41 protein-coding genes and 6 pseudogenes are annotated in these 53535 nt (G+C 59.6%); 21 read left to right on the forward strand and 26 right to left on the reverse strand.

Annotated elements, in window-relative coordinates:
• Positions 1-138: 138 nt before the first annotated feature.
• Both AWB82_RS38070 and AWB82_RS38540 read right to left on the reverse strand, forming a co-directional pair.
• Entirely contained in the window at positions 139-669 is a 531-nt protein-coding gene (locus AWB82_RS38070; protein ID WP_235023467.1) for a LysR substrate-binding domain-containing protein, read from the reverse strand.
• A pseudogene (locus tag AWB82_RS38540) lies at positions 649-1671 on the reverse strand (IS3-like element ISAzo10 family transposase); the annotation flags it as partial. The pseudogene AWB82_RS38540 and the gene AWB82_RS38070, both read right to left, overlap by 21 nt.
• Before the next feature lie 1189 nt (positions 1672-2860).
• Here AWB82_RS38540 and AWB82_RS27405 point away from each other — a divergent pair.
• From AWB82_RS27405 to AWB82_RS27440, 8 genes are all read left to right on the forward strand, one after another.
• On the forward strand, positions 2861-4249 hold the full coding sequence (locus AWB82_RS27405; RefSeq protein ID WP_235023461.1) for an MFS transporter: 1389 nt from the start codon (positions 2861-2863) through the stop codon (positions 4247-4249).
• A 134-nt stretch (positions 4250-4383) separates the two neighbouring features.
• Positions 4384-5403 carry a zinc-dependent alcohol dehydrogenase family protein gene (locus tag AWB82_RS27410; protein ID WP_062639686.1) on the forward strand — a complete coding sequence of 340 codons (1020 nt, stop codon included), beginning with the start codon at positions 4384-4386 and terminating at the stop codon, positions 5401-5403.
• 56 nt (positions 5404-5459) lie between these two features.
• Entirely contained in the window at positions 5460-6917 is a 1458-nt protein-coding gene (locus tag AWB82_RS27415) for an NAD-dependent succinate-semialdehyde dehydrogenase (RefSeq protein ID WP_062639687.1), read from the forward strand.
• Positions 6918-7033: 116 nt separating this feature from the next.
• Positions 7034-8425 (forward strand): MmgE/PrpD family protein, encoded by a 1392-nt coding sequence (locus tag AWB82_RS27420; RefSeq protein WP_062639688.1) that lies wholly within the window; start codon positions 7034-7036, stop codon positions 8423-8425.
• A 155-nt stretch (positions 8426-8580) separates the two neighbouring features.
• Positions 8581-9423, forward strand: a complete 843-nt coding sequence (locus AWB82_RS27425; protein ID WP_035942065.1) for a hypothetical protein — start codon at positions 8581-8583, stop codon at positions 9421-9423.
• A 62-nt stretch (positions 9424-9485) separates the two neighbouring features.
• Positions 9486-10145, forward strand: a complete 660-nt coding sequence (locus tag AWB82_RS27430) for an aspartate/glutamate racemase family protein (RefSeq protein WP_086972486.1) — start codon at positions 9486-9488, stop codon at positions 10143-10145.
• Positions 10105-10986 (forward strand): HpcH/HpaI aldolase family protein, encoded by an 882-nt coding sequence (locus tag AWB82_RS27435; RefSeq protein WP_235023462.1) that lies wholly within the window; start codon positions 10105-10107, stop codon positions 10984-10986. The genes AWB82_RS27430 and AWB82_RS27435 overlap by 41 nt, the downstream gene beginning before the upstream one ends.
• 25 nt (positions 10987-11011) lie before the next feature.
• Positions 11012-11977 carry a 2-hydroxyacid dehydrogenase gene (locus tag AWB82_RS27440; protein ID WP_086972487.1) on the forward strand — a complete coding sequence of 322 codons (966 nt, stop codon included), beginning with the start codon at positions 11012-11014 and terminating at the stop codon, positions 11975-11977.
• A gap of 66 nt (positions 11978-12043) precedes the next feature.
• On the opposite strand, the gene AWB82_RS27445 is transcribed toward AWB82_RS27440, so the two are convergent.
• A complete protein-coding gene (locus AWB82_RS27445) occupies positions 12044-12973 on the reverse strand; it encodes a LysR substrate-binding domain-containing protein (RefSeq protein ID WP_062639692.1) in 930 nt (309 codons plus the stop codon).
• A gap of 567 nt (positions 12974-13540) precedes the next feature.
• On the opposite strand from AWB82_RS27445, the gene AWB82_RS27455 reads away from it, so the two are divergent.
• Positions 13541-14959 (forward strand): aldehyde dehydrogenase family protein, encoded by a 1419-nt coding sequence (locus AWB82_RS27455; protein ID WP_086972489.1) that lies wholly within the window; start codon positions 13541-13543, stop codon positions 14957-14959.
• Positions 14960-15082: 123 nt separating this feature from the next.
• Here the strand turns inward: AWB82_RS27455 and otnK are convergent, their stop codons facing one another.
• The 7 genes from otnK to AWB82_RS27490 all read right to left on the reverse strand — a co-directional run bounded on the left by otnK (position 15083) and on the right by AWB82_RS27490 (position 21961).
• The gene (gene otnK / locus AWB82_RS27460) at positions 15083-16363 is read right to left on the reverse strand and encodes a 3-oxo-tetronate kinase (protein ID WP_086972490.1); all 1281 of its coding nucleotides are present in this window, start codon (positions 16361-16363) and stop codon (positions 15083-15085) included.
• 87 nt (positions 16364-16450) lie between these two features.
• Complete coding sequence (locus AWB82_RS27465; RefSeq protein WP_086972491.1) at positions 16451-17320, reverse strand: NAD(P)-dependent oxidoreductase; 870 nt, start codon at positions 17318-17320, stop codon at positions 16451-16453.
• Entirely contained in the window at positions 17317-18234 is a 918-nt protein-coding gene (locus tag AWB82_RS27470; RefSeq protein WP_062639696.1) for an NAD(P)-dependent oxidoreductase, read from the reverse strand. The genes AWB82_RS27465 and AWB82_RS27470 overlap by 4 nt, the downstream gene beginning before the upstream one ends.
• A 159-nt stretch (positions 18235-18393) precedes the next feature.
• Positions 18394-19875, reverse strand: a complete 1482-nt coding sequence (locus AWB82_RS27475) for an aldehyde dehydrogenase (protein ID WP_062639697.1) — start codon at positions 19873-19875, stop codon at positions 18394-18396.
• A 54-nt stretch (positions 19876-19929) separates the two neighbouring features.
• On the reverse strand, positions 19930-20766 hold the full coding sequence (locus tag AWB82_RS27480) for a glucose 1-dehydrogenase (protein ID WP_327345598.1): 837 nt from the start codon (positions 20764-20766) through the stop codon (positions 19930-19932).
• Positions 20711-21535, reverse strand: a complete 825-nt coding sequence (locus AWB82_RS27485) for an SMP-30/gluconolactonase/LRE family protein (RefSeq protein WP_086972493.1) — start codon at positions 21533-21535, stop codon at positions 20711-20713. Before AWB82_RS27485 ends, AWB82_RS27480 begins: the two co-directional genes overlap by 56 nt.
• 135 nt (positions 21536-21670) lie before the next feature.
• Positions 21671-21961: a putative quinol monooxygenase gene (locus AWB82_RS27490; protein WP_062639700.1), complete on the reverse strand. Its 291-nt coding sequence runs from the start codon at positions 21959-21961 to the stop codon at positions 21671-21673.
• A gap of 352 nt (positions 21962-22313) precedes the next feature.
• Between AWB82_RS27490 and AWB82_RS27495 the strand changes: the two genes are divergently transcribed.
• The 7 genes from AWB82_RS27495 (at position 22314) to AWB82_RS27525 (ending at position 31078) form a co-directional block, all read left to right on the forward strand.
• On the forward strand, positions 22314-23957 hold the full coding sequence (locus tag AWB82_RS27495; RefSeq protein ID WP_086972508.1) for a GMC family oxidoreductase: 1644 nt from the start codon (positions 22314-22316) through the stop codon (positions 23955-23957).
• A gap of 27 nt (positions 23958-23984) precedes the next feature.
• Positions 23985-25463, forward strand: coding sequence for an NAD-dependent succinate-semialdehyde dehydrogenase (locus AWB82_RS27500; protein WP_086972494.1), 1479 nt, complete (start codon positions 23985-23987; stop codon positions 25461-25463).
• A gap of 184 nt (positions 25464-25647) precedes the next feature.
• The gene (locus tag AWB82_RS27505) at positions 25648-26616 is read left to right on the forward strand and encodes a sugar ABC transporter substrate-binding protein (RefSeq protein ID WP_086972495.1); all 969 of its coding nucleotides are present in this window, start codon (positions 25648-25650) and stop codon (positions 26614-26616) included.
• Positions 26617-26655: 39 nt separating this feature from the next.
• On the forward strand, positions 26656-28194 hold the full coding sequence (locus tag AWB82_RS27510) for a sugar ABC transporter ATP-binding protein (RefSeq protein ID WP_062639703.1): 1539 nt from the start codon (positions 26656-26658) through the stop codon (positions 28192-28194).
• A gap of 11 nt (positions 28195-28205) precedes the next feature.
• Positions 28206-29447: an ABC transporter permease gene (locus tag AWB82_RS27515; protein ID WP_235023463.1), complete on the forward strand. Its 1242-nt coding sequence runs from the start codon at positions 28206-28208 to the stop codon at positions 29445-29447.
• Between the two features lie 48 nt (positions 29448-29495).
• The gene (locus tag AWB82_RS27520) at positions 29496-29699 is read left to right on the forward strand and encodes a hypothetical protein (protein WP_062639704.1); all 204 of its coding nucleotides are present in this window, start codon (positions 29496-29498) and stop codon (positions 29697-29699) included.
• Positions 29700-29752: 53 nt separating this feature from the next.
• Positions 29753-31078, forward strand: a complete 1326-nt coding sequence (locus tag AWB82_RS27525) for an MFS transporter (protein ID WP_062639705.1) — start codon at positions 29753-29755, stop codon at positions 31076-31078.
• A gap of 77 nt (positions 31079-31155) precedes the next feature.
• On the opposite strand, the pseudogene AWB82_RS38895 reads toward AWB82_RS27525, so the two are convergent.
• The 7 genes and pseudogenes from AWB82_RS38895 to paoA form a co-directional block, all read right to left on the reverse strand.
• Positions 31156-31311: pseudogene (locus AWB82_RS38895) on the reverse strand (hypothetical protein); the annotation flags it as partial.
• Positions 31301-31591: pseudogene (locus tag AWB82_RS27530) on the reverse strand (amidohydrolase family protein); the annotation flags it as partial. The pseudogenes AWB82_RS27530 and AWB82_RS38895, both read right to left, overlap by 11 nt.
• Before the next feature lie 78 nt (positions 31592-31669).
• Positions 31670-32227: a cyclophilin-like fold protein gene (locus AWB82_RS38545; RefSeq protein ID WP_235023464.1), complete on the reverse strand. Its 558-nt coding sequence runs from the start codon at positions 32225-32227 to the stop codon at positions 31670-31672.
• A 589-nt stretch (positions 32228-32816) separates the two neighbouring features.
• A pseudogene (locus AWB82_RS38555) lies at positions 32817-33059 on the reverse strand ((R)-mandelonitrile lyase); the annotation flags it as partial.
• 157 nt (positions 33060-33216) lie between these two features.
• A pseudogene (gene paoC, locus AWB82_RS27550) lies at positions 33217-35411 on the reverse strand (aldehyde oxidoreductase molybdenum-binding subunit PaoC).
• Positions 35408-36367: an FAD binding domain-containing protein gene (locus AWB82_RS27555; RefSeq protein ID WP_086972497.1), complete on the reverse strand. Its 960-nt coding sequence runs from the start codon at positions 36365-36367 to the stop codon at positions 35408-35410. Before AWB82_RS27555 ends, paoC begins: the two are co-directional and overlap by 4 nt.
• A complete protein-coding gene (gene paoA, locus AWB82_RS27560) occupies positions 36364-37107 on the reverse strand; it encodes an aldehyde dehydrogenase iron-sulfur subunit PaoA (RefSeq protein ID WP_268811044.1) in 744 nt (247 codons plus the stop codon). Before paoA ends, AWB82_RS27555 begins: the two co-directional genes overlap by 4 nt.
• Positions 37108-37280: 173 nt before the next feature.
• On the opposite strand from paoA, the gene AWB82_RS27565 reads away from it, so the two are divergent.
• Positions 37281-38492: an MFS transporter gene (locus AWB82_RS27565; RefSeq protein ID WP_086972498.1), complete on the forward strand. Its 1212-nt coding sequence runs from the start codon at positions 37281-37283 to the stop codon at positions 38490-38492.
• A 26-nt stretch (positions 38493-38518) separates the two neighbouring features.
• Here the strand turns inward: AWB82_RS27565 and AWB82_RS27570 are convergent, their stop codons facing one another.
• The 8 genes from AWB82_RS27570 to tnpA all read right to left on the reverse strand — a co-directional run bounded on the left by AWB82_RS27570 (position 38519) and on the right by tnpA (position 46948).
• Positions 38519-39412 carry a LysR family transcriptional regulator gene (locus AWB82_RS27570; protein WP_062643191.1) on the reverse strand — a complete coding sequence of 298 codons (894 nt, stop codon included), beginning with the start codon at positions 39410-39412 and terminating at the stop codon, positions 38519-38521.
• A 244-nt stretch (positions 39413-39656) separates the two neighbouring features.
• Positions 39657-40868, reverse strand: a complete 1212-nt coding sequence (locus tag AWB82_RS27575; RefSeq protein WP_235023465.1) for an arabinose transporter — start codon at positions 40866-40868, stop codon at positions 39657-39659.
• A gap of 345 nt (positions 40869-41213) precedes the next feature.
• Positions 41214-41489 (reverse strand): hypothetical protein, encoded by a 276-nt coding sequence (locus tag AWB82_RS27580; RefSeq protein ID WP_086972500.1) that lies wholly within the window; start codon positions 41487-41489, stop codon positions 41214-41216.
• Between the two features lie 426 nt (positions 41490-41915).
• Positions 41916-43679 (reverse strand): Rieske (2Fe-2S) protein, encoded by a 1764-nt coding sequence (locus tag AWB82_RS27585; protein WP_200818213.1) that lies wholly within the window; start codon positions 43677-43679, stop codon positions 41916-41918.
• A gap of 419 nt (positions 43680-44098) precedes the next feature.
• Positions 44099-44587 (reverse strand): hypothetical protein, encoded by a 489-nt coding sequence (locus AWB82_RS27590; protein WP_086972502.1) that lies wholly within the window; start codon positions 44585-44587, stop codon positions 44099-44101.
• Between the two features lie 14 nt (positions 44588-44601).
• Positions 44602-46137 carry an IS66 family transposase gene (gene tnpC, locus AWB82_RS27595; RefSeq protein ID WP_086972503.1) on the reverse strand — a complete coding sequence of 512 codons (1536 nt, stop codon included), beginning with the start codon at positions 46135-46137 and terminating at the stop codon, positions 44602-44604.
• A gap of 50 nt (positions 46138-46187) precedes the next feature.
• Positions 46188-46535 carry an IS66 family insertion sequence element accessory protein TnpB gene (tnpB, locus tag AWB82_RS27600; RefSeq protein WP_143756880.1) on the reverse strand — a complete coding sequence of 116 codons (348 nt, stop codon included), beginning with the start codon at positions 46533-46535 and terminating at the stop codon, positions 46188-46190.
• Positions 46529-46948, reverse strand: coding sequence for an IS66 family insertion sequence element accessory protein TnpA (gene tnpA, locus AWB82_RS37750; RefSeq protein WP_159462632.1), 420 nt, complete (start codon positions 46946-46948; stop codon positions 46529-46531). The genes tnpB and tnpA overlap by 7 nt, the downstream gene beginning before the upstream one ends.
• Positions 46949-46988: 40 nt before the next feature.
• On the opposite strand from tnpA, the gene AWB82_RS37335 reads away from it, so the two are divergent.
• From AWB82_RS37335 to AWB82_RS27615, 3 genes are all read left to right on the forward strand, one after another.
• Positions 46989-47693, forward strand: coding sequence for a Mu transposase domain-containing protein (locus tag AWB82_RS37335; protein ID WP_143756882.1), 705 nt, complete (start codon positions 46989-46991; stop codon positions 47691-47693).
• Positions 47690-48514, forward strand: a complete 825-nt coding sequence (gene istB, locus AWB82_RS27610; RefSeq protein ID WP_086972505.1) for an IS21-like element helper ATPase IstB — start codon at positions 47690-47692, stop codon at positions 48512-48514. Before AWB82_RS37335 ends, istB begins: the two co-directional genes overlap by 4 nt.
• Positions 48515-48768: 254 nt before the next feature.
• Positions 48769-50325 (forward strand): integrase catalytic domain-containing protein, encoded by a 1557-nt coding sequence (locus AWB82_RS27615; protein ID WP_235023466.1) that lies wholly within the window; start codon positions 48769-48771, stop codon positions 50323-50325.
• A 709-nt stretch (positions 50326-51034) separates the two neighbouring features.
• Here the strand turns inward: AWB82_RS27615 and AWB82_RS27620 are convergent.
• Positions 51035-52327 (reverse strand): integrase domain-containing protein, encoded by a 1293-nt coding sequence (locus AWB82_RS27620; protein WP_200818214.1) that lies wholly within the window; start codon positions 52325-52327, stop codon positions 51035-51037.
• Between the two features lie 711 nt (positions 52328-53038).
• On the opposite strand from AWB82_RS27620, the pseudogene AWB82_RS27625 reads away from it, so the two are divergent.
• Positions 53039-53535: pseudogene (locus AWB82_RS27625) on the forward strand (FAD-binding protein); the annotation flags it as partial.

Raw genomic sequence — 53535 nt, forward strand, 5'->3', positions numbered from 1 at the left:
TTGATACTGGGTCTTTTCGTGCATCGCAACACCTTATACGAAACAGGTGTTGCACTTCAGATTTGAGGCCGCCCAGCAAGCCGTCACGAACTGAGTTAATAAATGAAAGTTCGGTGTGCCGCAGTAGGGGTGAGCAATCTAACGCCGATGCCGAAGCGTCTCGACAATTAGGGAGAGCGCAGGCGACACCTGACGGCTCGTATAGTAGATATGGAGCCCGGGAAAGGTGGGACACCAATCCTTCAGAACGGATACAAGCCGGCCGCTGGCCAGATGAGGAATGGCGAGTTGTTCCGGCACGTAAGCCAATCCGGCGCCGCTCAGCGCCGCGTCGAGCACGAGATAAGTGGAATTGAACGTCCACGGGCCGTCCACTCGAATCTGCACCTTGCGTTTGCCTTTGCTGAGTTCCCAGGCGTACACACCAGCGCGACTCGAAAAGCGTGTATTGATGCAGCTATGTTCGCTCAGGCCGGCAGGCAGTTTCAGCGGCGAATGTTTCGACAGATAGGAAGGCGTGCCGACGATCGACATGCGAATGTCCGGCGAGATGGGAACCGCCGCCATATTCTTCGCGATCTGATCGCCGAACCGAACGCCCGCGTCATAACGTTCTTCGACGATATCCGTCAACCCCGCATCGACGGTGGCATCGTCGCCCTCGTGCACCTCCCATCCGACGATCTTGCGGCTGTACAGGTGCAGGATCAGGTACAGGTAAAACCATTGACCGACGACCTCGGCGGGCAAGTACGTCATATCCCAGCACGAGACTTCGCGTGTTGCGCAAGCGATGTGCGTGGTCGGCGGTCGGCCAGCCTTGGGCGCTTTCGCCCGGCCCCGATGTGCAGTTTGTCCGTGCTCGCGCAGCACGCGGGCGAAGGTGGATTCGCTGGCGATATACACGCCTTGGTCGGCCAGCATTGGCACGATGCGCGCAAGAGGCATATCGGCGAAGCGCGGCTCGTTGGCCACCCGCAGCACCTCGGCACGCTCGTCGGCGCTTAGCGCATGGGAAGGTTGCGGGCGTACCGCATGAGGTCTTCCATCGCCCGATACGAGGCCTTCGCCGGCATTCCAGCGCTGCAGGGTGCGCACGTCGATGCCGGCCGTCTGGGAGGCCAGGCGCAGCCGTGCGCCGGCCTTGTGCGCGGTGTGGATGTCGCGGGCCATCGACTGGCGATCTTCGAGGTCGATCATTCGTCCTCGCCCGTGCTGAAGATCGTCGCGACTTTTTTTGATAGCACCAGCAGCGCCGCCGTCTCAGCCAACGCACGGTCCTTGCGCCGCAGCTCGCGCTCGAGTTCCTTGATGCGACGTCGGTCCTGCTGCGTCTGCTGCGGGCTGGCACGCGCCTCCTCGGGCTCGGCCAGCGCCTGCGTGGCGCTTTGCCGCCAGGGAAGCCAGCTCGTGCGGATACACACCGTTGGCGCGGCACCATGCGCTCTTGGCAGCCTCGTCCATCGCAGCGGCCGTCAGCACGGCGTCAAATCGGGCCGCCGCTGTCCAGGCCCGCTCGCGAGCGGGCCTGGACAGCGCATCACTGCGCCAGCGCTCCAGCGTCCCCACTCCCACGCCAACCTCACGTGCAACGTCCTCCAACGCCGCGCTCTCCGGCGGCAGCAACCGCGCAACCGCTCTGTCCTTGAATGCTTGTCCGTATTTTGCCAATTCGTTTTCTCATCATCGCCCCCGGTTCATTGATTCTATTGGAGCGACAAGTATTCTGACACGGGGGGGAACCGCTGACCCATGGATGCCAACGGAGTAAGCAGCGGTCTGATTTAAGCAGAGGCCCGCGGGAAAGCGATGGCAGAATGGTAGGCAGTGGATAGAAGATGCCGATGCACCTTAGCGCGCGGCCGTGGATCAGCAATGTACGGGTAGGTACGTCCGCGCTGATCCCAAGGAGCACGTTCTTGCTGCCGCTGGGGTGCTTAAGCGCACTGATGCCGGGTCCGAAAGCGTCCATTCCATAACTCTTGACGTTGGATCGCATGCACACGCGAGCAGACCAGTCTGCCAGAACCCTGCCGACTGCGGGTCGTATGCGCGGTCACTATCCCCGGGATGAATATAATCGAAAAAACTGTCCGAACGAACGGGGCCACCTCTGAACGCGCGTGAAGGAATTCGGGGCTTCGGCGTGTGTTTCAAAGACGTGCGCCGCAGCGTGGCGAGAAAACTGCGCCTCGCCCAGCTACGCCCGGAAAGGCAGCTGATTCACTTGCCACAGAAATGCAGGATGTTGAGCAAGACAACCGTCTCACAATTTGTCAGATCTAGTTCAACCTGGTACTTCAGCAAACGACAACAGGACAAGGACAGCAAGTCCCACCGAGGGACCACCGGTAGATCCGCACTTAAACCGTATGGAATTCTGCGCATCGGAGACTGGATGCGTCGGCGGTTAGCTTAGCTTACCCACTAAGAAGAATAATCAACTGTACGCGGCGGAGTTCACAGCGCAAACTAGCCTCACAAGATGGCTATTAGCCGAATAGGCACGGAGACAACTTTCTATGAGCCCGTCCACCGCAATGGTGGCGTGTGCCGCGCCAATCTGCTGTTGATCGGGGACGCTTTCCGGACAACAGTCAAGCCTCAAAGCGCTATCTCGTGCGGAGCGAGATGTCAAAGAGGCTCGGTGCCACCAACGAGTTTGTACCGAGGCAGTCTCTCATTCGCCAGAAGGCGAAGTTTTATTCGTCCTGATGTGCGCATCAACAGCAGCTATCGGCAAGCAGCCGTGCGCTGCGTGGGCGTTCAACACCGGCGACTGCGGTAACACTCTCCCGCGCGGCGTAGTGATGAGCTTCTATGCGAGTGACTAGTGTGGTGTCTTATCAGGGGACTTCGGATGAGCAATAGAGTGAATGCTGGTGCGCGGCTTGATCGCCTTCCGATCGGCCCTTTCCATACGCGCGTCTTATGGCTAATCGGAATGGGTATGTTTTTTGACTCATTCGATAATACGCTTTCAAGTTCGGTCCTTGCCGCAATGCTCAAAAGCGGCTGGTCAACGTTGCAGCTGAATTCCGTTTTCATGTCTTCAACGTTCGTCGGCCTGACAATTGGTGCAGCACTCGCAGGCTGGTTGAGCGACAAGTTTGGACGCCGCTTCGCTTACCAGTTCAACCTTGCGATCTTCGGTGGAATGGCGCTTGTGTCGGCACTCGCCCCATCGATGCCGTGGCTCATCGCTGCTCGCTTCATTATGGGCATTGGGATGGGTGCTGAGTACGTCATGGGGTACGGCCTCATCATTGAATTTGTTCCTCCGTCGCATCGCGGCAGATACCTGGGCAAACTCGCGCTAATTGGAGGCTCGGGTGTCTTCGTTACTGCAGTGGTCGCAACATTGGTTGTTCCTTGGATCGGATGGCGCCCAATGTTCGTGATTGGCGGTATCGGTACCCTTTGGGTCTGGTGGATGCGTCGTCACCTCCCCGAGTCACCCCGTTGGTTGGAGCGTGTGGGTCGCCATGCTGAGGCGGAGGAGATTATGCGGGCGATCGAAAAGGACGCCGGCGTCACGACGCCGCTTTCGTCTGCTCCGCAAGCGACAGCGCCGGCCAAAGAGCCGCATTGGGTACCACTTTCCACGCTTTTCTCGAGGACCGTCATCCGGCGTACCTTGCTTGCTATCGTGGTCAACGTTGTCTGTCTGTTTGGATCGTATAGTCTCACCGGATGGATGCCAACGTTCTTTGTCAAGCAAGGTATGAGCGTGACCCATTCGCTGGGCTTCACGGCGGCAATGATGGGCGGCTGGATTGCGGGACCGCTGTTCCTTTCGTACGTCTCGGACAAGATGGGACGACGTACTGCGATCATGGTCTTTGCGGGCGTGTGTGCTTGCCTGGGAGCGATCTACCCGTTCCTCACATCGGCAACAGCGATCATCTCGTGCGGCTTCCTGCTCGTATCGTCAGTGGCAATATTCCTGACCCTCGGTCTGGGTATGACACCAGAAATGTTTCCGACGGAATATAGATTCCGTGGGGGCGGCGTGGCTCAAATGTTTGGACGACTTGGTTTGATTGGTTCGCCCTTCATCGTGCTTGAGTTATTCAACCGCTTCGGAATCTCCGGCGTTGTTTTCGCCATCTCTGGAGCATATATCTTCATCGCGATTCTGATCATGGTGGCTGGTATCGAGACCAATCAACAATCTCTCGAGGCATTGGAGCCTGAGGAATTGCCTGAGGCGGAGACTGCGCTCGCGACGACCGCGACTCGACGCTAACAAACGACGAGATTGCGACGTATCAGGCAATGCATTGGGCGCGCCGGCGAGGGCGCTCATAGGGCTTACTAGTAACTACAGAGTGAGTTGTCTGCATTAAATTGACGGCTAAACACTGAAGAGGAAATCCGGACATGCGCGGTATTGTCTTTCGCGGTGGCTCTACTCTCGAACTTGCAACCTTTCCGGATCCAACCCCGGGCGTCGGCGAAGTTGTTCTCGAAATCAAGGCTTCCGGGATGTGCGGAAGCGACCTGCACTGGTATCGTCGTCCGGCTGGAGAAGTTCCGCCGGTCATTGCCGGTCATGAGCCGTGTGGAGTGGTCGTCGCAGTCGGCCCGGGCGCGGTTGGACCTCATGCACGGATTGGCGCACGTGTGATGGTGCATCACTACAGCGGATGCATGGGTTGCCCGGACTGCCGTTCGGGATGGCCTCAGATGTGCCGTACCGCACCGATCACGGTGTATGGAACGGACGCTCATGGCGCACACGCTCCCTACATGAAAGTTCGGGCCGATACGCTCGTTCCGCTGAATGAGCGGCTCAGCTTCGAGGCAGGCGCCGCCATCTCGTGTGGAACCGGTACAGCCTGGGGCGCATTTGAGCGCATCGACCTATCTGGCCGCGATACCGTTGCGGTGTTTGGTCAGGGACCCGTGGGTCTATCCGCAACGATGCTTGCAAAGGCTCAAGGCGCTCGCGTCATCGCACTTGATATCGATGAAAGTCGCCGCAAAACGGCAAAAGAATTCGGCGCCGATGCGGTGATCAATCCCCTCGACGGACCGGTTGCCGAGGCAATTCGGGAGCTGACCGGTGGTAAAGGCGTAAGCGTTGCGTTGGAAACATCGGGAGCTGCTGCGGCAAATCGGGACGCACTTGACTCAGTAAGCCCTTGGGGAACCGTGTGTCTGGTCGGGATCGGCTCGGAATTCAGCCTGTCGCTGGCCAAGTATCTACGCACTCAAGTTCGCATTCTGACGTCGTGGACGATGTCGGTCCAGGGACAGCGGGCATGTGCCGACTTCGTCGTAGACCGGGGACTCAATCTCGACGCATTGTTCACCGACCGTTGGCGCTTGGATCAAGCGCAAGAAGCTTATCAAGTCTTTAACCGTCAAAGCGGCGGCAAAGGCGTGTTCTTGATGTAGTCCCGGCGGTCGTAATTGCCAGTCGCTCCACAGGAATATAGATAATAGGGAATCGAATGAGCACTACCAGAGCAGAAGCGGCCAGACGGTATCCGAAGTTGGGGCAGCTCATCGCAGGTAAGATGAGATACGCAAGCGGTCAACCGTCCTTGAATGTCATTGATCCCACGACTGGCTTGGCTCTCGGTCCTGTGCCGATGGCGACGGAAGGCGACGTTGATGAAGCGCTTGCTGCGACGAGCAAGGGTTTCGACACCTGGCGAAATACATCTGCGTTCGAGCGCAGCAAACTTATGCGGCGCGTTGCGGATCGTATGCGCGAGCGAGCGGAAGCCCTCGCTGAACTCTTGGTCCTGGAATTAGGTAAGCCGTGGAATGAGGCGCTTGGAGAGGTCGAAGTGGCGGCTGGGATGTGGGAGTGGGCGGCTGAGGAGGGTAGACGCGCGTACGGACGCGTCATACCGTCAAGAGAATTAAACGCGCGCCAGATGGCGCTTGTTGAACCTGTGGGTCCTGTTGCCGCCTTCGTCACCTGGAATGGGCCGCTAGTTACGCCCTCACGAAAGATGTCAGGCGCTCTGGGCGCGGGCTGTTCGATCGTGCTTCGCGCTTCCGAAGAGGTACCGGCATGCGCGTTCGCGCTAGGCCAGATTGTGTACGAATGCGGTCTGCCAACTGGCGTGCTGTCGGTGCTTGCAGGCGAACCCGTGATGATGTCCAACAAGTTGCTCGGAAGTCCTGTGGTGCGTGCCGTTACGTTTACCGGTTCGACCGCCGTTGGGAAGTTGCTGTCGCAACAGGCCGTCGCACACATGAAGCGTCCGATCATGGAGTTAGGCGGTCACGGACCCGTGTTGGCTTTCGAGGGTATTGACGTTCAAACATTCGCCAAACGCGCGGTTGCCGCCAAGTTCGCCAACTCGGGACAGGTCTGTTTCGCCCCGACACGCTTCTATGTGCAACGCTCAATCTACGCGGATGTTGTGGACGCTATGACCGCGGAGGCGAAGCAGATCGTCGTGGGGTGCGGCTTTGATTCAACGACGCAGATGGGGCCACTGAAAAGCGAAAGAGGTCTCAAAGCAATCGAGGATCTCGTTGCCGATGCCAAGCAGCGCGGGCTGAGCATAACCACCGGCGGTAAGAGGATCGATCGCCCGGGGTTCTTCTACGAACCCACTATTGTTGCCGATGCGACCGTTGAAGCGAAGCTGTCAAACGCCGAGCCATTTGGCCCGATCGCGGCATTGACGCCGTTTGATACCTATGATCAAGCAATAGCCTTGTCGAACCGACTGCCCTACGGCCTCGGCGCTTACGTGCATGCGCGCGAATTCGAAACTCTCCACCGCGCGGTGCATGACCTCGAAGCGGGCAATGTTATCTGCAACGGCTGGCGCGTCACTTATCCGGAAACGCCATTCGGCGGTCATAAAGAGAGCGGGATGTTTTCAGAAGGCGGCATCGAAGGCCTTCGGGCGTTTCAGAACATCAAGTACGCTTCAATGACTTGATGCGCGCTGAAGTCAGCGAAACTTACCAAGCTGGCGGGTAAAACGAACTGTACTTAAACAAGTGCGACGCGCAGAATCAAAACGACGATAAGCCCTGGTTACCGAGCAACTCCTTCATGAAAGACGAACTGGACCTCTGCCATCACTTTGCCGACTTCGCAGCGAATACACGCTACGAAGATCTGCCCGACGACGCAATCGAATCTGCGAAGAAGACTATTCTCGACACCTTGGGCGTGACATTGGCTGCGAGTGGTATGGAGCCTGCGGTGAAAGCGTTGGTAGAACTGCTCGAACAAAGCGGCGGAAGCGCAGAGAGCACGGTCCTCGGTTTCGGCGGCAAACTGCCGGCAATTTCCGCAGCATTTGCTAACGGTTCGATGGCTCACTGTCTGGACTTCGACGACCAAACTCCGTGGGGCGCACACGCAGCGAGCTCGATCGTGCCGTCCGTTTTTGCATTAGCCGAACGCATGGGTGGGGTGTCGGGCAAAAAGATCATCACCGCCGTCGCCATCGGGCAGGATCTTTTCGCACGCCTGCGTTGCAATGTCGGCTGGAATCAGAACTGGAACCTGTCGTCGATGGTCGGCGCATTCTCCGCAACGGCGTCCGCGGCTCATATACTCGGACTGTCCGCCAGGCAGACCTCACATGCGTTCGGTATCGCGAGCCAGCAGTCGTGCGGGACGATGGAAGTGATCTTCGCAACCGGCAGTGACTTGCGTGGCATGTACGCCGGATTCACTGCGAAGGGTGTCGTCATTGCCGCCTTGCTCGCGCAGAAAGGCATTACGGGCATAGACACGTTGTTCGAAGGAAAAGCCGGGATATTCAACGTTTATTTCGGCGGGAAGTACGATCGCGAGAAGATGCTTGACGGGCTAGGGGAGCAGTTTCTCGGAAGCACGACGCTCTATAAGGCATGGCCCGCAGTCGGGAATTCCCATACCTATATTCACGCCGTCATCGAGTTGATGAAGGAGAAGCAGATCGCTGCGAAAGACATCGAGACGATTCGGACCTATGTTGGCGATTTCACGTACACCATGTGCACGCCGCTCGACGTCCGCCGCGCGCCGGCCACGCTCGTCGATGCAAAGATGAGCTTGCCGTTCATCGTGGGCATTGCGGCGAGCAGGGGAAAAATGGACATAGCCGATTTCACTGTGAAAGCGCTGAAAGATCCCGATGTGCTCGCGATGGCGTCCAAGGTGACGCCAGTACAGGACCCGAGCCAGAACTGGACGTTCAAGCTGCCTGACGGCCGAATCGAGATTGCGACGAAAGACGGCCAGGTGTTCGAGCGGCTCGGAAGCAAGGTTCCTGGCAGCCCCGAAGCACCACTTACCTGGAAGCATCTCTCCGAGAAGTTTGCAAGTTGCGCATCCGTTGCGGCCGTGGCTCCGTCGGATGCCGGCATCGAAAAGGCTGAGCGAATGATCCGTCGGCTCGAAGCTGTCGGTGACGCTACTGACGTACTGCGAGCCGTAGCCGAAAGGTCATAGCAGGGAATGAACCGCGTGAAGCGGTGTTATTCGTCAGCGCAACGGGGAATGTGTATCGAACGCAGGAATCCTAATGGTTCCAACGAATTTGAATTTGCGCCGTCGGGCGCATCCGCAATGAAACGCGGGCATGTAATGACCGTAAGGAGGATCAAATGCGAGTATCAGAAGCGTCGTCGACAGACTTCGGCAGGATTGGAAGCAACATGCGGGAAGGGGTCCTTGAGCAGAAGTTCTTGTTGCAAGGAAAGCCCGGCTCTCCCAACAATTATTTGATTAATGTTGGCCGGACGGGCGCCGGCGGCTGGACAGCGCCAAGTCACCGTCACAACTTCGATCAGATTCGCTACGTCATCAAAGGCAGCTTCCCGTACGGACAGGGTAAGAGCATGCCCGAAGGTTGGGTTGGGTACTTCCCAGAAAGCGTGTACTACGGACCGCAAGACCGTCCCGAAGGCTTGGAGATGATGGTCTGCCAGTTAGGTGGCGCGCAAGGGTACGGATTCGTCAGCGTCGAAGAGCGTGAGGCGGCGAATCAGTTGCTCAAAACCAAAGGCGAATTTAAGGACGGTATCTACACTTGGTATGACGAGTCGGGCAAGAAGCATAACCAAGACGGATTTGAGGCCTGCTTCGAACAAGTGATGGGTCGCAAGCTGGAATATGCTCAGCCGCGATACAACGACCTTGTACTGATGAACCCGGCGAATTATGCCTGGATTCCAGAACCGACGAATGGCGTCTTTTCAAAATGGCTCGGCTCGTTTACGGAACGCAATACACGAATCGGTTTTGTGAAGGTGGAAGCCGGGGCGTCGTTTCCCGCAGGGTTGCAACCGTCCATCGAGTTGCTCTTTTTGAGTAAGGGCAAGGTCAGCTTTGAAGGCAAAGAGTACGGTCTTCACTCGGCGTTTGAGTTCGACGCGAACGAAGGTCCTGTGCCGCTCAGGGCGGTAGAGGAAACGGAATTCTTCCGTATCGTGATGCCAACATTCTGACGCTACTGCGTCGAACAAAGCATATCGTCTAACGTTGCTCCTATACGGAACCCTCTTAGGCTATGACTACGATTGCCGTAATTCACACCGGGCCGGTTACAGTTCAGCCAATCAAGGAGCAAATCAGCGAGCAAATTCCTGAGGCGCGCGTCATAAATATTATTGACGACAGCTTGCTTGCCGATGTACGAACTGCCGGGCATCTGACGCCCGAAGTTGCCAGTCGAATCAACTCATACATGTCCAATGCACAAGCGATGCATGCCGACATTATTTTGAACGCATGCTCCTCGGTTGGCGAAGCAGTTGACTACGTCCGCCACTTCGTTACAACCCCGATCGTCAAAATCGATGAGGCGATGGCCGAGGAAGCGAGCTCGATTGGCCGCCGAATCGGCGTCGTCGCAACTGTTTCGACGACGCTCGAACCGACCGTGCGACTGATCAAGAAAAAGGCGGCCGAACTAGGCCGCACGATTGACGTGATGGAGCGGATCGCGGAAGGCGCGTTCGAGGCGCTGCTCAGTGGCGACGCCGCGAAACATGACGAGATCGTGAAGGGCACGATCTCGGCTCTGACGGAGCAGGTCGACGTGGTCGTGCTGGCGCAGGCTTCAATGGCGCGACTCGTTCCGCAGTTGCAGGGCGTGCGCATCCCTGTGCTATCCAGCCCGCAAAGCGGTGTCGCAGCGCTCAAGCGAGCACTCGCCAACATGCGCTAAACGGAAAGCGCGCAAGCGCTTCTTGTGTACTCGAGGGGACAACATGAAAGTAACCGCGCGGGAACTAGTTAGAAACGTCGTCAAGGAGAAACTGGCGCGCGATGAAGTGGCGCTCTCCATGACGGTTCGACTGGTCAGAACGGCTGAGATCGTAACGATTGCCAAAACTGCGGGTTTCGATACGTTTTACATTGACCTTGAGCACAGCACGCTGTCGATGGAAACGACGAGCCAAATCTGTATCTCGGCCATGAACGCAGGTATCGCGCCATTCGTTCGCCTGCCGAATCTCACGTCGGATGTGATCGCCCGCATTCTGGACGGTGGCGCGCTGGGGGTCATTGCGCCGCATGTCGAGACCGCCGAGCAGGCGAGGCAGGTCGTTCGTGCGGCCAAGTTTCCGCCGCTGGGCGAACGCTCTCACGGCGGCGTGCTGCCGCACATGGGCTTTCGCTCGTTTCCGACTTCCGAAGTGGGTGAGGCGGTCAACGACGCGACGATGGTCGTCATCATGATCGAGACAAAGGAAGCGCTCGACGTGATTGACGAGATTGCCGCGATCGAAGGCGTGGACCTGCTCTTCATCGGGACCAACGACCTGTGCGCATCGCTTGGCATTGCGGGTCAGTTCGAGCATGAGAGCGTGCGCGATGCTTACACGAAGGGCATTGCCGCATGTCGAAAGCACGGCAAGCATCTCGGTGTCGGCGGCCTCAATGCTCATCCGAACCTCGTCGCGCAGTTCGTGGAAATGGGCGCGCGATATGTCTCGACTGGCACCGACATCTCGTTTCTGGTAAGCGGAGCAAGCGCCAAGGCCGCGATGATGCGCGACCTCTGACTGCTGTCCTTCAAGGATCTTGTTAATGAACAAAATCGTAGTTTATAAGCCGCTGCCCGAGGAAACGATTGAGTACCTGCGTTCTCACGCCGATGTTGCAATCGTCGATCCGAAGCAGCCAAACGCGCTAATCGACGCGCTCAAGGACGCTGACGGCGCCATCGGAACCGGCGTGAAGATGAACGCGGAAACGCTCGCGGGCGCGACACGTCTGAAGGTGTTATCCACCGTATCGGTGGGATTCGATGCCTTCGATATCGACTATCTGAATCAACGCGGCATCTTGCTGACCAATACGCCGGATGTCCTTACGGAGTCGACCGCCGACACTGCGTTTTCGCTGGTCCTGCTCACGGCCCGGCGCCTCGCCGAACTCGATGCGTTCGTGAAGGCTGGAAAGTGGACCAAGAAAATCGGGGAGGATAAGTTTGGCGTGGATGTTCATCACAAGACGCTGGGTATCGTTGGACTGGGCCGTATAGGAACGTCGGTCGCCCGGCGCGCTGCCTTGGGCTTCGAGATGAAGGTTCTGTACGTAGGCCACGGCGTCAACGAGCGCGCTGAACGCGAGTACGGAGCGAGAAAGGTGGAACTGGAGGAACTTCTCAGCACGTCCGACTTCGTGTTGTTACAGCCGCCCTTGACCGCGGAGACGCGCAACCTGATCGGCACGCCGCAACTGAAGGCGATGAAGCGCAGCGCGTTTTTGATCAATGCGTCGCGCGGGCAGATCGTCGACGAAGCGGCGCTCGTCGAGGCGCTCAAAGACGGCACCATTGCCGGCGCAGGGCTCGATGTCTATCTGGAAGAGCCGCTCTCGGTTGAGTCGCCGCTCCTGAAGATGAACAACGTGGTGACGTTGCCGCATATCGGATCCGCCACACATGAGACGCGACGCGCAATGAACAAGAACGCTGCCGAGAACCTCATCAGCGCGCTGAACGACACGTTAAAGTCCAATATGATCAATCCGGAAGTGTTGCAACGCTGAGAGAACGTGCGCGCTGGGGCGAGATTGAAGGCCCCAGCTGCGTCGCGCCCTACAACGCCAACCCGACTACTTCGACAGGTTATTCACGATCTCGATCATTTTGTCCAAAATCGGATCGTTCTGCCTGCGTACCCATCCGAAGATAAAGCGAGTTGAATAGTCCAGGTTCGTCAGTGGGATGACCGTCAGGTCGCTCGGATACTGGAAGTTCTTGCCCATGACCGCCAATCCGATGCCCATGCCGACGGAAATAAGGTTGAGTTGCGAGGCGATCGTGCTCACCTCCTGGACGATGTTCGGCTCGAACCCGGCTGCCTGGCAGAAAGCATGCAACTGCCCATAGCTCAGACTACTGCTGGACTTTGGGTCGACTACGAACCCTTCGTCAGCGAGATCGGCGAGCGTAAGCGACTTCCTCCGCGCTAATCGATGGTCGTTTGAAACCGCGACACCTAAGTGGCCGGTCTGGATGCACAGCGAATCAAGAACGATGCCTTCCCGCTCAATGTTGATCTCGGTGCGCCGCTTGCCTGGATGCGGACTTGGCCCCAAGTGCATGAAGCCGGCGTCGATCTTACCCGCTGCGAGAGCCTTAGGTTGTAGTGAGGTCGAGAGTTCGACCAGCGAAAGACTGATCTCCGGATACGTCTCGCGGAATTGCTTGACTGCGGCGCGAAAGATCGAATGCATCAGAGTCAGCGATCCGTATCCGATACGCAGCGTCCCTGTCATGCCATGTCCAACACGTTTGGTCAGGATGATCGCTTCGTTCAAATCGTCCATGACCCGCACGAGCTGGGGCAACAGCGTGCGCCCGGCCGCAGTGAGCTTTACCGTGTGCGCGAGCCGTTCGAAAAGTGGTGTTCCGAGTTCGCCTTCTAGGTCGGCGATGATCTGCGAGACGGCGGGTCGGGTGATGTGTAATCGCACGGCGGCCCGTCCAAAGTGCTCTTCTTCTGCGGCCGCAATGAAATATCGAAGATGCCGAAGTTCCATCTCTATTGTGTCTCCTTCAACTCGGCCTGTCAGAAGACTGGAGCTTCAACGGGCGCGGGCGTTGTCTCAGCATGACGCTCATGATTCTTCGTGTCGGTTAGCGCCGCTTACCAGGGCACCATAATAGCTGACTTGACCCAACGTCTGTGCGATTTCAAACTTCTATCATCGTCGCTTTGGATGCGGCTGATGGCCAGGCGCTTCGGCGTCGACGTAGAGCAGGAGACAGCAGTGAGCCTTTCGGGAACATCGTTACGCACGCTCGTCGATAAGTGGATTGGAGTGGCGAACGGAATACGCGTCGCGCAGTTCAGCCACGGTCGCAACGAGCAATACAGGTTCGTGCGTGTTGAAGGACCAGCGGACGACCGTCCCATAGCGTTCATCTTCTTTCGCCACGCAGACGGGAGCTGGTGTGTCTTTCCGCCAGAGCGCAGGCGGCCTGCCATGAATCTCGGCGCTTAGGCGCGAATAGCGCTTGGTCCACGGGCCGCAATCAAGCCAAGCACACACTTTACAAGGCGACGCCAAGCGAGACGTGGCCGACTAAATCAAACAGGAGAGCATATGCGATCGTACGAGAAGTGCTATATCAATGGCGAATGGGTTTCTCCGCTTAGCCGTAGCGAATGGACCTTGGTGAACCCTGCCACCGAGGAACCGATCGCAAGTGTTACGTTGGCCGGCGCGCAAGACGTCAATCTGGCGGTGAAGGCCGCGCGCGCTGCCCTAGCCTCGTTCAGCAGGACATCGAAGGGCGAGCGCATCGAACTCCTCGAAGCCATCATCGACCGCTTCGTTCGCCGCGAGCATGAGCTCGCGGAAGTTGTCACGCTTGAACTGGGTACGCCGATTTCGCAGAACATTCATGCACCGGCCGCGCTCGGCTCTTTCAAGCAAGCACTGGCAACGCTCAGGGATTACGAGTTCGAGTACCGCCTGGGGCCCAACACGGTTCGTCGCGAACCTATTGGCGTGTGCGGCCTGATCACCGCATGGAACTGGCCTCTTCAGCTTCTCGCAACCAAGCTCGCCTATGCGCTGGCTGTCGGCTGCACGGTGGTTCTCAAGCCGAGTGAGTTCACTCCGTTGAGTGCGATCCACCTCACGGAAGTGCTTCACGAAGCGGGCGTCCCGAAGGGCGTCTTCAACCTCGTGCTTGGCGACGGCCCCATTGTAGGCAATGCTATTAGCAAGCACATGGACATCGACATGGTGTCGTTCACCGGGTCCACCAGAGCCGGGGTCTTGATCGCGGAAGCGGCCGCGCCCTCGGTCAAGCGGGTTGCGCAGGAGCTAGGGGGAAAATCGGCGAACGTGATTCTCGACGATGCTGACTTACGCGCCGCGGCCAAATGGAACGTCACACGCGCATTTTCGAATTCCGGTCAGTCATGCCATGCGCCCACGCGCATCCTGGTTCACGCCAGCCAAGAAGATGAACTGTTGGCATTGCTTCAGGAAGAAGCGAAGGCAGTGAAAGTGGGGAACCCGCTCGACCCGCAGGTGACCATGGGCCCAGTGGTCAACAAGCTGCAATTCGAGCGAGTGCAGGACTACATCAGGATTGGAATCGAGGAGGGCGCCACCGTTCGCGTTGGCGGCGTCGGTCGTCCGGACGGACTTGAACGAGGTTACTTTGTGAAGCCCACCATATTCTCCAGCGTGACGCCACAGATGCGCATCGCGCAGGAAGAAATATTCGGTCCTGTGCTTGCCGTCATTCCTTATCGGACGGAGGAAGAAGCCATCGAGATCGCGAATGGAACGCCGTATGGTTTAGGCGCTTACGTGTTCTCATCTAATCGGGAACGAGGTGGTTTCGTCGGCCGTCAACTTCAGGCGGGCCGTGTCTTTCTCAACGGTGCGACAAGCAACACCGAAGCGCCGATGGGCGGCTATAAGCGTTCCGGTAATGGACGAGAGATGGGTGTCTTCGGGCTCGAGGAGTATCTCGAGTCCAAAGCCATGATCGGTTTCGACTGACGAGCGGTGCGTTGCGAATAGACGCTAGGAACGCTCCAGGATGCACGAGTAGTCACACATCCTGGAGCGTCTTCCTGCAGAGTCTCAAATGGAAGGCGTTTCGCCATATCAGGTGCATCTTCATCAGGCGGCCACTTGCGCGCCGTTCAACGCTTCCAGGGCTTTGGCGAAGAAGTTGATCGTCCCAAAATTGCCAGACTTCAGAGCCAGTCCCAGCGGCTTGGCACTAATGGATTGCGTCGCCGGTATCCCAGGATCGATTTGCGGTCCAATGCGCAGCGAGCGGACATCGAGCGCCTGAACTACTGCACCTGACGTTTCACCGCCTGCAACAACGAACTTGCGCACACCCACTTCACGTAATTTGCACGCGATGGAGGCCAGCGCAGCTTCGACCAAATGCCCCGCCTTCTCAACGCCCAATTCCTTCTGCGCAAGCTTCACTTCGTCCGTCGATGTCGTGGCGTAGATCAGCACCGTTTCATCGTGTCCGCGCACGAATTCGACAGCACGCTCGACCACCGGTTCGCCGCGAGACAGCGCGATCGGGTCGATGCGAAAGCTCGGCCGCGATGCACGCCACTCGGCCACCTGCGCATTAGTCGCCTTCGATGCGCTCCCGGCGAGCACGACCGAGCCGCCGTCGATGCGCGGAAGATCGGCGGCATCGCCCGCGTAAACGAGCAGGTCCGCCGAGTGGAAGTTCTGTGGCAACCCGAGCGCTATCCCCGACCCGCCAGTAACCAATGAGAGGTCGCGGCATGCACGGCCGATTGTGTACAGATCGGCATCCGAAAGTGCGTCGGCAATGGCCATCCGCGCGCCGTCCTCCTTCAACTCTTCGATGCGCGCACGCACGGCCTCTGCGCCTTTCGCGATGATGTCGTATCGAATGAGTCCGACTATGGACTTGGTCTGCCGCTGCAACACCCGTACGAGATTGGAATCGGACATGGGCGTGAGCGGGTGATTCTCCATGCCCGATTCGTTCAGCAACACGTCGCCGACGAAAAGATTGCCGCGAAACACCGTTCGGCCGTTTTCTGGAAACGCCGGGCAGGCGATGGCGAAGTCGCCCCTCAACGCATCGAGCAACGCATCCGCGACCGGGCCGATATTGCCTCGATTCGTAGAGTCGAACGTCGAGCAACATTTGAAGAAGAACTGCCGGCAGCCCTGTGCGCGCAACCACTCGAGCGCATCGAGCGATTGCCGCACGGCTTGTTTGCGGGGAATCGTGCGCGACTTTAGCGCGACGACGAGCGCATCGGCTTCGATTTTTACATCTGTATCCGGTACACCGATAGTTAGAACCGTGCGCATGCCGCCGCGCACCAGCATATTGGCCAGATCGGTCGCGCCGGTGAAGTCGTCGGCGATGCAGCCGAGCAGTGCCTGCGCCATTGCTTCGCTCCCTCGGGGATTCCGTTGCCCCGTATTGGTGGTTAGACTGAGTTGCGCGAACCGCCGTCCGCAGAGTCCATCGGAGAATCAATGTGAGCTTGACGCTGGCAACCCCGCATCGATCTCCCAGATCTTCGCCAACGCGTCGATACTCGCCGATTCGCCGAGTCGGTGGGACGCAGCATCGAGCGTGGACCGGACCATGGTCGCGATGAGCATCGGTGCCCCGTAACGCATGCCTAGCGCCGATGCTTTTCTCAAGTCGCTCGCGCAGTTGCCCACCGTTGCATTAGCCGTTTGCGCATTCGCGGCGAGAGCCGGAAGCACACGCGCAGACGCACTGTTGTAGCCCGAGCTTTTGTTCAACACGGTGGCCATATCTGCAACTGTGAGTCCGTTCTTGGCGCCCATGGCGGCGCACTCATAGGTGATGAGGCGGTTGCATGCCGCAATTGCCGCGACGACCAGACGCATGGCGTGCCCGCTCCCGGCATCGCCGCAGTGAATCACCTTCGGGCACACCGCTTCAAGAATCGGTCGCACAGAACCGAGTACGTCGGCCGGGCCACCAAAGAAAATCGCCGATGCGTCGGCAATCGCTTCAGTGTTCTCGGTGTGAAGAGGTGCATCGACAAGCGTGATGCCGATGTCGTTCAAGTTCTTCGAAAGCGACCGGCTATTGTCCGGGTCACCTTGCCCCACGTCGATGACAACGGAGATGCCCTTTAGCCAGTCCGTGTCGCGAAGCAGCGCCTCCCGCGCGTCATCGGCATCGGTGCATAGCACGACGACGTCTGCGCCCTTGGCCAGATCCACAAGGCTCTTCGCTTGTTCGGCGCCCTCGCATTGCAGAGAGCCATTGTTTGTGTCGAAGATTCGAACCGAATGCGTCTTCGCCAACGCGCGCGCGACAAACGCGGCTATATCACCGCTTCCCGCCATTGCAATCGTAGTCACTTTGCCTCCTGGTTCGCGACATTCTTCTGCAGATCAGCGAACTTGGTATCGGCCATCGACTCGATGACGCCGATCATCTGTTCGAGTTGGGCGTCCTTGCCGAGCGAATTTAGGCCGATTTGCAGAAGCGAGCGCGCAGCGCCGCCTATGGGCATGGGGACTTTCTGCTCTGCGGCCAAACCGATCGCCTGATGGATGTCTTTCACTTGAAGCGCGAGCCAGAACTTGGTGGACTGACGCCCTTCCGCGATGGCAGGCAGCATGCCCTGCGAGGTGTAGTTACGAGCCGTCGTTGCGTTGATCGCCTCGGTCATGAGTTCGAGGGGCAGGCCGAACTTTCGCCCCATGGCCACGACCTCCAGAGTCGCCAGGCGGCAACTGACGTTCATCATATTGTTCACGGTCTTCATGGTCTGACCGTTACCCACGCGCTCGCCGCAATGAAAGACGTTCGGGCTGATCGCGTGCAGTACCGGCAGCGTCTTCTGAAACGCGTCGTGCGGGCCCGAGGCGATGATCGAAATGGTCCCGGCAATGGCCGTAGCCATCGCACCGGAGACAGGTGCGTCGAACAATGTGACGCCCATCTCTTCGAGTTGACGAGCAAACCCGTTGGTTTCTGCCGGCACGCCACTGGTCTGATCGACGACGATCTTTCCCGGCGCTAGCCCATCGGCCACTCCGTTAGCACCGAAGAGCACCGCCTGGACGTCCGAGCTCCTCGGCAAGCAAAGCAGCACGACGTCGCTGTTACGCGCGAGTTCCGCGGGCGTTGCTGCCGCTGTGGCGCCCAGTTCGACGAAAGCACTCACAGTCTTCTCGTTCAAATCGAACACGCTCAACGGAAACTTGCCGATCAGATGACGCGCGAGCGCGCCACCCATGGCGCCCAGCCCGATATAACCGATGCGCATTTATCTCCTCCTGACTTTCATTGCCGATGACGTCCCCGGCCGACCGCCGCAGGAACAATGCGGCGCAAAGTGATGGTGCGCCACGGCACGTTGTGCGTCGAGTCGCATTTTCTCGGCGTGGTGGTAAGTGCGTCTTACCGCCTATGACCAGGACCGCTGCTACCGCTGCACGAACGGATTCGTGGGCGCCCTCTCGGAGGTAGACAGAAAGACGCTCTTGGTCTCAAGGAACTCATGAACCGCTTCGATTCCGTTCTCGCGACCGATGCCCGACATCTTCATGCCGCCAAACGGCATCATGAAACTGTAGGCCCGGTATGTATTGACCCAGACGGTGCCGGCTTTCAGTGCCTTTGTCATGCGCATCGCTCGGCCGATGTTCGCGGTCCACACGCCCGCGACCAGACCGTAAATCACGCTGTTCGCCAACGCCACGGCATGTTGCTCGTCATCGAACCCGATGATGGACAGCACCGGACCGAAGACTTCCTCTTGCGCAATGCGCATGTCGTTAGTGACGTTCGTGAAGATGGTCGGCTCGACGAACTGGCCGCCCGTTACACCGGGACCGGCCGCGGGCTTGCCGCCGAGAATGCAACGGGCGCCCTCGCGTCTTGCGATCTCGATGTAGTCAAGCACCTTCGCATATTGAGGAGGCGTTGCGATGGGCCCGACGTTCGTTTCCGGTTGCATCGGGTCGCCGAGATTCACACCTCGCGCGAGAGCGAGCAGGCACTCAGTGAAACGCTCCTTGATCGAATTCTGCACGAGCAGCCGCGAACCGGAGATGCACATCTGGCCGGCCGCACCAAAGATGCCTGAGACGACGCCGACTGCGGCAGCATCGAGGTCCGCATCCTCGAAAACGATATTCGGCGACTTCCCGCCCAGCTCCATCGCGACGCGCTTCATGCCTCGGGCCGCAGTCTCGTAGATCCGCTTGCCTGTGATGTCCGAGCCGGTGAAGCTGATCTTTGCAACATCCTCGTGCTCGACGAGCGCAGCGCCAGCTTCGTTGCCAAAGCCCGTTATAACATTAAAGACGCCATCGGGCAGTCCGGCTTCTTTGGTGAGCGCAGCAAATTCCAGTGAACTCGCCGATGCAAATTCCGAAGGCTTGACGACGACCGTGCAGCCGGCGGCCAACGCGGGAGCGCACTTTAACGACAAAAATTGCAGCGGCGAATTCCATGCGGTCAGCGCCGCGACGACGCCCACTGGCTCATGCGTGGTAAAAGCGAAGACGTCGGCCTTCTCCACCGGCATGACCGCACCTTCGATCTTGTCAGCAAGCCCACCGTAGTAGTACCAGTATTCGGGAATGGTCTTCAACTGACCCTGCATCTCCGTGAAGACTTTGCCGTTGTCCTGCGTCTCTGTTGCGGCGAGTGGCGTGGCATGCTGGACGATCAGATCGCCTATGCGCCGCATCACCTTGCCGCGCTCGGTTGCTGTCATCCGGCTCCACGGGCTGTCGTCCAGCGCGCGCTTGGCGGCCTTTACGGCACGGGCCGAATCTTCAGCCGTCCCGCGAGGGATCCTTGCCCACGGCTCTCCGGTGTAGGGATTCACTGTGTCGATCCACTCGCCTTTTGTGGGATCCTCGTGCTTCCCATTGATCCACAGCTGATATGTCTTCACGCACCTGTCTCCATGATCCCGCGAACGCATCGAACCTAGGCGTCGACTTGTCGGTCAGAGGCCTGCTGTCTGCCCGCCGTCGACCACGACTGCATGACCGATCGCGAAACCCGCTACATCAGAACACAGCCAGAGGACCGTATTGGCGATCTCCTCCGGGCGGCCAAGGCGGCCAATGGGCTCTTGCGCGATCATCCGCTTGCGGTTCTCTTCGGTGCCTTGCGTGAAGCGGCCGATCATCGGCGTATCGATGATGCCCGGACACACAGCGTTGATGCGCACGCCATCTTTGCCGTACTCGAGCGCTGCCGACTTTGTGAGACCAATGACGCCGTGCTTAGACGCACAATAGGCGCCTTGACCACGGATGCCAACCACGCCCGCGCCAGACGATGTATTGACAATCGAACCGCCGCCGTTTTTGAGCATGATCGGGATCTGGTACTTCATGCAGTAAAAGACGCCGCCGAGATTCACGCGCAGGATGCCTTCGAACGCTTCGTCGGGAATCTCGGCCGTGTAGGCGAGCGCCTGCTCGATGCCTGCGTTATTGAACGCGAAGTCGAGCCGGCCGAATTTATCGATGGTTGCGGCGAGCGCCGCTTGCACGTCGTCGGGCTTCGAGACATCGCATTTCACCGCGAGCGCGCGAACCCCCTCCGCTTCGACCATCCGCACAGTCGCCTGTGCGCCTTCTTCCGAGAGATCGACCACGACGACATCCGCGCCTTCCTGCGCGAAAGCCAGGGCAGTTGCCTGCCCGATGCCGTTTGCCGCGCCGGTCACGAAAGCCACTTTCCCTTCATAGTTCCACTTGCGATGAGTCGTCATTGCTTCATATCTCCGTTTTGAGTATGGCGCTGCGCGGCTGTCGCGCTTGCAGTTGTTCATCCGATCCGAGGTACACGCAACAATAGAGTGTATTTCCCTCTCTGCCGCCTAGCGTGCATGACACGGCGTTACCCTCGAACCGTATGCGGTCCGTGATCTCGCCACCTTCCACTACACGAACGAACTCGCCGGTGTTATAGCAACCCGCCCAGATGGCGCCGTGCTTGTCTGCACAGATCCCATCGGGCTGTCTGCCCTTGAGGTTCGCGAAGAGACGCCTGTTGGATAGCCTGCCGTCATTCGCTCTGTCGTACGCAGTCAGCCTGCTGCACCAGGTCTCGGCTACCACGAGCGTGCGGCCGTCGTCCTTGATCACCGCTCCATTGGGGAATTCCAGTCCCTCGGCTGCGACGCGAATGGAACCGTCAGGCTCGACCGCGTGCATATCCGTCGGTCGTATCGGCGCTCCGCCGAACAGGTCGTAGCCGAAATTCCCGACATAAACGCGGCCGGCATCATCGACGACGAGATCGTTGAGGTCACCACTCGCTATATCGCTCAGGTCCGCATAAACCGAAAGGGCGCCGTTCGACACCATCATTAGTTTCCTTTGCGCGCATGACACGACAATGGGCGTCTTGTCCGGCAGAAAGCCGATTCCCGCCGGGCGTCCCGGTACCTCACAAACGACGCTGCGCGTACCGTCTTCAGCGACGACATAAAGCTTGGAATCGAAAACGTCTGAGACCCAAAGGCGATTGTCAAACCAGCGTGGCGCCTCCAGGAAGATGAAGCCGTCGGCCACAAGCGTCGCCTGATGCTCTTTCATGGATATGCTCTTGTAATGGAAATGACGCGGTGAGGTGTCTCCTTTCGAATCAGGTTATTGCCTCGTTGCCTCTCAGGTCCAGTTCGTTTTTGTTCGCTCGACGGTAAGCAAGGCTGAAGGCCCATCTTGAACCGGTTATTTCCCTTTCTTCAGCACATGAATCTTGTTGCTCTCGACCCAGCCTTCGGTTTTCGTCAGGTAAGCCTTGACATGCGGCGATATGCAATGCGCGTTGAAAGTTTCCAGGCTTTCCCATCGTTCGATAAAGACGAAGCAGCGCGGCTCTTGCATATCGCGGTACATCTCGTACTGAAGCACGCCGTCTTCTTCGTGAACGGGCGCGAGCAAGCCTTCGAGCGCGTCGGCCAACTTCTCCTCGTAGCCCGGCTTTGCAAAAGAGATGGCAATCGCGGATACCTCGGACATGGTGTTCTCCTGTCGACTTGAAGAAGGAAAGGCGAGGATATACGCGAGCTTCGGAGAACAAAAGCGCGCTCTTGCGATAGGTCAGTGCAAATCGCAACGTCGCAGGCAATCAGACGAGGCCGCGGACTAGGTGTTTCCCTTAGGAAGCGCGGGCTTTGAATGATCGGCCACCCTAATGCCGACAGGCGAAAGACGCTGTGACGGGCGTCTGCGGACGGTCTGCATGCCGACCGAAGATCAGTTCAGCAATGCTTACCCTCAACGCCAGAAAAACCAACTAGACCTAACCGTCAACTGGGAAATAACCTTCATCAAACAGCAACGCCCACTTATGAACCAGCAGTTGGACGGCATGGAAATCTACGACTACATCATCATCGGAGCGGGATCGGCGGGCTGCGCGCTTGCACGTGGCCTGAGCGATAACCCAGAGAACAAGGTCTTGCTTCTGGAAGCCGGGCCTCCCGCCGACAGGTTCTGGGTGAACACACCGGCCGGCATGGCGAAGCTGTACTTTCATAAAGAGCTCAACTGGAATTACCACACCGATTCGATGCCGGCGCTTTACAACCGAAAGATGTATTGGCCGCGCGGTAAGACACTGGGGGGCTCGAGTTCCATCAACGGAATGATCTTTATTCGTGGACATCGTAACGACTTCGACAGTTGGCGCGACCTGGGAAATCCGGGGTGGGGCTACGACGATCTCCTGACGTACTTCAAACAGATGGAGCACAACGAGCGCGGCGCGAACGACTATCGCGGCGCAGGCGGACCGCTGTGGGTCAGCGATCCCGTATTGCAGGTCCGTAGCTCACGTGATTTTATCGAGGCCGCGGCGCGTTTGGGCGTTCCTCCCACGGAGGACTTCAACGGTGCAGTGCACGACGGCGTCGGCTTCATGCAGCACACCATTCGCGGAGGACGACGCTACTCCGCCTACACGGCCTTCGTGGAACCCGTGCGTCACCGGCGCAACCTGACGGTGCTGACTGAGGTCGCTGTGCAACGCATCGTGCTGAAGGGCAATGTGGCGACAGGTGTCGAAGTCGTTGTTAAGGGAGAGCGTAGGACGTTCGATGCAGCGAAGGAAGTGATTCTGTCGGCCGGATCGCTCAACTCGCCGCAGATACTCATGCTATCCGGCATCGGGCCGGACGAAGAGTTGCAAAGACACGGCATTAAAACGCTCGTTGACATACCGGGCGTGGGGCTCAATCTCCAAGACCACTTTTATGTGCATGGAAGCTATCACTCGACGCCGGATAGTTCCTACAACCTCGAATTGGGCGGCTTCCGGAAGTATCTCGAAGGCGCACGCTATCTGCTGACGCGCAAAGGCTATCTGGCGCTCGGCTCCTCGCAAGTCGGCGCCTTCGTGAAGAGCCGTCCCGAAGAAGCGTATGCGGACTTGCAGATCAGCTTCCGGCCGATGACCTTTACCTACCATCCTGGCGGCCAGTGCGAAGTGGATCGTCAGCCAGGCATGGGCGTATCGGTGTACCTGCTGCGTCCGCGCGCCACTGGGACCGTGACCTTGCGCTCTTCGAAGCCTGACGATCCCGCCGTGTTCAAGCCCAACTTCCTGAGCAACGACGACGACAACAGGGCGATGATCGCGGGCGTGAAGATGATTCGTCGAATCATGTCGACGGCGCCGATCGCATCGCGCGTCATCGAAGAAGAGATTCCCGGTCCGATGGTCGAGACGGACGAGCAGATTCTTCAATGGATGGCGATGACCGGCAACTCCGCACACCATCAGGCGGGCACCTGCAAGATGGGCCGCGACCGCCTCGCTGTCGTGGATGAGCGCCTGCGCGTGAGAGGGGTCGAGCGCTTGCGGGTGGCGGATGCATCGATCATGCCGCATCTCACGTCGGGTAACACCAACGCGCCGTCCATCATGATCGGCGTGAAGGCGGCCGACATGATTGCGAAGGACGCTTCGTCTCGTCGAGACATTCGCGAGATCGAGAGAGTGTCCGCGGTCTGAACCAGCTAAGCAAAAGGAATTTCTTCAATGTCAACCGCAAGTCTTCAAAGCGATCAAAGCAAGGTGCAAACTCATTATCCGCGCGTCGGCCTGTTCATCGATGGCGAGTGGATCTACGACCGCGAAACAGCGGTCGAAGTAAGAAACCCGGCTACGGAAGAAGTACTGGGACAGGTGCCGAAGGCGACAGGCGACGATCTCTCGCGTGCCCTGGACGCAGCCGCACGCGGATTCTCAATCTGGCGCGACACACCGCCCCAGCAGCGCGTCAAGATCATCCAGAAAGCAGCGGCTTTGATGCGCGAGCGGCTCGAGCTCATCGCCACGACGATCACGCTGGAAAACGGCAAGCTCTACTCCGATGCCTACGCGGAAGCCGACCGTTCGATGAACTTCTTCGAATGGAATGCGGCGCAGTCACTACGCGACTACGGGTTGATCGTGCCCGGCGAACCGCAGATGCAGAAGTTCATCTTGCGGCAGCCGATCGGACCGGTGGCCGCATTCACGCCGTGGAACGTACCGATCAGTTCGGCCGCCCGCAAAGTCAGTGCCGCTTTGTCGGCGGGGTGCTCAGTCATTCTGAAGGCGGCCGAAGAAACGCCCGCTACCGCATGTCTCGTGGTGAAGGCCTTCGAAGAGGCGGGGTTGCCGCCTGGCGTGCTGAATCTCGTGTTCGGCAATCCGGCGGAAATATCGTCGGCCCTCATTGCTTCGCCTGTCATTCGGCTCGTCACGTTTACGGGGTCGGTGCAGGTCGGCAAGCACCTCACGCAACTCGCCGCGGCGGCTATGAAGCCCGTCTTGATGGAACTCGGCGGTCACGCTCCGGTACTGGTCTGCGAGGGTGTGAATGGCGCGGCAGTCGGACGGCTCGCGGCGCGCGGCAAGACGAACGCGAGCGGACAGATCTGCGCGTCGCCATCACGGTTCATCGTTCACAGCAGCGTGTATGACGACTTCGTCGCCGCTTTCGCCGATGCGGTGAAGGATGTCCGCGTCGGCGACGGCTTCAGCAAGACCGCGCAGATGGGGCCGGTGGCAAGCGCACGGCGGCTGGCGGCCATGCAATCTTTCGTGGCGGACGCCCGGCAACGCGGTGCGCGCGTGGCTGCCGGAGGCGAGCGTATTGGCGATCGCGGCTACTTTTTCGCGCCGACCGTTCTTGCCGACGTCCCGAACGACGCGGACGCGATGACGATAGAGCCCTTCGGCCCGCTTGCTGCTTGCGTGCGCGTCGACGATCTCAGCGAGGCCGTTGCGCTGGCCAACAGCCTCTCGGTCGGACTGGCCGCGTATGCCTTTACCAACTCATTGGAGGACGCGGAGCGTATCGGTCGCGAACTGGAGTGCGGGGTCCTCTCCATCAACCATTTCGGCACGCCGGACGCCGATACGCCTTTTGGCGGTGTCAAGGACAGCGGCATCGGGCGTGAAGGCGGCCCATCGACGCTCGACGCCTATATGGTCACGAAGACAGTGCTGCAAAAGACGGTGCGCATTTAACAAAAAGCTCAATACCAGAAGATTCGTTCAAAAACGAGCGCAGACGTACGTTCATTGAAATTCCTACGCCCGGCGTCACTAAAGAAAACGTATCCAGTTTGCGTGCTTCAGTAGTAAGCGCCGCCGCAACACGATCTAAGTAACGAAAGCAGCAAGACAACATAACAAATCGACGGAGACGTAAATGAAGAATCAATCCAGGAAAGTGTGCGTGATTTGGCTGGCGAGCGCGTTGGCGTTCATGGCGGACGTCGCTCTGGCGAAGGACATCACGCTTGGCTACGTTGCTGCGGGCATGCAGTACCCGTTCAACGTTGCGGCGGCAAAAGGCTTCGAGGCGGCGGCGAAGGCGGCCGGCGTCAAGACGATCGTCCTCGATGCGAAAACCAGTGTCGAGCGCCAGGGGAATTCGGTCGATGACCTCATCGCGCAAAAGGTGGATGGCATCGCCGTCCTGCCGATCGACGCCGTGGTCGCGCAGGCCTGGGTCGATCGGGCCGCGTCTCACAACATACCGATCGTGGCCGTGGCGACGCAGGTCGGTGATCCGCAGAAGCATCCTGTGAAGGATGTTTATCCGAAGCTGACCGCGCTGGTTGCGAGCGACGAAGTGCATGCGGGATACAACGCCGGGCAAATCGCCGTGACGCTGCTCCCCAAGGGGCGCACCGCGAATATCGCAATCGTCGAGGGTGCGCCCGGTTATCCGACCGTATGGCAGACCACCCAGGGTTTCAAGGAGGCGCTCGACAAGGCGGGGATCAAGTATCGCATCGTGGCCTCGCAGCCTACCGACTGGACGCCCGAGAAAGGCGAGTCGGTCTGCCAGAACATGCTGACGGCGCACCCGGACATCGATTTGTTCTTCAATCAGGCCGATGACATGGTGATCGGCTGCGCTCGCGCTGTGCGTTCCGCAGGCTCACACGCCAAGCTCATCGGGCGCGGTGGATCGCGTCTTGGCATCAATGCGATCAAGGTCGGCGACGTCGATGGAACCGTCTGCATCCAGCCAGGAAAGATGGGGCAGCTCGCGTTCAAGGCGCTGTACGCAGCGGTGACGAACCCCGGCGGGCCGAAGGCACAGTTCGTCGATGTCGACACGCCTCAGGTCACCAAGGCGAGCCTCGCGCAATGCGTGCCCGAGTGGTAAGCACGAGCGACGACAACCGATGTGGCAGGAGAGAGACAAATGGCAAACGAAGTCCCGCTGTTGCAGCTTGAGGGTGTGACGAAGACGTTCCCGAACGGGCTGACCGCGCTTCGCGGAGTCAATCTGGAAGTGTCGCGCGGTACGGTGCACGGATTACTGGGCGCAAACGGCGCTGGCAAATCGACGCTCATCAAGATTCTCTCCGGCTCGCTTGCAGCCACCGGCGGACGAATCGTCTGGAAGGGCGCCGCGGTCGAATATTCGAGTCCGAAAGCCGCGAACGACATGGGCATTGCGACCATCCACCAGCACATTCCGCTCGTGCCGACGCTCTCAGTGCTCGAGAACGTATTCCTGGGCGAAGAGGGCCGGTGGCGACGAAACACGAAGATACGGCAGCGGTTCTCGGAATTGTGCGAGCGCGTCGGATACTGGCTCGAGCCGGACGGTCTGGTAAGCGATCTGTCCATCGGGCAGCGTCAGATGGTCGCGATTTTGCAAGCGCTTGGCACGGGCGCCGAAATGATCGTGATGGACGAGCCGACAGCGTCCCTTGCCGCAAGTGAACGCGAGGTGGTGTATCGCATCGTGCGGCATCTTTCGAGAGTTGAGAAGAAGGCGATTGTATTTGTCTCGCATTTTCTCGATGAAGTGATCGCGCTCACGGACCGCGTGACGATTCTGAGAGATGGGCAGGCGGTGGTGGACGCGCAGACGCGTGATCTCGACGAATCGCGTATCGCTGAAGCCATCGTCGGCCGGCAGATCGTCGCGCTCGAACAGGCGACGTCGCGGCCCGTCGATGCGGCGGCCCCTGTGCTGCTGGAACTGAAGGGCCTCGCGTCTCGAGACAAGCTCGAGCCGATCTCCTTGAGCGTCAGGGCCGGCGAAGTCGTGGGCGTTGCCGGCCTCCTCGGCTCGGGTCGCAGCGAGCTGCTGCATGCGATTTTCGGCGCGGACCCGGACGCCACGGGAGAAGTACGCGTTGAAGGCCGGCTGCTCCGCCAGTCGACGGCGTCCGCAGTGAAGGCGGGGCTGGCGCTCGTGCCTGAGGACCGTATGGCGCAGGGTCTCGTGCCCGGCTTCGAAATTTGGCGCAACACGACGCTTCCCGCGCTCGATGGCGTATCGCGCGGAGGCTGGCTGCCGGACCGGATGCAAGAGCAGCAGCGAGGCGCAGAGGCCATCCGGCGCTTATCGATCAAGGCGAACTCGCCGGACATTCTCGTAACCGAACTGAGCGGTGGAAACGCGCAAAAAGTGACCATTGCGAAGTGGCTGTTCAGCGATGTAAAGGTGTTCCTGCTGGACGAGCCGACCGCCGGAATCGACATCGGTGCGAAGACCGACATTCTGTTGCTCGTGCGAGAACTGGCGGCCGCGGGAAAGGCGGTGATCGTCGTATCGTCGGAGTTCGAGGAAATCCTGGCGGTGAGCAGTCGGGTCCTGGTCATGCGTGATGGACGCTGCATCGCCGAGCGCCTGGGCCACGAAACCTCCGAGCACGAACTGATTCTGCTGTCAGGCGGCACGAGTGCAAACTCGGCGAGCACGCCACATGCAGCCGCGCAATCTTGAAAGAGTGAGTAATGATGAACCTGACGACTTCCACCCATTCCGGCCCGTCTCATGGCGGCAACGGTTCTTCGGGCGGCCCAACCGAGGGCGTGACCGCGACGACGCAGACACACGCGACGGACTGGCGGCGCTTACTCGGTCTGCGCGAAATGGGCGTCTACTATGCCCTCATCTTGCTGGTCCTGGTCATCTCTGGCGTCACGGTTTATACCGGCAGGCCCAGTTACCTCAGTGTGGCGAATATCTCCAACGTTCTTTATCAGGCGTCGCTGGTTGCGATCATCGCGGTTGCAATGACGGTGATTCTGATCACCGGCAACTTCGATCTTTCGGTCGCTTCGGTGGCGGCGCTTTCTGCCGCAGTGGTCGTCGGGCTCGCGGATACCGTCGGGTTCTGGCCGGCTGCGCTCATCGCGATGCTGGTCTCGGTTTTGGCCGGCCTGTTGAATGGCGCGATCGTCCAGTATCTCGGCATCAACGCGTTCATCGTGACGCTAGGCACTTTGACCGCGATTCGCGGAGTGGTCCAGATCTATACCGATGGCCGCTCGTTATCCGTGGACACGCCCGACGCGTTGCAGGCGATGCGGCTCTTCGAATCTGGCCGACTGCCGATAGCCGTTCCGCTTATTGTCATCGGCGCGACGCTGCTGTTGGCCGGATGCTATTTCCTGGTTCGCGCGCGCCGTGAATCGCGCAATGTCCCGGTGACGTCGTTCGGCATGCTGGCAGCCGGAGTCTGCTGCCTCGCTCTCGTCGGGGCCGGCGGGATGTCGCTCGCCATGCCGAAGCCCGTCGTGTACATGGCTGTTTTCACGCTGATCGTCTGGTTCGTTCTGAGCATGACGAACGTCGGCCGGCGGGTGTACGCGGTAGGTGGCAATCCCGAGGCGGCCCGTTTATCGGGCATCAACGTGAAGCGGTACAAGATGGCAGGATTCATTCTCTGTAGCGCGGCGGCCGGCTTCGGCGGAATCCTATTCGGTAGCCGTCTTGGCGCAGTCAATCCGACTGCGATGCAAGGCGCGGAATTGACTGTCATCGCTTCGGCGATTCTTGGCGGCACATCATTGTTTGGCGGCGCAGGCTCCGTCATCAAAACGCTTGCGGGCGCGCTGCTGCTCTTCACCCTGACAAACGGATTCAACATACTGAATCTGGGCGCGAACTATCAGGGCGTCATCGAAGGAACGGTGGTCGTGACGGCAGCGGCCATCTATACGGTCGGCGGTACGCGGCGTCGCAAGCGGTAAGCCGTGTCTGCACACGTTGCGGATTGCACGTTGCGTCCGGAGCCGTTGATGCTGACTGATCGTTTCATCGGTTCCGATGCGCTGACGGCTGCCGACCGGGAGATCATTTCGCAAGGGTTGACCGCGCTCTTGCGGGAACGGTCAGTGGCCTACGAGATCGCAGTGGACGTCGCGCTTTCTCGCGGCCTCGCCCGACCGGACGTGCGCGATTTTGGCCTGCCCGACATCCTCCGTCTCAGCCGAATAATCTAGCAGAACCCATTGTTGAGCGCGTTTGTTGATAGAAGCGCTTGTGGAGAAGAAAGGTGACAAAGCAAAGCTCGATCCGGACGCTCTCGGCCGGCTCCATCGGCAACTTCGGCGAAATCTACGACTTCGCGGTGTTCGGATTCTCCGTTCCGATTCTGTCGGCTCACTTCTTCCCCGGCAGCGATCGCACCGCCGCGCTACTCAGTACGTTCGCCGTCTATGCGGTTGCATTCTTCGCACGGCCGCTCGGCGGACTGTTGTTCGGCGTCATGGCGGACAAGGTCGGCCGTGTGAAAGTCATGGCGATGACCGTCTGGTTGATGGCGCTCGGCACCGCCGTAATCGGGCTCTTGCCCACATATGCGAGCATCGGCATTGCAGCGCCCGCGCTGCTGGTCTTTTGCCGCGTTGCTCAAGGTCTCGCACTCGGTGGCGAGACGACGGGCACGACCAGCTTCATCCTCGAATCGGCGCCGGATGACCGTAGAGGCGGTTGGATCGGTCTGACCTTGATTTTCTCGCATCTGCCCAACGCGTTGGTGGCGGGACTCTTGATCGGCCTTCAGTTTGCCGCCGGTGCAAGCGCGTATGCCGATTGGGTCTGGCGCGTTCCATTTCTGGCGGGCGGGCTTATCGGCATCGTCGGGTTCTGGCTGAGGCGCAATCTCGACGAACCGGACGAATACAAACAGGCGACTAGCAGAACCGATTCGAGGAATCCGCTGCGCACCGCAATCCGCACAGGCGGCCTCAGGGGCATGCTGAATGTGGCGATGATTCAGCCCATACAGACCGTCGGATCCTACTTGCTGCTGGGATTCATGTACACGTTCCTGGTTCGGGTGGCGAAGCTCGACCCGACATCGGCGCTCATCACGAACGCGGCGGCCATCGTCGTACTGTCGTTCATGATTCCGCTCGGCGGCGTATTAAGCGACCGGCTCGGGCGCAAGCCCGTCCTGTCCTTCGGCGCTGCCTGGCTCGCGTTCGCGGCGTATCCCGGCGTGTATCTCGCGGCAACCGGAACGATTGCCGGCGCGCTTGCCGGTCAACTGCTGCTCGCCGTGGGAGTCGGGCTGTATGGAGGCGCCTGCTTTGTTGCCGCGCCGGAGTTCTTTCCGACTGCCTTTCGAGCCACCGGGCACGCGATCTCCTACCAGGCCGCGGTGGCAATCTTCGGCGGGACGACGCCATTCATCGCGACACTTCTCGTTCAGGCGTCCGGCTCACCGCTCGCGCCCGCTTATTACGTGGCATTGGTTGCAGTCGTTTGTCTCGTCCTCGTGCAGTTCGTGCCGGAAACGAGAGGCGTGAGTTTGCGTACATCTGGCAGTGCAACGCCGAACGAGGGCGCTTCGCGCGTCGCACATGAACTGAGATAAGGCCAGGCCGGTTGATCCAGGCGATAAGTCTTGATGGCGTTCTCGCGAAAGATCTTGCGCCGGTCAGCGTGCAACAGGTGCTGCGTGGCGCGGTCGACGATATCGACCCATTGCCCGTAGCTTGCCGCGAGTTCCAGCACAGGCCAGTCGCCGCCGAAATGCCCGATCCACGCCGAAGCGGTCGATCGTGTGATCAATGAGCGGCGGCACCTGGTCTTCGCTCCATGTCGCATGATCGGCCTGCGTTAATGAGCCTGAGAGTTTGCAGGTTACGTTGGGCAGCGACGATAGCTCGCTCATGGACTCGTGCCATGAGCCGAGCCAATTCTCCCTGTCCTCGGGCTTGCCCATTTGGTCTGGCACGAACGACACCGAGGGGCATCTGCTCACCATCTCGATCGTATGTTCGGACTGGTGCGGGTCAATGCATATGTCGAAGGAAAGATTGTATTTCGGCAATAGGCTGACGGCTTCCAGAAAGTCGCGCTGCAAGATGACCGCCGAGTCGGGCATGTTCTGAATAAGACGCAGTATCCCGCGAACCGCGCGCAGGCGCGACAGACGCGGTATTTTCAAGGGAGTCGCCTGTATCTAGTTCTTGGCGAATTCGATTCGCACGATGCCGCTGCCGATCGCCTGGGCCAGGCCAGCGGGGTCGTCCACGAGGCCGAGGCGTGTGTACGAGTAGGACGAGTTGAAAGTCAGGTAGAAGACGACCAGGGTCCTCGACCCGTACAGCATGAGATCGCCGTTGCGTATCGTGCCGGGCCGGTTGGCGTTCGTGGGCAGAGATTTTGGCAGCTCGGCGTGCTTCTCGTTGCTGTTGAGGTCGGCCATGTCGATCGAGAGCGGCAGCATCGCCGCGAACGCGCGGGCGGCTTCGGTATCGGCCAGGGTGATGGCGAAGCGGTGTTCGCCGATGTTCATCCACATCCGAGATTTCTCCGGTTGGGCAGTGGCTGGGGAACTGGCGGCGATGACGGTGGTGGGCGAGCCTGACGCGCCAGGCTGGGCCGCGTCACATGCTCCGAGCACGAGCAGGCCGCAAAGTACGCCAAGCCCCCGCACAGCCCGCCGGCCATGCGCATGGCGGTTCTTTACGGCCGGCAGGCGTTGGCTATTGCGAACGACGCCGAGGCTCGTGGTCATGGCTTCCTCTTAGTGTGATACGCGGCTCACGCCGCCTGCCGGACTTGCGAACGGAAGGTGATGAAGGCGAGAAAATCCGCAAACAGCAGCGCCGCAGCACTTGCCATGAAGGTGCTTGTAGCCTGTCGACTCGAACAGCAGGCCACCCATGGCCGAACCCAGTGCGATGGCCAACTGGGATGCCAGCGCCTTAAGAAAAGTGCGCCGGTGGCGAAGCCAGCCTAGCTCACCCACGGTTTTCGCGATCGCTGATGTTCTGCGTGCTCATGTTCGATACCTTTCAAGTTAGAGAATTCGTTACTAAAGCTTGGCGGGGCAGCGGTCGCGATGGTCATCGACATTGACTTTTCATGCCATGAGTGTTGGCGCACGGAAAATGCTTAGAGGGCCATAAGACTAGCTATTCCGTAATACATGGGAGGCTGCATCATGGGCGGATCACCCGCAGCGAGCATGTCCTTCAGACCACTTTGCTGCCCAAGCTCACTCCGTTACTGCTCGAATACCCTCGACATAAGGTCTAGTTCGACATTAACGACGGATTCGGGACATCGTGGCCGACCGCTTCGACCCGGACGTGCGTCTGGGCGACACCATCGACACTAATTTCGATACGCGGCTCGCCCTCGCATTGCGTCCACCCGCATCCGGCTGTCACCAAGAGCGTCTGACCGAGCGGGTGCGTATGCCACGCGGTACGCGCGCCGGGCTCGGAGGTCACACTCGCGCACGACACGTGTGGAGCGTTGAGCGGATCGATCCGCACAGTACCTGTGAACCATTCCTCCGGTCCTTTGATCGACGGCTCTGAGCCAGCGCGTTTAAGTTGCATATTTTTCTTCCAAAAAAGAGGTCCGCGTACCCCTTCGATGGGACGCCCGGCCGACGGCTTGCGGGCTGCGCCGGTGCGGAGCTAGACACCGCCGGTAGCGTGCAACGCAAGAAACAACAGATCGCGGCGATCGGTCGTCTAGCGCTGCGCGACGCACTCACGCGATTCCCATCAGGATTTTGTCGAGCGTAATTGGATAATCGCGCACGCGTACACCGGTAGCGTTGTAAAGCGCATTGGCGATCGCTGCGCCCACGCCGCAGATGCCGAGCTCGCCCACGCCTTTCGCCTTCATCGAGGAGGTCGGGTCTGCTTCGTCAAGAAACACCACTTCCTGATGCGGAATGTCGGCATGGACAGGCACCTCATAAGCAGCCAAATCGTGATTGATGAACATGCCGTAGCGCTTGTCGACCACGAGGTCTTCCATGAGCGCTGCGCCTACGCCCATCGTCATCGCACCGATAACCTGACTTCTGGCGGCCTTAGGATTAAGGATTCTGCCCGCTGCGCAGACGGCGAGCATGCGACGCACGCGGATCTCGGCAGTCGCCGCGTCGACGCCGACTTCGACGAAGTGCGCACCGAAAGTCGATTGTTGATAGCGCTTTGCCAGATCGCCGTATTCCATGGTGTCTTCGACGACGATTTCGCCGGAAGATGCTGCTTCGGCAAGCCGCACATTGCGCCCGCCCGAGCGTACGCGCTCATCCGCAAAAACGACATCCGTACCGTGCATTTCAAGCTTGTTGGCCACTGCATTACGTAGCTTCATCAGGCAGCATAAACGCCGGCGGTTGAGCTGTTTCCACCCCACTGGCCACCCGAGCCGGAGGAAACGGGAAACGTCGAGTCGCCGAGACGTACAGAAATCTTGTCGAGTGGTAGACCCATCATCTCGGCTGCGGTCTGCGCAATGATGGTGTATGTCCCTGTGCCGATGTCGGTCATGTCGGTCTCGACCGTCACGAACCCTCGCCGATCCAGCCTCACTCGTGCACCCGACTTCATCGAAATATTGTTTCTGAACGCCGAGGCGGTGCCCATGCCGACCAGCCAGCGGCCGTCGCGTACTTGCCCTGGACGGGCGTTACGCTTCTGCCAGCCAAACTTTTTGGCCCCCACGCGGAAGCACTCGATGAGCTGACGCTGCGAGAAGGGCCGTTCGGGCTGTTCCGGATCGACCTGGGTGTCGTTGATTCTGCGGAACTCAATCGGGTCGATCTTAAGTTGTTCCGCCATCTCGTCCATTGCGACTTCAAGGGCCATCATGCCCGGCGCTTCGCCAGGCGCACGCATCGCGTTACCCTCGGGCAAATGCAAAGTAGCAAGACGCATTGCCGTCATGCGGTTCGCGCCCGCATAAATGAGGCGCGTCTGACCGACGGCGGTCTCGGGTTGCCCATTTGGCTGGTCACCGGACCAGCTTTCATGCGCGATGGCCGTGATTTTTCCGTTCGCGTCTGCGCCGATGCGGATGCGCTGGATGGTCGCCGGTCGATGCGTCGTGTTGTTAAACATGAGCGGGCGCGTGAGCGCGACCTTCACAGCACGGCCCGCGGCTTTTGCGCCAAGCGCGGCCAACAGCGCGTCGCTGCGCACGAAGAGCTTGCCGCCAAATCCTCCGCCAATGTAAGGCGAAATCAAGCGCACGTTCTCGCGGGGAATGCCAAGCGTCTTGGCGACGTCGCCTGCTCCCCATGCAATCATCTGGTTTGAAGTCCACAGCGTCAGTTTGTCGCCGGTCCATGCCGCGATAGACGCGTGCGGTTCCATCATTGCGTGGCTTTGATCGGGCGTGGTGTACGTCGCATCAAGGCGCATTGGAGCCAGGGAGAATGCGCCATCGAAATCACCCGTGCGCGTCGCCGGTTCGCCCCAGTAACCGCTCCCCGCCATGCCGGCCGTGTCTTTCGCTGCGGCAAGGTCGTAGCTTCCGTCCTCGGCGACATAGTCGATACGAATCTTCTGCGCCGCGTCGCGCGCCTGTTCAAAAGTGTTGGCCACGACCAGCGCCACGGCCTGGTGATAGTGGTCAATTTGCGGGCCGCCCAACAGCTTGACCGTATTGAAGTCGCCCTTCGTCAAATTACCGGCACTTCCGGCCGTGACGATCGCAACCACTCCTGGTGCCGCCTTCGCGGCCGTGAGATTCATCGACGTGATGCGTCCGCGCGCGATTGCGGCACCCACAACAAAGCCATAGGCAGGATCGCGGGTCGAGTCGTGCCATTCGTATGCATAGGTCGCGGTGCCTGTCACTTTGTGACGTCCGTCGATGCGGTCCGTCGCATGACCGATGTGTTTTAGGCGGTCGATCGGATTCTTGGTGGCGGGGGTATCGAACTTCATTGGCTCACCTCCTTCGCTTCGGTCAGTACCGCGTCGAGCGTGCGCTCTGCCAGCGTTACCTTGTACCCGTTATCGCATGTCGGCTTGGCATCCGCCATGAGACGCGACATCACCGCGCGCGCGCCATTCGGAAGTTCGGCTTCAGCCGCTTCGATGCGCCAGGGCATCGGCGCCACGCCGCCTAGCGCAACCCGGCCCGTGCCATCTTTGCGCACGATTGCGGCGACCGATACCAGCGCAAATGCATACGACGCGCGGTCACGAACCTTGTGATAAATGTGCGTGCCTCCAATGGGCTTCGGCAGCGTGACACTTGTGATCAGTTCTGCCGGTTCCAGCGCGTTCTCCAGATGCGGCGTCTTGCCTGGAAGCCGGTAGAAATCGGCGATGGGTATGTTTCTCACCGTACCATCCGCGCGAACGGTGTTGATGGTCGCGTCAAGCGCTCGCAATGCAACGGCCATGTCGCCGGGATAGGTGGCGATACAGGCATTACTGCCACCGATCACGGCCAAGGACCGGCTGCTTCCTTGAAGCGCCGAACAGCCGCTGCCGGGCACGCGCTTATTGCACGGGAGGTTGGTGTCGTAGAAGTAAGGGCAACGCGTGCGTTGAAGCAGATTGCCCGCGGTCGTCGCCTTGTTTCTCAGTTGACCAGACGCACCGGCGAGTAATGCCCGCGGGAGCAAGGGATAGTTGCGGCGCGCTGTCTGATTCGCCGCAAGATCCGTGTTGCGCACAAGCGCGCCGACTTGCAGTCCGCCATCGGGCGTCGTCTCGATCCGATCGAAGCCAAGCCCGTTGATATCAATCAAATGAACCGGCGTCTCGATCTGCAACTTCATCAGATCAAGCAGGTTCGTTCCGCCAGCAATGAACTTCGCGCCCGGCGTCTGCTGGGCAGCAGTTGCGGCGGCGGCAGGCGTCGAGGGACGCTCGTAGGTGAACGGTTTCATGCCCGACCTCCCGCGACCTCGGTAATCGCCTCGGCGATGTTGGAGTAGGCTCCGCAGCGACAAATGTTGCCACTCATGCGTTCGCGCACTTCCATGTTGGTCGGACGGGGAGGAGCCAGCAAGTCCGTACTGACGTGGCTGGGGACACCGGCCTTGATCTCATCGAGCACGGCGACGGCGGAGCAGATCTGCCCGGGCGTACAGTAGCCGCACTGAAAGCCGTCGTGCTTGACGAACGCCGCCTGCATCGGATGCAGGTTCGCCGGCGTGCCGAGGCCTTCAATGGTGACGACCTGGCTGCCCTGATGCATCACAGCAAGCGTCAGACACGAGTTGATGCGCCGTCCGTCGACGATCACGGTGCAGGCGCCGCATTGCCCATGATCGCAGCCCTTTTTGGTGCCAGTTAGATGCAGCTGTTCACGCAGCGCGTCGAGCAGCGTCGTGCGGGTGTCCAGCGAAAGTTCGCGCGGCACGCCGTTTACATACAGCGCGACCTTCGATGCTGGCACGGTGGCGGCACCCGGCGGAGGTGCTTCGGCGGACATGCCGGAAATCGACACCGAACCGCCGGCGATTGTGGCAGCGCCCATTCCCGCCAGTTTTAGAAGATTTCGCCGAGTGATATTCAGATTGTCGTCCCCGGCGTTGCAATTGGCGGCGACGCCGTCAACGTGCTTGCTACTAGCGTTCATATTTTTCGCTCCTAGAAACGCGCGCACGGCGGCGAGCGTGCTCAAGGCTCCAACTATAAGGGCGCTAAGCCGGCCGATTCATGATCCGTATTCATAAGCGCGATGAGTCTTCATGGGTTAATCCCATTGACAGCCTGCTGTAAATTAGCGCCTTGGTCGAGCCTTTTGCTTCGCAAAGGCGCCGCTCTCGCCGCATCTAAGCATTAATTTTCTTTCCAATGACCCGATCCACCCTATCGAACAAACAGGTATGGGGCGCTGTGCTTTCCATGTCGCTCTGTGCCTTCGCCCTCGTCGCATCAGAGTTCTTGCCCGTCAGCCTTCTGACGCCCATCGCACATGAGCTTTCCCTAAGCGAAGGGCAGGCGGGGCAGGCGATTTCTGTGTCGGGATTTTTTGCGGTTCTGACGAGCCTTTCTGTGTCAACGTTGACGCGACGTTTTGACCGAAAGAAGGTGATTCTCTCGCTGACAGCGCTGATGGTAGCCTCGGGCGTTCTCGTGGCCGTGGCGCCCACCTACACTGTCTTGATGCTTGGGCGCGCACTCCTCGGTGTCTCAATTGGCGGATGCTGGTCAATGTCCACGGCCGTGATGATGCGCATCGCACCCGATGCTTTCGTGCCGCGTGCGATCGCGGTGGTGCAGGGCGGCAGTGCGCTTGCGACGGCAGTCGCCGCACCCGCGGGAAGTTTCCTTGGCTCGATCATTGGATGGCGAGGCGCCTTTTTCTGCGTCGTGCCCCTTGCCGCCATTGCGCTTATCTGGCAGGCGCTCACCTTGCCGAAACTACCCGTGCAGAGCCAAGCGCAGACTAGGCGCGGCGTATTTCGAATAATCAGCGACCGTCAGGTCTTATGTGGGGTCGTCGCTGTCGCTCTGTTGTTTATGGGGCAATTCGCGCTGTTCACCTACTTGCGTCCCTTTCTTGAGACGGTGACGAAGGTGGACGTGTCAATTCTGTCTTTCATGCTGCTCGTGATCGGCGCCGCAGGGTTGGGCGGCACAGTTTTCGTCGGCTCGATAATCAAACGGAATCTGCATGGCGTGTTGATCACGATTCCCTTCCTTATGAGCGGCATTGCCGTCGCGCTAATGTTTTTTGGCGAATCGGTTGCGACGACCGCGGTATTGCTGGCCGCGTGGGGTCTGATCGCTACCTCAGCACCCGTCGGTTGGTTCACGTGGCTATCTGAAACGCTCCCCGGCGATGCAGAAGCCGGCGGGGGCCTGATGGTGGCGGTTATTCAGCTTGCTATCACGCTCGGCGCGACGCTCGGCGGTCTGCTTTTCGACAGCAGCGGATATCGCGCGACGTTTGGTCTCTCAGCCGGGCTGCTTCTGGCCGGTGCGGTGCTGGCGGCGGTCGCATCGCGCGTTCGATGCGAAACCGTCGATAGGACGGCGTCACGCGCTGCAGGGCAAGTTTAAGCTAGCCCCAAGGCAGTAGTCCGACTTTACAGCGGCTGTTTCAACGCTTCCAAGATTACAGAGAATGCTTTGGAACTCTGGCGTCGGCTCGGGTAATAGGCGTGAAGGCCCGGAAATGCCGGGCACCAGTCGCGCATCACCGGCCGCAATTCACCGCTCTGGATGTGCGGTAGCACGGCGTCCTCGGGAACGAACGCCAAACCGTAGCCGTCGATCGCGGCCCGGATCATTTGCGGTTGCGAGTTGAAAATGGTCTGTCCACTCACGCGGGTTTGAACCGAACGCTTGCCTTTCTGAAGTTCCCAGGCATAAAGGCCTTTGGTCGTCGTCAGGCGCAGCGCGACACAGTCGTGCTTGAGCAGGTCTTCCGGTGAGCGTGGCAATTGCCGGCGTTCAAAATACGCGGGCGAGCCGACGATGGACATACGAATGTCCGCGCTGATGCGCACGGCGATCATGTCTTTGGCAACCTGATCGCCAAACCGTATGCCCATGTCGTATCGGTCCTCCACGATGTCGACGAGCCCGTAGTCGACTGTCATTTCCACCTGTATTTCCGGATAGTCGCGCAGCACCCTGCGCACCTTCGGCCAAACGATGGCGTCGATCGCATGATCGGTGGCGGTGATGCGAACGATGCCTGCAGGTCTTTCCCTTGACTCTGACAAGGCCGACAGCTTGGCATCGATTTCCTCGACCCGCGGTGCGGCGGTTCGAAAGAGGTCCTCTCCGGCTTCGGTCATCGACACACTGCGCGTCGTCCGGGTGAGCAAGCGAATGCCCAGCCGCGATTCCAGGTCACGAATCGTATGGCTCAGTGCGGATTGGGAGACGCCAAGCTTCGCGGCAGCACGTGTAAAGCTGCGCTCCCGCGCGACTGCGAGAAAGACGAGGATGTCGTTAAAGTTTTCACGTGCCATTGCGCCAGGCGCCCGTGTAGTCGAATCACTCGCGCACCGAACTCTTCGTGCGCGAACCCGCTGCTACCGCGACCCAGACTTATGAGTCGGGGTCATGACAACAGCGGCGCTTCGCCACTTTAATCAGGTACGGTCATGAATGTAAAGCGCTTCAACGAATTGCACATTCGTTGTGGGGAAATCCTAGGCAATGTTCACGGGTAACAATCTGACGAGGAGTTTGATAGCGATAGTCTGCGATCGATCATGCACTCACGTGTTGTCGACGTTGAAGAAAAATGGCCACGGCAGCGGCGCAGCCAACTATCGCGGCGCTGGCTAGGAACACTGAACGCAGGCCGGCATGTCCGCCGACCCATCCAAGGAAGGGGCTGCCCAGAGCCATCGCCACATCGAGAAAGGCCGTATAGAGACCCATCGCCATACCGCGATTGTTGGATGCGATCGTGCGAACTGCTTCGACGCCGAGCCCTGGGTAGACGAGTGAATAGCCGACGCCTGAAAGGGCGGCCCCTAGGGACGCGAGCAGCGTTGTCTTTGCTAGCCACATGATTAAGAGGCCCGCTACCTGCACGATGACGAATATAAAGGCAACTCGTGCGCCTCCTAACCGGTCTGGAAGATGCCCAGCGATGGTGCGCGTCGCGATCAATGCAGCGCCGAATACGGTGAAGGCCATCCATACCGGCTGCCAATGCATGTCCGCGAAGAAAAGCGAACTGAACGCCAAAATCGCGCAGTACCCCATGCTGGCGAGCGCCGCGCCGAGACCGGGCAGCCAAACAACTCTGAGGATCGCACTGAGAGAAGCGTGCTGTCCGCGACCGGGCAGTGCGGCTGCCGGGGTCCGGCTCACGTATGCGAAAACGAACAGGGGCAGAAGGGCGGTCATCAGTGCTATCGCGACGAACCCGAATGATGTGTAAAGAATGGAGCCGAGAGGACCACCCAGCGCCATCGCTGCAAACATCGCAGTTCCGACCCAAGCGATCACCTTGCCAGCATGCTGCCTTTCAACGAGACCCAACCCCCAGGCGATGCCACCGGTGATAATGAAGCTCTCGGCACCGCCGAGAACCGCACGACCGACGAGCAGAATCGCAATAGAACCCAGGGGTGCTTTTAGAAATGCTAGCGACAGAAGATATAACAGTCCGGCCGCCCCGGCGGCGAGCAGGCCGACGAAGACGCTGTGCTTTGCACCGCGCCTGTCAGAGTAGGAACCCGCCCAAATACGTGAGAGCAGCGCTGCCGCGAACTGTGCACCCGCCACCAGTCCAACAACCAGTGGTCCGAATCCGAGATCGTTTATGACATGTAGAGGCAGTACGGGGAGCGCCACGCCAATGATCAGGAAGCCGGCCAGCACAGCAGTCATTATCGGGAATAGGGTTACAACAGCCGAATGCCCGGCTGATTCCTTTAAACGTGGTTCGAACATGCTCTTTGTCTTCACCCTCTCTTCTCGTGGGCGATCTGACCACTTGTGCACTATTGGCGAGCAAATGGGTTCACATGCCCGGTCCGTCGGCCCACTCGAAACGTCATGCCTGACATAAAACGCGCGGGGTCGGCGGCAGAGCGGTCATCAAACAATCCGCTCCGTGTCGGAACCACGCTTGGGTCTTCTACCGCATTGGAAGCCCTGCGCGTTCAAGTCGATGACGGCCCTTGTCAATGGCTTAAGGCATCATGCTCCAGATAAATATCGCTTTCTCGCGAGTCACACTCGTTAAACCTCCTGCAAGCGCCCACCTCTACGCCAGGCGTTCACATGACAAGCCTGCCTCGCGGAGGCTTTTCAATTACTGACCGACGACGAAGTGGTGTTGCTTGTGCCCTCAACGCGCCGGGCACCCGATTGCGTCTGCGTGTCGCGCGAACTGCCAAAACCGTACGTATCGGTGCCGTGCGCGGTTTCGGCAGCAATTGTTTGCGCGCTCGGTCCTTGCTGTGAGCTCGGCGCACCGACCGCCGGCCGGTAAAACGGAGCCGGACCGTAGCCGCTAGCGAAAGCTGACCCAGCGAATGCACTGGAACCGATGAAAAAGAGAGTTGCGAATACTTTGGTGTTCATGACACACGCTCCAAGATGCGTTGATATTTGACGAGAAGTTGCGCAGCGGTTCTACTAGGCTGACAGCTACATCGCGATGACTCAAGCGTATACCCTTATTATCGGTTTTTGAACACGGTACGGTACATAGGCTTATGAACTGAGTTCATCAATAACTCCCCGTCTTCTTCGCGCACTGTCAATGTCTTGTCGGTTGTCGCGAGCTCGATCGGCCATATCGACGCGCGTTTTGAGGACATGGGACCGGAGCCGTGGAAGAGAAACCAGCCGGGCCAAAGTCTCATTCTCCTTATAGCCAATGCAAAGCAGCGTTTTCCCACACGAGATTTCGCTTAAATAGTATCGTCATCACTAGCTAGGAGTACTATGTAATAAATGACGTCCTGTGGATCGGATTCGCACCGTCGCAACGGTGTAGCGCCTGCCTTAATGCAGTTCGCCGCCTCGCATCAACCGCTGCGCGATGTCGGCAGTTTGCAGGGTCCCGCGCTCAGTCGGTGAATGGGCAGCGAGATAACGGGCGACCGCAACGAGGACATGCTGGCCCTCGTCAATATTGCCCCAAGCAAAAAACTGCCGGACGCCGGCTTCGAGCATCTGATAGGCGTGGAAGCCTGCGTCTTCGCGCAGCACCGCAAAGACCAGCGTGGCGATCAGCAATTCTGGCGGGTGGCCCAGCGTAAGGTACCGCACGACCAGCCTTGCAGCGAGATCAACCTGTCGCTGCCGGTCGAATGCTTCGAGCAAGGCAGCGCGAATGGCCTTCTCATCTACGGGAAGGTCGTCGAGCTGATCGTTGTCCTCGCCTGGGATGCGGGCCGGTGGGACGTTCAGATAACGCGCAAGGTAGAGCGCCATGGCTCCGTGCATGATGGCTCGCATGGCCGCAATGTAACCATCCATTCCCGCGGTCCCGATCCGCTTGAGCATCTGGTGAAGCGCATTAACATGGGTGAAGACGTGATGCGCCGTCTCCCAGTCCGCGTGCTCGTTGGCATTGCCGAAGCGCGCCACGCGCAGCGCCGCAGCATAAGCGAGTGACTGTCCCAGGTCGGCAGGAGCAGCGCCCACGCGGATCGCCTCCTTCAGCGCATCGACGATCTCCCTCGGATCGTCTCCAAGCAAATCCCGCGCGAGCGTCGCGTGATTTGACCAGGTTCGCAAGCCCTGGCCGGCAGGGAAGAGCTGCGACATTTCTCCGGCTGATGCGTCACACAGTGCGACCAGATCGACGGGTTGCCGCCAGGCTGTCGATTCCTCAGCGCCACGGGCGGACACTATCTGCGCGACGATCGTAGGCAGCACAGTTGCCGCGTGCTCCCAGCCGATCAGATCGAGACACTCAAACGCCTTGTTGACGAAGTCAAGGGAATGGCCCGTGTCGGCGAAAGTCCGCTCGGTTCCGGCCGCCAGCAGGGCATCTGCAAGCACAGCCGGTGAGAGACCAGCGGCAACCGCTGTCAACAAAGTCCGCTCGGCCGCCTCGCGATGGCGCACGTTGGTCCACAGGCGCAGCCAACGTCTGAGCGTGGCTGGCTCCGGCCGGCTTGCAAGCGGCGAACGGTGCCGCCGCGGCGCCTCTGCGTCGCAGTCTGCTGCCACATGGCGGGCGCCGTGGAACAACGCGAGATAGGTGTCGTCTTCTGGCAGCACCGGCAAGAGATTGGCGAGCGTCGTCAGTATCGTGAGACCGACGCCCCAGCCGTCACGGTTGTGCGCTCCGAACAGCGCGACCTGTTGAACGATATCGGTCGCCGGAACGTCGGCTGCAAGCTGTCTCTGCACGGCCTTGGCGATGACGAGTCCAAGGCCATGTGCGAGGCCGTCCGCGAGCCGCTGATGCCAGTACGCCGCCGGATCGGAATGAGCCAACGTGGTCGCTACCCAGATGTCGCCATTGCGCACCTCGACTGCGCAACTCGGTACATCATCGGCCCAGAGGTCGAAGGTACAGCCGCTCTCGAGATCGAAGCGCGCATGGTGCCAATGGCAGGTCAGGATGCCGTCCTCGACGGTCCCTCGCTCTAGCGGAAAGCCCATGTGTGGACATCGATTATCGAGGGCAAAGACTCGCCCGCGGTCGTAGATGACAAGGATGGGGCGATTGCAACGTTGCACGACAAGCCGCCCCTTCGCTTTCAGCGCTTCAAGGCTTCCCACGAGCACGAATTCGCTATTCGGTGCATCCATGCGCATACTCCGACATGCGTCCCTACCCGGGCGTCGTAGCGACATCCACTTCCCTCGAGGTATGAGCATACTCCCATGCCAGACGGGAAGGGCGTCGTGCCATCCCTATAGCTGCCGCCTTGCTTCCCTATCGCCGCCGACTTAAGGTGACGGCGGCTTTTTGTAACGGCAAGCCAGTTGGCCGGTAGGTTCGGCCCGCTGTGACACTAACGGAAATCCACTTTCGTAGCTGCAGGGCAGGTGAGACCGGTCGCGAGGCGATAGCCGACGAGCCCTGTCATATATCGATCGGAAAGCGAATAGGCGCTAGCCGATTGTCGGCCCAAGGTCGGACGGGACGAACTGCGTCCGTGCGGCAGTGCCGCGTACGTCGGCGAGAAACGTATCCGTCAGCGCATCCCGTGTTGACAGGACTTCAATCAGATATCGAGGATTTTCCGTAATAGACCGTACGAGACGCGCCAGTGTCCTTCGGAGTCTGTCACGGCGATCGACGCCGTTTTAGAGTTCAGCCTGACGACGGTGCCGACACGCTCGTTTAGATGCTTGTCGGTGAATCCCACGGTGTCGCCGATGAAGAACTCTTCGGGACGCGGGCGCGGTGGCGGCGCTTCGTTTTGAATTGGGGCTGCGGTGGCATCGTCGATAATCGCCGCATACAACACTGCCCATCGGCGTCGAGTCACGTTGTCCTGTACGACCGCTTGCGTATGTCGCAGCTCGGTGATAGTGCCTTCCGAAGGCGGTCCCAACGGATCGTCACCGATGTATCTGACAGTCATGCCGATGTGCAACCGCTGTCGGACTTCGAGAATGCGTCGGGGGTCATCGAGCATTTTGCCGATGGTCAAATAGAGGCGATATAACTCGGCGCTGGGCGCCTGCCGAAGGGAGTCCAGGATGTCCATGAAGGTCGGGGTGGTTAGCAAGCAAGCGGCAGCAGTTCATGCACGCGATTGACGGGATACGACGGCAACTTCTCTAGTGTTTCCTTCAGCCATGCATACGGTTCGAAACCGTTTAAGCGAGCCGTGCCGAGCAATGAATACATGGTGGCCGTCGCACGAGCGCCTCGCGGTGAGCCCGCGAAGGTCCAGTTGACTCTTCCAAGCGCAATCGGCCGGATTTGCCGTTCTAAAGCGTTGTTGTCCGGTAACAGAACACCGCTCTCTGTGTAGCGAATCAGCGCTTGCCAATGACGTAACGCGTAGCCGAACGCTTTGGCAAGCGGTGCCTGAGTCGGCAAACCGATGACGTTGCCTTCCAACCATTGACGGAACTGCGCTAATACCGGCAAGGTCTCCGCTTGGCGCGCCGCATATTTACGGTCAGGGGTTTGATGGTTGATTCGCGCCTCAATGGCGTATAGCTGGGCGATCCATTGCAGCGCCTGTGCCGCGAGTCCCGGCTTGCTTTGGGTCTTGGCGATTTCAAAGAACCGACGGCGGCAATGCGCCCAACAACCGACCGCGATGATGTCGCCGGTTTCGTAGAGGGCCTCGTGCCCGCTGTATGCGTCGGCCTGCAAGTAGCCCTTGTAAGTTTTGAGGTAACCCTGCGGATGCGAGCCCGCGCGCGATTCAGCGAACTCGAACACGACCGCCGGAGGGTGTTCTACCCAAACGCCGTTCTCCTCGCGTTGGCCCGCACCCAGATAGCCCCATAATCGAGCAGTGCGGGTGGTCTTGCGGCCCTTCTCAAGCAAAGGCAGTGTCGTGTCGTCGACGTGCATGCGCGGCGCCTGCAACTGCTGCGCACGCAGCGGTGGCAGAAGCGCAGCGAGCAATTCTGCTGCGGCCAGCTTCCATTCGCACAGCGTGGCCCGCGGCAGGTGAATTCCACGGCGCGCATAGCGCATCTCCTGCCGATTCAACGGCAGATGATCGACGTAGGTGCTCACCAGGATGTTTGCGAGCAGACTCGCGCTCGCGTTACTCTTGGGCAGCGGCGAGGGCTGAGCGCTCGCCGTCACGATGGTCGACTCGCCATCCTTCTTCGCTGCATACTTAAAGCGGATGTGTTCGATGACCGTGAGCCTTGACGGCTCGTAATGCAGCGTCTCGCTACGCTCTTCGCCGATGCGCTCAAGCGCGTCGAATGCGGCCTTCTGATCGTCGCTCAGGTCATATTCGATGCGTGTGCGTGGCAAGTCCTTTGGCAACGCGGGGCGTCCCTTGCGGCTGTGGCCTGTGACTTGAACCTTCGCAGGCTCCGGAGGAACGGGCATATCTATGGCGGCGTCAAACAGCTCGGCCTGACCCGCCAGGCGCTCAGAGCTCGCGCCGAAGCGTGCACGATTGAGTTGTGCAATCTGATGCTGAAGGCTCTCCAGTTGCTCCCATAACACGCACGCGAGCCGGTTCTGTTCGAGTGCAAAGGCTTGCAGAGCCTCGAGCTCCAGTGGCAGATCCCCGGCAGTGACGGCGGCGGGCAGCATGTCAACCATGATGCCCAACATGCGCGACGTTTACAAGCTTCGTGAGCGCTGCGCGCGATTCCGGGCAGCCCTTAAGCCACGCGCGTCACCGTGACGGCGCGATGAGGCTCGCGCGCCGGAATCTCAATACCTTCGACCCACGCATTGAGTTCCGCGAGCGTGAAGCCGCGTTGTGCCAGCGAGGCCGGTGATGGGAAATGCCCGTGTTCGAGCCGCTTGTACCAAAGCGCGAAGCCGGTACGGTCCCAATAGAGGCACTTCACCTTCGTGCGGTCACGGCCGACGAACACGAACAAGTTGCCCGAAGCCGGCTTCTGTGCAAGCAGGGGTTCGACCAGATACGACAGAGTGTCGATCGACTTGCGCATGTCGACCGGCTCGCGGCAGATGTAGGCTCGAACGTCAGCGGCGATCAGCACCGTGCACCGCCAAGCTGGCCAAGCACAAAGCGCACGATGCGCTCCGCATGCACGCCACTCATTTCGATGCGAACGCCGGCGATCGATAACGTAACGCGATCACGCGTCGGTGATGATGGCGTATCGGCTGACGCAGATGATGGTGTCGCCGCAGGCTCACCTTCGAGGCGAGCAATGACAAACGCGGCGTCAGCCGTCACAGCCAGCGGACTCATTGCAGGCGTTTCGCCGGCAAACTTCTTGCGCCACAACCCGAAAGTGCTGACGGCAAGGCCTTGTTCGCGACAGAAGCGTCGAGTGCCCACGCCGCTCACCTTCCATGCTGCCACCATCTCTCGCCAGAACGCTTCACCCTGGCGAGGGCGTCGTGCGCGCCTTCGTACAACAGCTCGGCCTACCGCGTCATCGTCCATCGCATCACTCCCTCCAGTACGATGGCCAAACCTTCGCATCGTGCATGCGGACAATCAAGACGGGTTGCGCGGACGGATACTGCGCGACATCGTCCTGCGACGCAACCGGCGGGTCAGCAAAGCGTTTCAGGTAGAGCGGGAGGCCTTGCGTGCGCTGCCACCTCGTCGCACTACCGACTACACGGAGGAAGACGCGCTGGTGACCCGCAACGGTACCTTTACCGTACGCAACATCCTCTACAGCGCGCCTTCGCGCCTGATTGGTCACCGTCTGAAGGTGCGGCTCTATCGGGACCGACTCGAGTGTTTCGTGGCCGGTACACAGGTTCTAGAGGTGCCACGAGGTCAACGCGATCCGGGAACCAGCCGGGGTCGTGTAATCGACTATCGACACTTCATCGAGAATTTGCGGCGCAAACCGCAGGCGTTCGCCGGTTATCAATTCCGCGACGCGCTGTTTCCGCGCGAAGCCTATCGCCAGACTTGGGACGAACTGAGCCTGCGTCTGCCTCAGCGCCAAGCTTGCAAGACCATGGTCACGCTGCTCGATCTGGCTGCGCGCGACGGCGTCGAGGCTGTGCTGGCAAGCCGGCTTGAACAGATCCTGGCTGCCGGCGAGCTGCCCGATCCTATCGCCTTGCGCTCTGAACTGGCGCCGCCGGAACCGTCATGGCCGCAGGTGGTGGTACAGATTCCGGATAGCCGCCTGTACGATTCACTGCTCGCCAGGCAGGTGGCAGCATGAACGTGCCCGTCACCGACCCCGCACGCCTGAGCCTGATGCTCGGCGAATTGCGCTTGCCGATGATCACCCGGCTGTGGCCCGAGTTCGCCGAGCGCGCCGATAAGGAAGGCTGGCCTGCGACACGATTGCTGTCGGCGCTGGTTGAACACGAACTGGCGGACCGCTCGCGCCGGCGCATCGAGCGCCATCGTACCGAGTCTCATCTGCCACTTGGCAAGACGTTGGAGTGCTTCGACTTCAGCATGGTGCCGATGCTATCGAAGCCTCATCTGCAAGCGCTCGCGGCAGGTGATGCGTGGCTCGAGAAAGGTGCCAATTTGCTGCTCTTCGGGCCGCCGGGGGCCGGCAAGTCGCACGCAGCGGCCGGGCTCGGACATGCGCTGATCGATGCCGGCTATCGGGTGTTCTTTACGCGCGCTGACGAACTTGTGCAACGTCTGCAGCTCGCCCGACAAAGCCTGCAACTGACATCGGCGATCAACAAGCTCGATCGCTTTGACCTGTTGATCGTCGACGACATCTCCTACGTGCGCAAAGACCAAGCCGAAACCAGCGTCCTATTCGAACTCATCGCGCAACGGTATGAGCACCGGTCGATTCTGATCACCGCGAATCAGCCGTTCTCCGAGTGGAACTCCGTGTTCCCAGATCCCGCGATGACCATCGCGGCCATCGACCGGCTGGTGCACCACGCTACCGTGTTCGAACTGAACGTCGAGAGCTACCGTCGCCGGACTGCACAGGCAAACGCATTCGAGCGCGACAACTATGTGTCGCCACCTGACGCTCAACGACAACTATCGGACAACCCGTTCGACTAACGACAACTACCAGCGACAACTACGCCGACGCCGGTAGCAAAAAACTTGAGGCAACGGCTTGGGAGCGACAACTATGACTTAGCAACAGAAGAAACTACCCTTCAACCGGCCAGAATAGTTGTCGCCGGGCGGCGCATTGACTCAGGTTTTTTGTTACCGAGCTAGGCTCGTTGCCTCAAGTATTTTGCTACCTGTCAGACGGCTGGCGGGGGCGACTTATGACGAGGCGGCTCAGCATGACAACGAGACGGGAATTGACTGAGGCAGTTGGAGAGCGTTACCGCCGCTCCGACCGGGACGGCAAGCGCCAGATCTTGGACGAATTCGTGGAATTGACGGGCTATCATCGTAAACACGCAATCCGAGTGTTGTGCCGAGAGCCGCAGCCGCCGAAGGCAAAGCCAGGCCCGCAGCGTCGCTATGACGATGACGTTCGTGCCGCGCTGATCACGCTATGGGAGGCTGCTGACCGAATTTGCGGCAAACGCCTGAAGGCGCTCATCCCGACGCTGATTGACTCGATGACACGGCATGGTCATCTGTCGCTGCCGAAGGACCTACGTCAGCGGCTCACGCAGATTAGCGCCGCGACCATTGATCGGCTGCTGCGGGATGTGCGCGAGCAAGCCCTCAGCGGCCAGCGCCGGCGAGCTGGCGGAATCGGCAATGCGATTCGCCGCGCGGTGCCGATCAGGACCTTCACTGACTGGAACGACCCGCTACCCGGTTATCTCGAGGTGGATTTCGTTGAGCATTGCGGTGGTACAAAGATCGACGGCGACTTTGTACACAGCTTCGTGATGACGGATATCGCAACGGGTTGGACCGAGTGCCTCGCTATGCCGTTTCGCAGCGGCGCGTTCGTTCTTGAGCACATCGAGCAGGTGAGCGCTGCCTTACCGTTTCCGTTGCGTGGTCTGGACTGCGATAACGATAGCGCCTTCATGAACGCGGCTGTCTTCGACTTCTGCAAGGCAACGGGTATCGAGCTGACGCGCTCGCGTGCCTATAAGAAGAACGATCAAGCGTGGGTCGAGCAAAAAAATGGCGCCATCGTCCGCCGCCTTGTGGGCTACGGCAGGCTACGAGGTCTTGAAGCCACAAAAACGCTTGCCTCTCTTTATCAAGTGTCACGGCTGTACATCAACTTCTTCCAGCCGTCATTCAAACTGAAATCGAAGACTCGTCACGGCGCCAAGGTGACGAAGCGCTATGAAGCTCCGTTGACGCCGCTTGAGCGAGTCTTGCGGTCCCCATCTATTCCCGAGGCGACCAAACGTAGCCTTCGCGCGCGGTTTCGTAGGCTCGATCCATTGGATCTGCTGCATCGAATTCGCGAAGCACAACAGCGCGTTGCACAAAGCAGTGCTTCTGGCGGTCTGCCGGCGCCGACGAAGACAGCAACTGAGGTCCCGCTCTCCGACTTCCTGTCGAGTCTTGGGACAGCGTGGCAGACCGGCGAGATTCGACCGACGCATCACCGCAAAGCGCGCGTCCCACATGACTGGCGTACCCGCGAAGATCCGTTCGAACATACCTGGCCGAAGATACAGGGGTGGCTCGAAACCGAGCCCGGCATTACGGCAAAGCAGCTATACGAGCGCCTCACCGCGATGGCTCCCACCCTGTATTCCGGCGCTCAACTGCGCACCCTGCAGCGCCGGGTGAAAGTGTGGCGATCGGATCGAGCGAGGGAGCTGGTGACCCGGATACTCAGCGGCGCCTACACCGAAGTGGTGAGGGCTGGCGCTGCTACGCAGCGCCAGCCCTCACCAACAAACGATTCGTCGGTGACAATTAGCCGGGAGTAACATCATCCCGTGAGGCAACACGGGCGGCCACAGTAGTTGACGCCATACAGCGGAGGTTGTCCCGGTAGCAATCGGGCCGTGCAGGGCCTCTTGGCGAGGCTTCTGAACGACGTATGAGAAAAAGCTGGGAGAAAAACGCGGTCATTCTGGGATACGAGCGCTATCCGGATAGCGTTGGTCGCCGGGTTGAGCAGAAGGAGGGTATCCAAGATTCGCATGCTCGACATCGAAGATCGTTGTCTCCGTCACGTAGATAGTCGTCGATACGACGACGCGCGAGGCGCAGGATGGAGCCGCTGCTGTTGATCCCACACATGCAATTTTCGTTGTTCGGTGTAGCCAGTTCCGGCAAGCGATTTTCGGGTTCTGCCATGTATGAGCGCGCGCGCCAACACTGCAGACAAGCTGGAACGAAACCAACAAGAAGCAGCACCGTCATTCTGCTACGGGGCCGTTCTACGCGCTAACTTACGCAGGGCAGTGCAGATCAATGAAAGGAAGCGTGCCTTGGCGGGCTATGGGAGAGGGTGCAATCCATCATGATCACTGGACTGCTGCGGATCGAACGCGCGTCTCGCCCGCGTGAGCGCTCGCACGAGGAAGGGACGGCCCTACAGACAATGACCGTGCATGCTGCAAGGCGCCGACCAAGCTCGGTCGACGCTCTGCTCAGTAATCATGCAGCCGAGATCATTGTCGCTAGCCCCTATTAGCTTGGCCGATCGTCAAGCAGTGACAACTGCCCGGGCACCGGATTGTCACAGGACGCGTTAGCAGGTTCGATCGCAAACGCGTCGTCATGAAACGCTTCAATTGATCGTGGATCCACGGCAGGGGAATCCCCCGATGAAGCGACTTGCGAAGGCCCGCACTTGGCGAGGAGGCGATAAAGCGCTTGCCTCGATATCTTTAAGTTCTTCGCGGCTTCAGATTTGACGCCGTTTGCGGCATTAAGGGCGGCGATCACATGTTCGGGTGTGATCACGGGTCGCGATAGTCGCTCGGCCGTGGCAAAGGTCGAGATATACGCCGTCGCCTTTCCTGCGAGGCTATGTCCTGCGGCTTCGACCAACTGTTGCATGGCCCTTTGATGAAGCTCCGGGTCCGGCCGGTGGTCGGCCCGCTTGATGGGTGCCGGTACGCCGGTAATTTGCTCGTACATTCTCTGAAGGTACGCATGGCGCAACCCATGCACCGTGACGCCTAAGCCGCCGCGGGTGATGCCCTCCTTCTGCAGGACGTGGTAGAAATGGCGATACCACTTTTTCAGGGACCACGGCTCTGGAATCATCGACCCCGTGCGTGGGTTGGCGAGCCTTGCAGCGCGGATCAGGACTTCATACTGCCATTCGGCGTCGATCGGCACGAGCCGGGGCCTTCCACCCTTGGTGCCGTCGATAACATGCAGGTGGCCTGAAACGCGCAGACACTGCAGGGGACGCAGCAGCATGCTTTCCTGCGCACGCAGCCCGAAGGTGGCCTGCAACTCGACCTGGATTGCGACCCAGCGATCGCGCTCGCAAAGTCGGGAGATCACATTATTGACGTCGACGCTGGCGGCTTCCCAAGATTTATCTTCCTGAGCCACATAGTAGCGGCGGTATCCGTCCGGCCGCTTGATGTAGTCATCGACGGTCCCCACGAGTTGATGCTTTTTCATCCATGCGGCGAGCGTGCGCCAATAGGTCAGCTTGTTTTCGACGGTGCCCGGCGCCTGTTCCTTCTCGGTAACCCAAAGCTTAACCAGATAGGCGATATGTTTTTCCGAGAGGTTCCACGGCGACTGAAGCGCAAAGCCGCCCTTTCGTAGTTCGCGTAAGCCCGCGATGAGATGTCGCACGCGGTATGTCTGCGTTTTGATGGAGATTGCGTTCGAGGTCACACGCGTCTTGCTGTGTGCTTTGGATAGGTGGTGCTGAAAGAGTTCGGCGAGTTCTTTCGTGAGCCGCTGTGGCAGCCCAGAGTTGTCCAACAGCGTCGAGAAGTTGAGTTGGATTTTCACGGCTTTGATCTGAAAGGCGACGTTCTCACCTATCAAAAGAACGTCCCGGGGTGGTTGGAATACTGCACGCTTTGCTTTCCGGGATCTTAGAGATCAGATTTTCGATTCACCCGGCTCAGGGAAGCACTGCGACCTGATGATCCATACTCCGGACGAATCCGAAGCACGGCTACTTGACCGCAGGCATGGCCTGTCGAGCCAAGCAATTCTTGTTGCGCATTTTGTTTTCGGCTGCGCAGGCCGACAGAAAAGGATGAAGAAATCCGCACCTATGGTGCAAGTGATTTCCCGTCTCGAGAGCTTGCTCATCGCGATCGCCTCGATATGGGACCGCGTGAGTCAGGCTTGGCGTGATTGCCGGAGACGAAAGGAAAGTAGACGTTCGCACTGTCCGTGCGAGGTTGTTCTCAGTCGATGAGGTTTTGCGTATTGTTGAAAAGGCTAGCGTTCATGCGGTTCTTGTAGAACTCAGTTTCCGCAAGACACGGCCAGCTTGGTAGGCAGCAAAGCTGCCGTCCAAGATGATTGCGCGCATTGAGCGCGAGGCTTGGTACAAACGGAGTGCGCTGCACTCGGGTCGATGCGTCGACGACGCGGATAGGTAGATAGGATATTAGGGCCTTCGGAGCGCGAAGTTCGATGGAAAGCTCGCGATTTCAATGTGCCTTTTCCGATAGCACCTTTCAACACCCGTACAGATGAAGCCTCGGCATGCACAACGCAAAATCGGGCCTCGAACTCTTCAACGCGACGATCGGCGGCCTCGGGCTCACGGGACTCATCCTGTGGGCCGAGTTTTCGCTGATGCCGATCCGCACGAGTCTCATCGACGTGACGAGCATTCGCTTCGGCAAGCTCGACGAGTTCTTCGATCTGTCGGAGGAGTACGACGCAAAACATGAATACTGCGTCGCGTGGGTCGATTGCGCGAGCCGCGGAGCCGCGCTCGGACGCGGCATCTTCATGGCGGGCGATCACGCGATCCACGGCTCGCTCGATGTCGAGCAACGCAACACGCGCCGCGTAACGTTCACGCCGCCTGTCTCGCTCATCAACGGCCTCACGCTGCGCGCGTTCAACGAGCTGTATTACCGCAAGCAGCGCAAGGCGATCGAGCTTTCGCGCGTCGGTTACGACGGCTATTTCTATCCGCTCGACAGCCTGCTCGAATGGAACCGCATCTACGGGCCGGCGGGATTTCAGCAGTA

The organism is Caballeronia glebae (assembly GCF_001545035.1).
GTDB lineage: Bacteria > Pseudomonadota > Gammaproteobacteria > Burkholderiales > Burkholderiaceae > Caballeronia > Caballeronia glebae.

Bases quoted from the DNA above. Each gene is read 5' to 3' on its own strand.
- AWB82_RS27405 (WP_235023461.1), top strand. From the start codon at position 2,861: ATGAGCAATAGAGTGAATGCTGGTGCGCGGCTTGATCGCCTTCCGATC.
- AWB82_RS27410 (WP_062639686.1), top strand. From the start codon at position 4,384: ATGCGCGGTATTGTCTTTCGCGGTGGCTCTACTCTCGAACTTGCAACC.
- AWB82_RS27415 (WP_062639687.1), top strand. From the start codon at position 5,460: ATGAGCACTACCAGAGCAGAAGCGGCCAGACGGTATCCGAAGTTGGGG.
- AWB82_RS27420 (WP_062639688.1), top strand. From the start codon at position 7,034: ATGAAAGACGAACTGGACCTCTGCCATCACTTTGCCGACTTCGCAGCG.
- AWB82_RS27425 (WP_035942065.1), top strand. From the start codon at position 8,581: ATGCGAGTATCAGAAGCGTCGTCGACAGACTTCGGCAGGATTGGAAGC.
- AWB82_RS27430 (WP_086972486.1), top strand. From the start codon at position 9,486: ATGACTACGATTGCCGTAATTCACACCGGGCCGGTTACAGTTCAGCCA.
- AWB82_RS27440 (WP_086972487.1), top strand. From the start codon at position 11,012: ATGAACAAAATCGTAGTTTATAAGCCGCTGCCCGAGGAAACGATTGAG.
- AWB82_RS27445 (WP_062639692.1), bottom strand. From the start codon at position 12,973: ATGGAACTTCGGCATCTTCGATATTTCATTGCGGCCGCAGAAGAAGAG.
- AWB82_RS27455 (WP_086972489.1), top strand. From the start codon at position 13,541: ATGCGATCGTACGAGAAGTGCTATATCAATGGCGAATGGGTTTCTCCG.
- otnK (WP_086972490.1), bottom strand. From the start codon at position 16,363: ATGGCGCAGGCACTGCTCGGCTGCATCGCCGACGACTTCACCGGCGCG.
- AWB82_RS27470 (WP_062639696.1), bottom strand. From the start codon at position 18,234: ATGCGCATCGGTTATATCGGGCTGGGCGCCATGGGTGGCGCGCTCGCG.
- AWB82_RS27480 (WP_327345598.1), bottom strand. From the start codon at position 20,766: ATGAACAACTGCAAGCGCGACAGCCGCGCAGCGCCATACTCAAAACGG.
- AWB82_RS27485 (WP_086972493.1), bottom strand. From the start codon at position 21,535: ATGAAAGAGCATCAGGCGACGCTTGTGGCCGACGGCTTCATCTTCCTG.
- AWB82_RS27490 (WP_062639700.1), bottom strand. From the start codon at position 21,961: ATGTCCGAGGTATCCGCGATTGCCATCTCTTTTGCAAAGCCGGGCTAC.
- AWB82_RS27495 (WP_086972508.1), top strand. From the start codon at position 22,314: ATGGAAATCTACGACTACATCATCATCGGAGCGGGATCGGCGGGCTGC.
- AWB82_RS27500 (WP_086972494.1), top strand. From the start codon at position 23,985: ATGTCAACCGCAAGTCTTCAAAGCGATCAAAGCAAGGTGCAAACTCAT.
- AWB82_RS27505 (WP_086972495.1), top strand. From the start codon at position 25,648: ATGAAGAATCAATCCAGGAAAGTGTGCGTGATTTGGCTGGCGAGCGCG.
- AWB82_RS27510 (WP_062639703.1), top strand. From the start codon at position 26,656: ATGGCAAACGAAGTCCCGCTGTTGCAGCTTGAGGGTGTGACGAAGACG.
- AWB82_RS27515 (WP_235023463.1), top strand. From the start codon at position 28,206: ATGATGAACCTGACGACTTCCACCCATTCCGGCCCGTCTCATGGCGGC.
- AWB82_RS27520 (WP_062639704.1), top strand. From the start codon at position 29,496: ATGCTGACTGATCGTTTCATCGGTTCCGATGCGCTGACGGCTGCCGAC.
- AWB82_RS38545 (WP_235023464.1), bottom strand. From the start codon at position 32,227: ATGACCACGAGCCTCGGCGTCGTTCGCAATAGCCAACGCCTGCCGGCC.
- AWB82_RS27555 (WP_086972497.1), bottom strand. From the start codon at position 36,367: ATGAAACCGTTCACCTACGAGCGTCCCTCGACGCCTGCCGCCGCCGCA.
- AWB82_RS27565 (WP_086972498.1), top strand. From the start codon at position 37,281: ATGACCCGATCCACCCTATCGAACAAACAGGTATGGGGCGCTGTGCTT.
- AWB82_RS27570 (WP_062643191.1), bottom strand. From the start codon at position 39,412: ATGGCACGTGAAAACTTTAACGACATCCTCGTCTTTCTCGCAGTCGCG.
- AWB82_RS27580 (WP_086972500.1), bottom strand. From the start codon at position 41,489: ATGAACACCAAAGTATTCGCAACTCTCTTTTTCATCGGTTCCAGTGCA.
- AWB82_RS27585 (WP_200818213.1), bottom strand. From the start codon at position 43,679: ATGGATGCACCGAATAGCGAATTCGTGCTCGTGGGAAGCCTTGAAGCG.
- AWB82_RS27590 (WP_086972502.1), bottom strand. From the start codon at position 44,587: ATGGACATCCTGGACTCCCTTCGGCAGGCGCCCAGCGCCGAGTTATAT.
- tnpC (WP_086972503.1), bottom strand. From the start codon at position 46,137: ATGTTGGGCATCATGGTTGACATGCTGCCCGCCGCCGTCACTGCCGGG.
- tnpA (WP_159462632.1), bottom strand. From the start codon at position 46,948: ATGGACGATGACGCGGTAGGCCGAGCTGTTGTACGAAGGCGCGCACGA.
- istB (WP_086972505.1), top strand. From the start codon at position 47,690: ATGAACGTGCCCGTCACCGACCCCGCACGCCTGAGCCTGATGCTCGGC.